At 70.9% G+C, this 56,945-nt stretch carries 53 protein-coding genes (2 of these 53 cut by a window edge); 19 read left to right on the top strand and 34 right to left on the bottom strand.

The features are described from left to right. The 4 genes in view from AMETH_RS06300 to AMETH_RS06285 are tightly spaced (at most 34 nt apart) and all read right to left on the bottom strand, a layout consistent with a single transcriptional unit that may run on beyond the window. A protein-coding gene (locus tag AMETH_RS06300) for a hypothetical protein (protein WP_017987211.1) crosses the window boundary here: on the bottom strand, positions 1–43 show its start. 197 nt of this gene lie to the left of the window's left edge; only the first 43 of its 240 coding nucleotides appear in the window; it begins with the start codon at positions 41–43; the stop codon falls past the left edge of the window. A 25-nt stretch (positions 44–68) separates the two neighbouring features. Continuing rightward, positions 69–1,859 (bottom strand): helix-turn-helix domain-containing protein, encoded by a 1,791-nt coding sequence (locus AMETH_RS06295; protein WP_017987210.1) that lies wholly within the window; start codon positions 1,857–1,859, stop codon positions 69–71. Positions 1,860–1,863: 4 nt separating this feature from the next. Continuing rightward, positions 1,864–3,195 carry an MFS transporter gene (locus AMETH_RS06290; RefSeq protein WP_017987209.1) on the bottom strand — a complete coding sequence of 444 codons (1,332 nt, stop codon included), beginning with the start codon at positions 3,193–3,195 and terminating at the stop codon, positions 1,864–1,866. A gap of 34 nt (positions 3,196–3,229) precedes the next feature. Further along, positions 3,230–3,979 carry a 3-hydroxybutyrate dehydrogenase gene (locus AMETH_RS06285; RefSeq protein ID WP_017987208.1) on the bottom strand — a complete coding sequence of 250 codons (750 nt, stop codon included), beginning with the start codon at positions 3,977–3,979 and terminating at the stop codon, positions 3,230–3,232. Positions 3,980–4,102: 123 nt separating this feature from the next. On the opposite strand from AMETH_RS06285, the gene trxA reads away from it, so the two are divergent. The 3 genes from trxA (at position 4,103) to AMETH_RS06270 (ending at position 6,122) form a co-directional block, all read left to right on the top strand. Continuing rightward, on the top strand, positions 4,103–4,471 hold the full coding sequence (gene trxA, locus AMETH_RS06280; protein ID WP_017987207.1) for a thioredoxin: 369 nt from the start codon (positions 4,103–4,105) through the stop codon (positions 4,469–4,471). 39 nt (positions 4,472–4,510) lie between these two features. Beyond that, positions 4,511–5,365, top strand: coding sequence for a hypothetical protein (locus tag AMETH_RS06275; protein WP_017987206.1), 855 nt, complete (start codon positions 4,511–4,513; stop codon positions 5,363–5,365). 340 nt (positions 5,366–5,705) lie between these two features. After that, a complete protein-coding gene (locus AMETH_RS06270; protein WP_017987205.1) occupies positions 5,706–6,122 on the top strand; it encodes an SAM-dependent methyltransferase in 417 nt (138 codons plus the stop codon). Between the two features lie 20 nt (positions 6,123–6,142). Here AMETH_RS06270 and AMETH_RS06265 read toward each other — a convergent pair whose 3' ends face one another. Then, complete coding sequence (locus AMETH_RS06265; RefSeq protein ID WP_017983093.1) at positions 6,143–7,036, bottom strand: IS982 family transposase; 894 nt, start codon at positions 7,034–7,036, stop codon at positions 6,143–6,145. Positions 7,037–7,213: 177 nt separating this feature from the next. Beyond that, positions 7,214–8,119, bottom strand: a complete 906-nt coding sequence (locus AMETH_RS06260; RefSeq protein WP_026153428.1) for an IS5 family transposase — start codon at positions 8,117–8,119, stop codon at positions 7,214–7,216. A 118-nt stretch (positions 8,120–8,237) separates the two neighbouring features. On the opposite strand from AMETH_RS06260, the gene AMETH_RS37745 reads away from it, so the two are divergent. After that, complete coding sequence (locus AMETH_RS37745; protein WP_156131619.1) at positions 8,238–8,375, top strand: hypothetical protein; 138 nt, start codon at positions 8,238–8,240, stop codon at positions 8,373–8,375. Positions 8,376–8,549: 174 nt separating this feature from the next. On the opposite strand, the gene AMETH_RS06255 is transcribed toward AMETH_RS37745, so the two are convergent. Continuing rightward, positions 8,550–9,443, bottom strand: a complete 894-nt coding sequence (locus tag AMETH_RS06255) for a LysR family transcriptional regulator (RefSeq protein WP_026153861.1) — start codon at positions 9,441–9,443, stop codon at positions 8,550–8,552. A gap of 60 nt (positions 9,444–9,503) precedes the next feature. Between AMETH_RS06255 and AMETH_RS06250 the strand changes: the two genes are divergently transcribed. After that, a complete protein-coding gene (locus AMETH_RS06250; RefSeq protein ID WP_017987202.1) occupies positions 9,504–10,292 on the top strand; it encodes an ABC transporter ATP-binding protein in 789 nt (262 codons plus the stop codon). Positions 10,293–10,296: 4 nt separating this feature from the next. On the opposite strand, the gene AMETH_RS06245 is transcribed toward AMETH_RS06250, so the two are convergent. Beyond that, the gene (locus AMETH_RS06245; RefSeq protein ID WP_038532789.1) at positions 10,297–10,800 is read right to left on the bottom strand and encodes a nitroreductase family protein; all 504 of its coding nucleotides are present in this window, start codon (positions 10,798–10,800) and stop codon (positions 10,297–10,299) included. Between the two features lie 329 nt (positions 10,801–11,129). Then, positions 11,130–12,347 carry a Glu/Leu/Phe/Val dehydrogenase dimerization domain-containing protein gene (locus AMETH_RS06240; protein ID WP_051079593.1) on the bottom strand — a complete coding sequence of 406 codons (1,218 nt, stop codon included), beginning with the start codon at positions 12,345–12,347 and terminating at the stop codon, positions 11,130–11,132. A gap of 223 nt (positions 12,348–12,570) precedes the next feature. Between AMETH_RS06240 and AMETH_RS06235 the strand changes: the two genes are divergently transcribed. After that, complete coding sequence (locus AMETH_RS06235; RefSeq protein WP_017987199.1) at positions 12,571–13,491, top strand: LysR family transcriptional regulator; 921 nt, start codon at positions 12,571–12,573, stop codon at positions 13,489–13,491. Between the two features lie 160 nt (positions 13,492–13,651). Here the strand turns inward: AMETH_RS06235 and AMETH_RS06230 are convergent, their stop codons facing one another. Then, positions 13,652–14,035 (bottom strand): STAS domain-containing protein, encoded by a 384-nt coding sequence (locus AMETH_RS06230; protein WP_017987198.1) that lies wholly within the window; start codon positions 14,033–14,035, stop codon positions 13,652–13,654. 64 nt (positions 14,036–14,099) lie between these two features. Next, positions 14,100–18,344, bottom strand: coding sequence for a HAMP domain-containing protein (locus AMETH_RS06225; RefSeq protein WP_038531918.1), 4,245 nt, complete (start codon positions 18,342–18,344; stop codon positions 14,100–14,102). Positions 18,345–18,488: 144 nt separating this feature from the next. On the opposite strand from AMETH_RS06225, the gene AMETH_RS06220 reads away from it, so the two are divergent. Both AMETH_RS06220 and AMETH_RS06215 read left to right on the top strand, forming a co-directional pair. Continuing rightward, positions 18,489–20,756 (top strand): SpoIIE family protein phosphatase, encoded by a 2,268-nt coding sequence (locus tag AMETH_RS06220; protein ID WP_017987196.1) that lies wholly within the window; start codon positions 18,489–18,491, stop codon positions 20,754–20,756. Positions 20,757–20,775: 19 nt separating this feature from the next. Continuing rightward, positions 20,776–21,648 carry a sigma-70 family RNA polymerase sigma factor gene (locus AMETH_RS06215; RefSeq protein ID WP_017987195.1) on the top strand — a complete coding sequence of 291 codons (873 nt, stop codon included), beginning with the start codon at positions 20,776–20,778 and terminating at the stop codon, positions 21,646–21,648. Here AMETH_RS06215 and AMETH_RS06210 read toward each other — a convergent pair. Continuing rightward, entirely contained in the window at positions 21,642–22,259 is a 618-nt protein-coding gene (locus tag AMETH_RS06210) for a hypothetical protein (RefSeq protein ID WP_017987194.1), read from the bottom strand. The two genes, AMETH_RS06215 and AMETH_RS06210, sit on opposite strands and share 7 nt — an antisense overlap. Positions 22,260–22,358: 99 nt before the next feature. Between AMETH_RS06210 and AMETH_RS06205 the strand changes: the two genes are divergently transcribed. The 7 genes from AMETH_RS06205 (at position 22,359) to AMETH_RS06185 (ending at position 29,776) form a co-directional block, all read left to right on the top strand. Continuing rightward, positions 22,359–22,769, top strand: a complete 411-nt coding sequence (locus AMETH_RS06205) for a VOC family protein (protein ID WP_017987193.1) — start codon at positions 22,359–22,361, stop codon at positions 22,767–22,769. A 45-nt stretch (positions 22,770–22,814) separates the two neighbouring features. After that, complete coding sequence (locus tag AMETH_RS39695; RefSeq protein ID WP_017987192.1) at positions 22,815–23,111, top strand: hypothetical protein; 297 nt, start codon at positions 22,815–22,817, stop codon at positions 23,109–23,111. An 814-nt stretch (positions 23,112–23,925) separates the two neighbouring features. Beyond that, complete coding sequence (locus AMETH_RS39690; RefSeq protein ID WP_223843068.1) at positions 23,926–25,074, top strand: enoyl-CoA hydratase-related protein; 1,149 nt, start codon at positions 23,926–23,928, stop codon at positions 25,072–25,074. Positions 25,075–25,294: 220 nt separating this feature from the next. Continuing rightward, positions 25,295–26,218: a thiopeptide-type bacteriocin biosynthesis protein gene (locus tag AMETH_RS06195; RefSeq protein WP_017987190.1), complete on the top strand. Its 924-nt coding sequence runs from the start codon at positions 25,295–25,297 to the stop codon at positions 26,216–26,218. Then, positions 26,211–28,571, top strand: a complete 2,361-nt coding sequence (locus tag AMETH_RS06190; protein ID WP_156131618.1) for a hypothetical protein — start codon at positions 26,211–26,213, stop codon at positions 28,569–28,571. The genes AMETH_RS06195 and AMETH_RS06190 overlap by 8 nt, the downstream gene beginning before the upstream one ends. 25 nt (positions 28,572–28,596) lie before the next feature. After that, positions 28,597–28,755, top strand: coding sequence for a hypothetical protein (locus tag AMETH_RS38585; protein WP_017987188.1), 159 nt, complete (start codon positions 28,597–28,599; stop codon positions 28,753–28,755). A 10-nt stretch (positions 28,756–28,765) separates the two neighbouring features. Then, on the top strand, positions 28,766–29,776 hold the full coding sequence (locus AMETH_RS06185) for a lanthionine synthetase LanC family protein (RefSeq protein WP_017987187.1): 1,011 nt from the start codon (positions 28,766–28,768) through the stop codon (positions 29,774–29,776). A 115-nt stretch (positions 29,777–29,891) separates the two neighbouring features. On the opposite strand, the gene AMETH_RS35515 is transcribed toward AMETH_RS06185, so the two are convergent. Beyond that, positions 29,892–30,341, bottom strand: a complete 450-nt coding sequence (locus tag AMETH_RS35515; RefSeq protein WP_017987186.1) for a peptidase inhibitor family I36 protein — start codon at positions 30,339–30,341, stop codon at positions 29,892–29,894. A 65-nt stretch (positions 30,342–30,406) separates the two neighbouring features. Between AMETH_RS35515 and AMETH_RS41985 the strand changes: the two genes are divergently transcribed. Next, the gene (locus AMETH_RS41985; protein WP_323806983.1) at positions 30,407–30,772 is read left to right on the top strand and encodes a class I SAM-dependent methyltransferase; all 366 of its coding nucleotides are present in this window, start codon (positions 30,407–30,409) and stop codon (positions 30,770–30,772) included. A 414-nt stretch (positions 30,773–31,186) separates the two neighbouring features. Here the strand turns inward: AMETH_RS41985 and AMETH_RS37740 are convergent, their stop codons facing one another. Continuing rightward, positions 31,187–31,696 (bottom strand): hypothetical protein, encoded by a 510-nt coding sequence (locus AMETH_RS37740; RefSeq protein ID WP_156131617.1) that lies wholly within the window; start codon positions 31,694–31,696, stop codon positions 31,187–31,189. Positions 31,697–31,744: 48 nt separating this feature from the next. Then, on the bottom strand, positions 31,745–32,626 hold the full coding sequence (locus AMETH_RS06165) for an SDR family NAD(P)-dependent oxidoreductase (RefSeq protein ID WP_017987184.1): 882 nt from the start codon (positions 32,624–32,626) through the stop codon (positions 31,745–31,747). A gap of 87 nt (positions 32,627–32,713) precedes the next feature. Here AMETH_RS06165 and AMETH_RS06160 point away from each other — a divergent pair, with 87 nt between their 5' ends. Continuing rightward, complete coding sequence (locus AMETH_RS06160; protein WP_017987183.1) at positions 32,714–33,550, top strand: helix-turn-helix transcriptional regulator; 837 nt, start codon at positions 32,714–32,716, stop codon at positions 33,548–33,550. On the opposite strand, the gene AMETH_RS06155 is transcribed toward AMETH_RS06160, so the two are convergent. From AMETH_RS06155 to AMETH_RS06145, 3 genes are all read right to left on the bottom strand, one after another. Next, the gene (locus AMETH_RS06155; protein ID WP_017987182.1) at positions 33,547–33,885 is read right to left on the bottom strand and encodes a hypothetical protein; all 339 of its coding nucleotides are present in this window, start codon (positions 33,883–33,885) and stop codon (positions 33,547–33,549) included. The genes AMETH_RS06160 and AMETH_RS06155 overlap by 4 nt on opposite strands. Positions 33,886–34,009: 124 nt before the next feature. Beyond that, positions 34,010–34,258 (bottom strand): hypothetical protein, encoded by a 249-nt coding sequence (locus tag AMETH_RS06150; protein WP_223843067.1) that lies wholly within the window; start codon positions 34,256–34,258, stop codon positions 34,010–34,012. A 198-nt stretch (positions 34,259–34,456) separates the two neighbouring features. Continuing rightward, positions 34,457–35,533, bottom strand: a complete 1,077-nt coding sequence (locus tag AMETH_RS06145; protein ID WP_026153858.1) for a winged helix DNA-binding domain-containing protein — start codon at positions 35,531–35,533, stop codon at positions 34,457–34,459. 709 nt (positions 35,534–36,242) lie between these two features. Here AMETH_RS06145 and AMETH_RS39015 point away from each other — a divergent pair. Further along, positions 36,243–36,893 carry a hypothetical protein gene (locus AMETH_RS39015; RefSeq protein ID WP_209436951.1) on the top strand — a complete coding sequence of 217 codons (651 nt, stop codon included), beginning with the start codon at positions 36,243–36,245 and terminating at the stop codon, positions 36,891–36,893. A 188-nt stretch (positions 36,894–37,081) separates the two neighbouring features. Here AMETH_RS39015 and AMETH_RS06130 read toward each other — a convergent pair whose 3' ends face one another. From AMETH_RS06130 to AMETH_RS06065, 14 genes are all read right to left on the bottom strand, one after another. Further along, a complete protein-coding gene (locus AMETH_RS06130; RefSeq protein ID WP_017987178.1) occupies positions 37,082–37,912 on the bottom strand; it encodes a CbbQ/NirQ/NorQ/GpvN family protein in 831 nt (276 codons plus the stop codon). 28 nt (positions 37,913–37,940) lie between these two features. Then, positions 37,941–39,587 carry a nitric oxide reductase activation protein NorD gene (locus AMETH_RS35510; RefSeq protein ID WP_081617674.1) on the bottom strand — a complete coding sequence of 549 codons (1,647 nt, stop codon included), beginning with the start codon at positions 39,585–39,587 and terminating at the stop codon, positions 37,941–37,943. Next, positions 39,584–40,729, bottom strand: coding sequence for a spirocyclase AveC family protein (locus AMETH_RS06120; RefSeq protein ID WP_017987176.1), 1,146 nt, complete (start codon positions 40,727–40,729; stop codon positions 39,584–39,586). Before AMETH_RS06120 ends, AMETH_RS35510 begins: the two co-directional genes overlap by 4 nt. Before the next feature lie 104 nt (positions 40,730–40,833). Then, complete coding sequence (locus AMETH_RS38580; RefSeq protein ID WP_017987175.1) at positions 40,834–41,883, bottom strand: peptidylprolyl isomerase; 1,050 nt, start codon at positions 41,881–41,883, stop codon at positions 40,834–40,836. Continuing rightward, positions 41,880–44,201 (bottom strand): MMPL family transporter, encoded by a 2,322-nt coding sequence (locus tag AMETH_RS06110; protein ID WP_081617673.1) that lies wholly within the window; start codon positions 44,199–44,201, stop codon positions 41,880–41,882. The genes AMETH_RS38580 and AMETH_RS06110 overlap by 4 nt, the downstream gene beginning before the upstream one ends. Then, a complete protein-coding gene (locus AMETH_RS06105) occupies positions 44,198–45,442 on the bottom strand; it encodes an MlaD family protein (protein WP_209436853.1) in 1,245 nt (414 codons plus the stop codon). Before AMETH_RS06105 ends, AMETH_RS06110 begins: the two co-directional genes overlap by 4 nt. Positions 45,443–45,492: 50 nt before the next feature. Continuing rightward, positions 45,493–46,755, bottom strand: coding sequence for an MlaD family protein (locus AMETH_RS06100; protein WP_209436852.1), 1,263 nt, complete (start codon positions 46,753–46,755; stop codon positions 45,493–45,495). After that, complete coding sequence (locus AMETH_RS06095; RefSeq protein WP_156131616.1) at positions 46,752–47,990, bottom strand: MlaD family protein; 1,239 nt, start codon at positions 47,988–47,990, stop codon at positions 46,752–46,754. Before AMETH_RS06095 ends, AMETH_RS06100 begins: the two co-directional genes overlap by 4 nt. Before the next feature lie 86 nt (positions 47,991–48,076). Beyond that, positions 48,077–49,330 carry an MlaD family protein gene (locus AMETH_RS06090; RefSeq protein ID WP_167345512.1) on the bottom strand — a complete coding sequence of 418 codons (1,254 nt, stop codon included), beginning with the start codon at positions 49,328–49,330 and terminating at the stop codon, positions 48,077–48,079. Between the two features lie 13 nt (positions 49,331–49,343). Then, positions 49,344–50,717 carry an MlaD family protein gene (locus tag AMETH_RS06085; RefSeq protein ID WP_017987169.1) on the bottom strand — a complete coding sequence of 458 codons (1,374 nt, stop codon included), beginning with the start codon at positions 50,715–50,717 and terminating at the stop codon, positions 49,344–49,346. Next, complete coding sequence (locus tag AMETH_RS06080) at positions 50,714–51,907, bottom strand: MCE family protein (RefSeq protein WP_017987168.1); 1,194 nt, start codon at positions 51,905–51,907, stop codon at positions 50,714–50,716. Before AMETH_RS06080 ends, AMETH_RS06085 begins: the two co-directional genes overlap by 4 nt. 38 nt (positions 51,908–51,945) lie before the next feature. After that, on the bottom strand, positions 51,946–52,776 hold the full coding sequence (locus AMETH_RS06075) for an ABC transporter ATP-binding protein (RefSeq protein WP_081617672.1): 831 nt from the start codon (positions 52,774–52,776) through the stop codon (positions 51,946–51,948). Between the two features lie 28 nt (positions 52,777–52,804). Beyond that, positions 52,805–53,668 carry an MlaE family ABC transporter permease gene (locus AMETH_RS06070; protein WP_081617671.1) on the bottom strand — a complete coding sequence of 288 codons (864 nt, stop codon included), beginning with the start codon at positions 53,666–53,668 and terminating at the stop codon, positions 52,805–52,807. Further along, positions 53,665–54,537 (bottom strand): MlaE family ABC transporter permease, encoded by an 873-nt coding sequence (locus tag AMETH_RS06065; protein ID WP_017987165.1) that lies wholly within the window; start codon positions 54,535–54,537, stop codon positions 53,665–53,667. Before AMETH_RS06065 ends, AMETH_RS06070 begins: the two co-directional genes overlap by 4 nt. A 190-nt stretch (positions 54,538–54,727) precedes the next feature. Here AMETH_RS06065 and AMETH_RS06060 point away from each other — a divergent pair, with 190 nt between their 5' ends. Further along, positions 54,728–55,207 carry a pyridoxamine 5'-phosphate oxidase family protein gene (locus AMETH_RS06060; RefSeq protein ID WP_081617670.1) on the top strand — a complete coding sequence of 160 codons (480 nt, stop codon included), beginning with the start codon at positions 54,728–54,730 and terminating at the stop codon, positions 55,205–55,207. Between the two features lie 30 nt (positions 55,208–55,237). Here AMETH_RS06060 and AMETH_RS06055 read toward each other — a convergent pair whose 3' ends face one another. After that, positions 55,238–55,669 (bottom strand): hypothetical protein, encoded by a 432-nt coding sequence (locus AMETH_RS06055; RefSeq protein WP_017987163.1) that lies wholly within the window; start codon positions 55,667–55,669, stop codon positions 55,238–55,240. Positions 55,670–55,716: 47 nt separating this feature from the next. Next, a protein-coding gene (locus tag AMETH_RS06050) for an aldehyde dehydrogenase family protein (RefSeq protein ID WP_017987162.1) crosses the window boundary here: on the bottom strand, positions 55,717–56,945 show its 3' portion. 214 nt of this gene lie beyond the right edge of the window; only the last 1,229 of its 1,443 coding nucleotides appear in the window; the start codon falls outside the window, past its right edge; its stop codon occupies positions 55,717–55,719.

The raw sequence follows: 56,945 nt of genomic DNA, 5'->3' as shown, positions 1-56,945 counted from the left end.
CGGCGTCCAGCAGCGCCTTCAGATCACCCGCGGTCACGTTCATCGGGCCTCCCTTCGTCGCCCCCCGGCTACCCGCTCCGCCACCCCGTCAAGCGCTGCACCCGCAGTGCGAGCTGGATCTCCAGCGCCCGCCCCGGCTCCTGCCAGTCGTCGCCGAGCAGGGTCGCTATCCGGTCCAGCCGCTGCACCACCGTGTTGACGTGCACGTGCAGCACCTCCTTCGCTCGCGTCAGGTTGCCGCCCGCCGCGAAGTACGCGTGCAGCGTTCCGATCAGGTCGGTGCCACGTCGTTCGTCGTAGTCGAGCACCGGGCCGAGCGTGCGTCGCACGAAACCGGTCAGGTCGCCGCGCTCACCGAGCAGCACCCCGAGGAACCCGAGCCCGCCGGCGGACGCCCCCTCGCCGGACCGGCCCAGCGCCAGCAATGCCCGCAGGCACCGGACCGCCTCGGCATGCGCCGCGGCGATAGCCGCCGGGCCCCGCGCCGGGCCCGCCGCGCCGACCGTCACCGGCGTGTCCGTCGCCGCGGTCAGCGCCTCCGCGATCCGCGCGGCCACCGCGTCCGGGTCGCCGCGGACCAGCAGCACGACCTCCTCCGCGTGGATCCCGGCGAGCGCCCCGTGCCGGGCCGCGGCCACCGCCAGCCGCGCGCGGGACACCGACTCGGCGTGCGCGACCAGGACCGCGTGCGGCTCGGTGAGGTCGACGCCCAGCCGTTCGGCGCGCGCCAGCAACGCGCCCGGGTTGCGGTCCGGCGCGGTGAGCAGGTCGGTCAGCAGCTCGCCGCGGACCTCGTCCTCCGCCTTCGCCACCGACCGGCGCAGCAGCAGCAACAACGCGGTCACCACGGCCGCCCGCTCGAACAGCCGCCGGTCGGCGTCGAGCAGCGCGTCCCGCCCGGTGAGCACCATGCTGCCGAGCAGCTCCGGCCCGGCCTGCACGGCACACACCAGCGACCCGCAGCCGGACACCGAGCGCCCGGTGCTCCGCGACAGCGCCACCACCTCCGGATCCGGGGCGGAGGGGGCGGTCCCGGCGTGCGCGAGCTCCTCGCCCGCCGCGTCGAACAGGCCGATCGAGCCGCGCAGGACGTCGGCCACCGCGGCTGCCACCTCCGGCACGTCCCCGCCGCGCAGCACCAGGTCCATGAGCCGGTCGTGCGCCTCCTCGGCGCGGTGCATCGCCGCGGAGTGCGAGCTGATCTCGTCCAGCAGCCGGGCGTTGTCCAGCGCGATGACCGCGTGGTCGGCCAGCGAGGACAGCAGCGCGACCTCGTCCGGGGTGAACTCGCGGGGCGTGCGGTCGGACGCGTAGAGCACCCCGATCACCGCGCCGCCCAGCGACAGCGGGACGCCGAGGATGCCGGCCAGGCCCTCGTCGCGCACCGCGTCGTCGATCGGCTTGGTGTGCCGGAACCGCTCGTCCCGGAAGTAGTCCGGTGTCGCATACGGGCGCGCGCTCTGCGCGACCAGGCCGCCGAGCCCCTCGCCCATGCCCAGGATGACTTCCTTGAACAGGGGCGACACGCACCCGTCGGTGACGCGCATGTAGGTGCGTCCGGCCGCCTCGTCGTTGAGGCTGAGGTAGGAGACGTCCGCGCCGAGCAGCGTGCGGGCCCGCCGCACGATCGACCGCAGCACGGCGTCCGGATCGCGCAGGCGGGCCAGGTCGCTGGCCGTGTCGAACAACGCGGTCAGCTCGGCCTCGCGGCGGCGGTGCGCGGTGAGGGTGGCGTGGATGCGCAGCGCCAGTTCGGTGGCCTTGGGGTTCGCGGCGCCGGCGCGCGCCAGCTGCTCGCTGCTCGCCCCGCCGGCGAGCAGGTCGAGCAGCCGGAGCACGTCGTCGTCCACGCCGATCATCGTCTCATCGCGTCGCCGGTTGCGGGGCGGTCGTGGGCTGCTCGTCGTGCAGCGAGCTGCCCGCGGTCTCCTTCGCGCTGGTCACCGCGATCACCGTGAGCACGCACATCACCACCACGTACAGCGAAACCGCCAGCGTGCCGCCGAACTCCTTGAACAACGCGACCGCGACGATCGGCGCCAGCGCGCCGGCGGCGATCGAGGACAGCTGCCCGCCGATCGACAGACCGGTGTAGCGGACGCGGGTCGGGAACTGCTCGGCGAAGAACGCCGCCTGCGGACCGTACATCGCGCCGTGCAGCACCAGGCCGATGGTCGCGGCGAGGATGATCATCCCGGACGAGCGGGTGTCCATCAGAGCGAAGAACACGAACGCCCAGCCGGCCATGGCGACCGCGCCGAACAGGTACACCGGGCGGCGGCCGATCCGGTCGGACAGCGCGCCCCACAGCGGGATCGTCACGAAGTGGATCGCCGACCCGATGAGCACGGCGTTGAGCCCGGCCGACTTGCTGAGCCCCAGCGGGCCGGTGACGTAGACCAGGATGAACGCGGTCAGCACGTAGTAGGACACGTTCTCGGCCATGCGGGCGCCGATCGTGATGAGCACCCGGCGCCACGCGCCGCGGAAGACCTCCACCGCCGGGGCGCGGTGCTGCTCGCCGCGCTGACGGGCCTTCTCCTGCGCGGCCAGGAACACCGGCGACTCGGTGACGGTGAGCCGGATCCACAAGCCGATGATCACCAGCACGCCGGAGAGCAGGAACGGGATGCGCCAGCCCCACGCGGTGAACGCGGCGTCGGACTGCACCGCGGCGAGGATCGCGAGCACCGCGGTGGCCAGCAGGTTCCCGCCCGGCGCGCCGCACTGCGGCCAGGAGGCCCAGAACCCGCGGCGGCGGTCGTCACCGTGCTCGGACACGATGAGCACCGCGCCGCCCCACTCGCCGCCGAGCGCGAAGCCCTGCACCAGCCGCAGCGCCGTGAGCAGCAGCGGCGCTGCCACGCCGACCGTCGCGTAGGTCGGCAGCAGGCCCATCGCGCAGGTCGAGCCGCCCATCAGCAGCAGGCTGAACACCAGCAGCTTCTTGCGGCCGACGCGGTCGCCGAAGTGGCCGAACACCAGGCCGCCGAGCGGCCGGGCGAGGAAGCCGATGGCGTAGGTGGCGAACGAGAGCAGGGTCCCGGTCAGCGGATCGCTGCCGGGGAAGAAGAGCTTGTTGAAGACCAGGGCCGCGGCCGATCCGTAGAGGAAGAAGTCGTACCACTCGATCGTGGTGCCGATGAGGCTCGCGCCGACCACCTTCGCGATCGAGCGGTTCTCGCTGCGGGGCATGGGGCAACACTCCTTTGTGCCGTGGCGGAAATCCTCAGGCGGCGGTCCAGCCGCCGTCGAGGGGCAGGGAAATCCCGGTGATGTGGCCGGACGAGGGGCCGCACAGCCAGCGCACCGCGTCGGCGACCTCGGCCGGGCCGATGAGCCGTTTGATGGCGGCGCGCCCGAGCAGGACCTCGCCGAGGATCTCGTCCTCGGGGCGTCCGTGCGCGGCGGCCTGGTCGGCGATCTGGTCGCGCACCAGCGGGGTGTCCACGTAACCCGGGCTGACGCAGTTGCTGGTCACCCCGTGCGGCGCACCCTCCAGCGCGGCCACTTTGGACAGTCCTTCGAGCGCGTGCTTGGCGGACACGTAAGCGGACTTGAAAGCGCTTGCGCGCAGGCCGTGCACGCTGGAGACGTTCACGATCCGGCCCCAGCCCTGCGCGTACATGTGCGGCAGCACCCGGCGGATCAGCAGGAACGGCGCGGTCACCATGACCTGGTGCATGCGGGTGAACACGTCCGGCGGGAACTCGGTCAGCGGCGCGACGTGCTGGAAGCCGGCGTTGTTGACGAGGATGTCAGCGTCGGCGGGCAGGGCGTCCACGGCCGCGGGATCGGCGAGGTCCGCGGTGTGCGCCCAGCCGCCGGTCTCGTCGGCGACGCGCGCCGCCGCGTCCGCGTTGATGTCCACCACGTGCACCTTCGCCCCGGCCTCGGCCAGGGCGTGCGCGCAGGCACGCCCGATCCCGCTGCCGGCGCCGGTCACCAGCGCGACGCGCCCGTTCCAGTAGCCACTCATGGCGACAGACGGTAAGCGGCCTGAAGCGGGATGCCTATGTGTGCCAGGGACATAAGTTTCGAGGTTTTTGTGGTGGCCGGTGCCACCCGGAATAGGTGACCCCGGGGGCGTGTTGCACCGCTCATGGCGACGGTAACGCTGACCAAGGACAACTTCGAAGAGGTCGTCAACTCCGACGGCATGGTGCTGGTCGACTTCTGGGCGGCCTGGTGCGGGCCGTGCCGGATGTTCGCGCCCGTGTTCGAGGGGGCGGCCGACCGGCACGACGACATCGTGTTCGGCAAGGTCGACACCGAGGACCAGACCGAGCTGGCCCAGGCCTTCGGCATCCAGTCGATCCCGACGCTGATGGCGGTGCGGGACGGCGTCGTGCTCTACGCCCAGCCGGGCGCGCTGCCCGAGCAGAGCCTGGAGGAGCTGATCGGCAAGCTGCGCGAGGTCGACATGGACCAGGTGCGCGCGGAGATCGCGAAGCAGCAGCAGGCCGAATGACGGTTTGCCGGTGATCGCGGGCGAGCCGATGATGGAGGCATGACGTCCCGGGGGTTCGACGCGGTTGCCGACGAGCTGTACGCACAGCCCCGGGACGAGTTCACGCCGGCCCGCACGGAGCGGGCCAAGGAGGCGAAGGGTCACGACCCCGAACTCGCCAAGCGCATCACCCAGCTGCGCAAACCGACCGTCGCCGCGTGGCTGGTGAACCAGGTGAGCCGGCGGCACCCGGACGAGATCGGGCAGCTCGCGGACCTCGGCGCGCGGTTGCGCACCGCGCACCAGACGCTGGCGGGCGACGAGCTGCGCACGCTGTCGCGGCAGCGCAACGAGCTGATCCGGCGGCTGAGCGGACGGGCGGGTGGCGTCGCCGGCGAGGCGGGCATCCCCTACGGCGACGTCGCGATGCGCCAGGTGGAGGACACGTTCGAGGCGGCGGTGTCCGATCCGGACGCGGCGGAGAAAGTGGCCGCGGGACGGCTTTCCGCGGCGCTGGAACCGTCCTCTTCGGAGGATTGGCTGGCGGCCGCGCTGGCCGCTTCGCCGAAGCGCAAGGCCGCACCCAAGCCTGCCCCGAAACCGCCGAAACGGGACCCGGAAGCCGAGCGACGGCAGGCCGCACTCGAAGAGGCCCGCGCGAAGGCCGACGCGGCGGAGGCGGCCCGCGCCGCGGCCCAGCAGGTGGTCGACGAGGTGAGCGCCCGGGCCGACAAGGCCGCGGCGCGGGTGGCCGAGCTGCGCTCGCAACTGGACGACGCGACCCGCGAAGAACGCGCGGTGCGCAAGGAGCTCACCGCCGCCCGCAAGGCCGCGGCCGCAGCCGACAAGACCGCCGACGAGGCGCGGCGGCAGGTCGACGAGATGGAGTCGTTCGGCAAGCGGCCGAAGCGCTGAGGCGCCAAGCGATCAACAGGCGGAAACTGCTCCCCACCACGAAGACGGGCGCTGAGGACCCGCGGCCGCAGCTCCGCGAACTCAGCCGTGCTGCGCGCCAACTCCGCCAACGCCGGAGCCGCACGGCCGTTGCGGCGCGGGCCGACGGTCCGCGCGGCCACCGTCGGCGCCAGCTGAAGCCCTCCCGGGCCGTTGACCGCCGTGCCAGACTGAGCGGGTTCGCAGCACGCCGGACCGGTGGTGATCGCCGATGCCCCAGCAGGAACGCACCACGGCGACGGCCGCGGGCGTGTACGACTGGTACCTGAACGGGCACCACCACCTGCCGTAAGACGCCGAGGTGGCGATCGAGGCCCAGAAGATCTTCCCCCTCGCCGGACGGGTCGCGCGCTACAACCGGGACTTCCTGCAGCGCGTGGCCCGCTGGATGACCGGGCACGGGATCCGGCAGTTCCTCGACATCGGCTCCGGCTACCCGGTGACGGGCAACGTGCACGAGATCGCCCAGCGGTGCGCGCCGGGCTCGCGGGTGGTCTACGTCGACCTGGACCCGCGCACGGTCGAGGTGAGCAACGCCCTGCTCGCCGGGGAGCCGGACGCGGCCTGCCTGCTGGCCGACGCGCGCGAGCCGGAGGCGATCTTCGAGCGGGCCGGGCTGCTGGACTTCGGCCAGCCCGTGGGGCTGCTGATGGTGTCCGTGCTGCCCTTCGTGCCGGGCGACGTGCGCCCCCTGGTGCGGCGCGGCGGCTGGGCCTAGACGAGTAATGCGTATCTCGGTTAGTGGTCGTAGGCGGTCAGTGATCGGGTGATGGGTTGGCCGGTGGCGCGGTTGTGCCAGATGGCGGCGGTGAGGGCCAGGAGGCGTTGGGCGACGCGGGTTCCGACGCCTTCGATGGTGCGTCCGCCGTGCTGTTCGAGGTCGAGTTGGCCTTTGAGGGTGTCGTTGACTGACTCGATGAGCTGGCGGATGGACTTGAGCAGCGGCTCGCCGGGATGGGGCCGGCGGTTGCGGTAGGACGGTCGGATCAGCCGGACCCCGCGCTCGGTGAGGTAGTGGTCGAGTTCGCGGGAGACGTAGCCCTTGTCGGCGATGATCAGCAGGCCGGGGCGGTCGGTGAGCAGGTGGGGTTCGTGGTCGCAGATCGCCATGAGTACCTGCCGCTCGTCGATCTTCGGGTCCGCCAGCGCCCAGGCCACCGGGAGTCCGGCAGGGGTGCAGACCAGATGCAGCCGCAGTCCCCAGAACCAGCGGGAGTGTGAGCGGCAGAAGCCGTACTTGGCCCAGCCGGCCAGCTCTGAGCGCTTGACCGTCGGTCGGGACCGGCCGCACTCCACCGGGGTGGAGTCGACGATCCAGGTGGTGTCGGTCCACAGGTCGGTATCGGCCGCCAGCCAGCGCATCACGTGCTTGATCAGTGGCAGCGCAGCGCGCAGGCGACGGTTGTAGCCGGACTGGCCGGGCAGGTAGCGGAACGCGCCGGGCATCCGGGCGGGCAGGAACCGCAGCCAGCGGGCCTCGGAGGTGAACCCCAGCAACGCCTGGGCGACGGCCAGCGTGACCAGCTCAGCGTCGGTCAGCTTCGGCGGTCTGCCCATCCGCCGCCTGCCCGCGAGATGGTCGTCGATCTTGACGTAGAGTGCGGTGAGAAGGGTGTTCAGGTCGGTCGTCACAAACTGATCTTGGACACCCTTCACCTCACTCCGGGCATCACCCCGACTTACGCATTACTCGTCTAGCTCCGGGCAGCTACCTGGCGCTCACGCACATCACGCCCCCCAGAGGACGAAGGGCTGCAGCGCAGGCAGGAGGTTGCCGCGCTGTTCGACGGCACCGAGCTAGGGCCTGTTTCATAAGCGAGGTAGCCACTCGTTGATCGCGGCGATGTGGATTGTGGCTTCGTAGCGGACGGCGAGCTTGTCGTATCGGGTGGCGAGGGCTCGGTGACGTTTGAGGCGGTTGATCCCGCACTCGACCGCGTGTCGCTGTTTGTAGGTGTGCGGGTCGAAGGCTGGTGGCCGGCCACCGTCTGGTCCACGGTTGCGGCGATGCCGGATCTGATCAGCGGGCTGGGGGATGGTGCACGCGATCCCGCGCCTGCGCAGGTGGGCCCGGTTGGCGCGGGAACTGTAGGCCTTATCCGCCAGCACCCGATCCGGTCGGGTCCGGGCTTGTCCACCGCCGATTCGGGCGACCCGGATTCCGGCCAGTACCGCCTCGAACTCCGGGCTGTCCCCACGCTGCCCCGCCGTGACCAGCAGCGACAGCGGTTTCTGCCCCTGTTCAGTCGCCAGATGCAGCTTGGTGGTCCATCCACCCCGAGACCGGCCCAATGCGTGATCAGCGGGTTCGGGCGCGCCCACCCCACCCGGTGGTTCCTTCTGCACCTCACTCTCGGTCCGCGCGCCCGCCGCATGCTGATGCGCTCGGTTGATCGTGCTATCCACGCTCACGTCCCAGGTGATCACCCCAGCGGCGTCGGCCCTGCTCTGCAAGGCCGCCAGGATCACCGCCCACACACCCGCGCGCTGCCAGCGCCGGAACAACCCATAGACCGTCTGCCAGCACCCATACACCGGTGGGACATCGCGCCAGGGAGAGCCCACACGCACTCGCCACCGAATTCCGTCGAGGAGTTGACGCTTGGTCCACTTCGGTGGGCGACCCGGCTTCTGGCCGACCGGCAGCAGTGGTTCCAGCACCGCCCACTGCGCGTCGGTCAGATCGGCTCGCCCCGCCGCCGCTACGCTAGCCACGAGGTCTCCGGTGTTCTCGATCTTCTTAGTCGCTGATCGATCTACCGGAGACCTCACTTATTTGATCAACGACACGCCGCGACACCCACACTGCCGAAGACCTTCCCAGATCAGCGCATTGAAACAGGCCCTAGTCCCGCCCCGGCTGGTGCTCGCCACGCACTGGAACCCGCCGCGGGGCTACCTCCCGGCCCCGGACGACCAGGCGAGCGTCGTGCTGCTCGGCACCGTCGGACGGGTGCTCAGCCGGACGTAGGCCCGGGCCGCGACGCAGCGCCCACCCACTCAGCCATCCTCACCGGGCGCGGGGCCCGCACCGGCCTGGGCGGCGTTCCCCAGCCACCTCCCACGCCCTCCGGCCGCTGGTGCGGCAGGCATGCACCCTGCTGCTCGAACGCGTGCCTACGTCGGACCTGCGCGGCGAGCCGGGTCAGCGTCCGCCCACCCGCTCCGCCATGCCTGCCGGGCGCACCGGCCTGGTCGCGGTGCGGCATTCAGCCGCCACCTCGCGCGCTGCCCTGGCCAGGGCCGAGATCGCGGGTGACCGGGTGCCCTGCGGCCAGGCGAGCAGCAGCCGTGCGGGGGCGGCGTCCACCACCGGCACCGTCACCAGGTTGTGGTCCAGCGCGTCCAGCACCGACTGCGGCAGCAGCGCGACGGCCCGCCCGCGCGAGGTCACGCGCAGCAGCTTCGCCAGGTCCGTCACCTCGACGCCACCGTCGTCCGGGTAACCGGCCCATCGCCCGACCGGCTCGCCGCGCAGGTCGCTCAGCTGCAGGATCGACCGGCGCGCCAGGCGGTGTTCCGGCGGCAGCAGCGCCGACCTCGGCTCGGCGCGCAGCTCCTCCGTCTCCAAGCCGCCCGCGTCGTCGAAGGGGGTGTGCAGCAGGGCGACGTCCGCGCGCCCGTCGCGCAGCAGGGACACCCTGTCCTCATGCGCGGTGACGAGTTCGACCGGGACCGCGGCGGGGTCGCTCTCGTAGCGGCGCAGGATCGACGGCAGCAGCCCCGCGTCGCCGCCGGGTTTGGCGGCCAGGGCGAGGTAGGGCACGCCACGCCCGGCCCGCTGCGTGCGCCGGGCCGCCGCGGCGACGGCCGCCAGCGCCTTCCGCGCCTCGTCGAGCAGGACCTCGCCGGCCGGGGTGAGTTCGACCCGCCTGCTCGTGCGGTCGAACAACGTGACCTCCAGCCGCCGTTCCAGCGACCGCACGGCCTTCGACAGAGCAGGCTGGGCCAGTCCCAGCCCTTCCGCCGCGCGACCGAAGTGCAGGGTCTCCGCCACGGCGACGAAGTAGGCGAGTTCTCGCGTCTCCACCCGATCCACTCCGGGAGGTTATCGGATGTCCGTTTCATCAGACGTCTGAGGACTTGATACGGTGCGGTGATGACCCCCGTGCTGCAGGTGAGCGATGTGGATCTCGTCCGCGACGGCCGGTACCTGCTCCGGTCGATCTCGCTGACCGTGCGCGAGGGCGAGCACTGGGCGCTGCTCGGCGCGAACGGCGCCGGCAAGAGCACGCTGCTCGGGCTGCTGGGGGCGCTCACCCACCCGACGCGCGGGACGGTCGACGTGCTCGGGCACCGGCTGGGCCGGGTCGACATGCGCAAGCTGCGGTCGTTCCTCGGGCACATCAACCCGCGGCACCCGCTGACGTCGCCGCTGTCGGTGTTCGAGGTGGTCCTGACCGGGCTCACGAACACGACCGAACTGGTGCCGCGCTGGCAGCCGGCCGCGGCGGAGCGGGAACGCGCCGAGCGCCTGATCCGGATGCTGGGCCTCGCCGGACAACGCGACGCCCGCTGGCCGACCCTGTCCCAGGGCGAGCGCGGCCGGGCGCTGATCGCCCGCGCCCTGATGCCGTCGCCGCGCCTGCTGCTGCTCGACGAACCGGCGACCGGCCTGGACGTCGCCGCCCGCGAGCAACTGCTGTCCAGTGTGGACGCTCTGCGGCGGGACCACCCGGAGCTGGCGACCGTGCTGGTCACCCACCACCTGGAGGAGCTGCCCGCGAGCACCACCCACGCGCTCTTGCTGCGCGAAGGCCAATGCCTGGCGTCCGGGACGGCGGACGACGTCGTGACCACCGACCACATCAGCAAATGCTTCGACCACCCCGTGCGCATCACCCGCACCGAAGGCCGCTGGACCGCCCGCGCCGAGCCGTTGGTCTGACGGGCTACAACTCCGAGAACACGTCCGCCAGCGCCTTGCGTCCGACCGGCACGGCGGACCGGCCACGCAGGCGCTCCCCCGGCCAGCCCAGCGCGAGCGCGTGGTGCGCGCGCCACGGGTGCCCGTGTCCGGTGAGCGCGGCCGCCTCCACCGCGTTGGCCTTGGGGTACAACGAGACCGGACAGCTGCCCAGCCCGGCGAAGTGCGCTGCCACGACGAGGGTCTGGCACAGCCGCCCCAGGTCGAACTCGGTGTCCGCACCCGCTTCCGCGTCGGACAGCAACACGAGCGCGACCGGGGCCGCTGCCAGCGGCTGCGCGTACTGCCCGAGGCGGGCCAGCGCGTGACGCACCGCGGGGTCGGTCACCGAGACGAGCCGCCACGGCTGGCGGTTCCGCGCGGAACCGGTCCAGCGCGCCGTCTCGACCAGGTCCACGACGAGGTCCCTGGGCACCGGCCGGTCGGCGAACACTCGGGTGGCGCGGATGGCGCGCAGCGGGTGGTCCATGGCCCAGAGCATGCCGGACGAGTGAAAAGGGACCTTAGGCCCTGGTTCCGGCGTGGGCCATGGGGCACTGTATGGGGCAGACCCCGAGGTGCCCGGGCACTACGAGGTCGAGGCCCTACGGTCCCGCCGACGACGGCTCCGAAGGCCGCAACCGCCGATTGGATACCGGACCTGGTTCACCTCCCCGTCGGCGAACCAGGCCGGAACCAAGGTGTCGACACGCAGTGAAGGGCCCTTCGCACCCTCGCGAAGGGCCCCTTCAGCGTGTTCCGGGAATGGCGGCCCGACGTCGCCAGTTCAGCGGGGTTCGCCGCGGCCCTTCAGCGTGTTCAGGGGATCGTGACCCCAGCATCGCCAGCGGCGAGGCGCGCGGCGCGGTTCGCGGCGGCCAGTTCTTCCGCCGTCGTGCGCGGCGGGACCCCGTCGGCGAACCAGGCGGCCAGCAGCAGCGCCACCTTCGACCGCATTTCCGTCTGCAGCCGGTGGAACGAGTCGACCGGGTCGGCGCCCACCTGCCCCAGCAGCAGCCACCACGCCCACGCCGCGGCGCCCGCGTTCGCCACGAAGTCCGGGACCACCGGGACACCGCGGGCGGCGAGCATCGCCTCGGCCTCGGGCGTCGTCGCGGCGTTGGCCGCCTCCACCACGACCTTCGCCGCGACGTCCGCGACGTTGTCCGGCGTCAGCGCGTAGGAAATCGCCGCCGGCACCAGGATGTCCGCCGCCACCCCGACCACCGCGTCGCGCGGCAGCTGCCGGACCGAGCCGGACAGCCGCGAGCGGTCCACCTCGCCGTAGGCGTCCCGCAGCTCCAGCAGCGCGGGCACGTCCAGCCCCGCCGCGTCGTACAGCGTCCCGGCCGCGTCGGCGACGGCGACCACCCGCATGCCCGCCTCGTGCAGGTACCAGGCCGCGCCACCGCCCATCGTGCCGATGCCCTGGATCGCCACGGTCCTGGCGGCTGGCTCCCAGCCCCACGCGCTCGCCGCGCCGAGACAGGCCTGCGCGACGCCGTAACCGCCGACCACGTCACCGAGCAGCAGCCCGCCCGGCACCGGCGCGTTCAGCCCGGCGTGCACGCGACGCAGCGTCCGCGCCGGATCGGGCGAACGGCGGATGGCGGCGTGGTACGACTGCTCCAGCCCGAGCCGCTCGAAGACCTCGTCGATGAGGTGCTGCGGCACCCCGAGGTCCTCGGCGGTCACCCAGTGCGCGTCCAGCCACGGGCGCATGGCCTGGCAGAACCGCTCCAGCACCCCGACGGCCCCCGGGTCCTTCGGGTCGAAGTCGATCCCGCCCTTCGCCCCGCCCACCGGCAGGTCGAACGTCGCGGTCTTGGCCGCCATGCCACGCGCCAAGTCCTCGACCTCGGACAACGTGCAGCCAGCGCGCATCCGGGTGCCGCCCGTGGCCAGGCCGGAGACCAGCGTGTGCACCACGAGGTAGCCGCGGGTGCCGGTGACCGGGTCGGTCCAGGTCAGCCGCAGCATCGGCTCTTGCGTGCGCGGGCGGGTCCGCTCGCCGGCGAGCCCCCGCGGATCCTGCATCGTGGTCAACTGTCCCCTCCAAGCCTGTCGCCGATTCCGGGCGCAGCACAGCGCACCTCCGCCGCGCGCGGTGGCTTCGGTCGCCGGTCTGGGTGGAATCGGGAGATCCATTCCCGCTGACACCAGGGTGCGGCAGGCTTCCCGGAGACGTCCAGTTAGGGATCATGCACGGTTCCGTTCACGTTCCCTGCACAGCAGGTGATCCTTACCTACCCTGGGCGGCATGGAGCTGTCGCTGCACCGGTTGCGGATGCTTCGGGAGCTGCAGCGCCGCGGGACCGTCACCGCGGCCGCGGCCGCCCTGCACTACACCGCGTCGGCCGTCTCGCAGCAGCTCGCGCAACTGGAACGGGACGTCGGGGCCAAGCTGTTCGAGCGGCTCGGCAGGCGGGTCCAGCTGACCGAGCTGGGCGTGGTGCTGACCGAGCACGCCGAGGAGATCCTCAAGTCCGTCGAACGGGCGACCATGGCGCTGGAGGAGGCGCAGGAGGGCGTCACCGCGCGGCTGACCGCGGGGGTGTGGGCGTCGGTGGCGTCCGGGTTGCTGCCGTTCGCGTTGTCCGCGCTGGCGCGGGAACACCCGGGCATCGAGGTGCGCACGAAGGAGCTGGCGCCGGAGGAAACCGCGGGTGCGGTGCGCGACGGCGCGCTCGACTTCTCGTTCGTCATCGACTACTCCGACTACCCGATGCCGTGGGACCCGGCGCTGACGCGGGTGGTGATCGCGGTCGAACGGCTGCACGCGGCGGTTCCGGGCGGCACGGTGCCTGCCAGCACGGTGAGCCTGACCGAGCTGGCCGAGCACCCGTGGATACTGGCCGGGCCACGCTCGCACTTCGGCCGGGCGGTGCGGCTGGCGTGCCAGCGGCACGGGTTCGAGCCGAAGATCAACCACGAGGTCGGCGAGCAGGCGACCGCGCTGGCGATGGTGGACGCCGGGCTCGGGGTCACGCTCGTGTCGGACCTGGGCCTGTCGCTGCGGCCGAACGGGGTGGACATCGTGGCGCTGACCGAACCGCCGATGCGCACGGTGTCGATCGCGCACCGCACGGCGTCCACGCGGCCGTCCCTGCAGCTGGTGATCGACGCGGTCCGCGCGGCGGCCGCGGCGCAGGGCCTGGGCGCGGCGGCGCCGCTACCGTGAAAAGGTTTTTCCACGCCTGCGCAACGAAACCGCCGTCGGCGAACAGGACGCTCGGACGGCACCGTACGGCGGACTCCGGGTGCCCCGGCCGGGGTGCTGCACCACCCCGGCCGCGGTGAGACCTACCCTGCCGAGCGCGGCTGCGCACGCTGCTCGCCGGTCAGCCGGCCAGCGCGTCCTCGCACGTCGGGTAGAGGGGGAACTCCTCGTCGAGGCCGACGACCTCCATCGCGCGCACCACGACCGGGTCCGCGGCGGCGAGGCGGATCGGCAGGTCGTCCCCGGCGGCCTGCCGCACGGCGACGAGCGAGGCCATGCCGGCCGAACCCAGGAACGTGACCCCCGTCAGGTCGAGCACCAGCAGCGACGGCCGCTCGCGCAGCGCCTGGCTCGCCGCGTCGTCCAGCCGCGGCGTCGTCAGGAGGTCGAGTTCGCCGCTGACCTGGACCACGACGGCCTCACCGCGGCGTTCGACGGCGACCGCGACGCCGTCGGCGGGGTCGCCGGCCGGATCGCGCGGGTTCAGTGGATCGGGTGCCTGCACGCACCCATCCTCCACTTCCGCGCGCCCCGGCGGAACACCTCCTTCGCCGGATCCGCCGCCCGGGTCAGGCCCGCACCTCCGGCAGCCACCGCCGCAGGCACTGAAGCAGCTCCTCCGCGTCGACTGGTTTCGTCAGGTAGTCGCTGGCCCCGGACGCGAGCGCCTTCTCCCGGTCTCCCTGCATGGCCTTCGCGGTGACGGCGATGATCGGCATGTCGGCGAACCGCGGGATCTCCCGGATCGCCGCCGTGGCCGCGTAGCCGTCCATCTCCGGCATCATCACGTCCATCAGCACCAGCTCGATGCCGTCCTCGGCGAGCAGCACGTCGATGCCCTTGCGCCCGTTCACCGCGTGCCGCACGTCCAGCCCGTAGCTCTCCAGCGCGCCGCGCAGCGCGAACACGTTGCGCGGGTCGTCCTCCACGATCAGCACCTTGTGCCCGCGCAACGGCTCGTCCACCGGCCGGTCGTCGACGGGCCGGGTCAGCGACGGCAGCGGCGAGCGCGGCTGGGTCAGCGGGATGACGTCGTCCGGCTGGTCGGCGGACAGGTGCAGCGCGATCCGCTCGCGCAGCTCGTCCAGCGAGGGCAGCAGCTCGAGCGGCTGCATCGCCGCGCGGGTCTGCACCAGGCTCTCCTGGTCCGGCGTCAGCTTGCGGGACGGGTGCGCGAGCACCGGGACCGAACGCAGGTCGGGGTGTTCGGCCAGGGCGTCCAGCACGGCGAACGGGCCGCCCTCGGGCAGGCTGACGTCCAGCACGACGCAGTGGTGCGGGCGGCTGAGCAGGACGTTCGTCGCCTGCTCCGCCGTGCTCACCGTGGCGACCGTGACTGTGCCGTGGGTGTCGGCGAGGTCGGCGGCGGCGCTGCTCGCCAGCAGCGACAGCAGGCCGCTGCCCGCCGACTCGACGACCAGCACCTGCCGCTTGCCGTGCGTCTCGCGCGAGGCCTCCGACGCGGGTTCGGGCACCTCGACCTCGGCGGCCACCGGCGCGGGCAGGCCGTCGCCGGGGGACTTGCCCAGCGGCAGGAACAACGTGAACGTGCTGCCCTCGCCGAGCTCGCTCTCCGCGCGGATCTCGCCGCCGAGCCGGTAGACCACCTCGTTGCTGATGGACAACCCCAGCCCGGTGCCGCCGTAGCGGCGGCTGGTGGTGCCGTCGGCCTGCTGGAACGCGGCGAAGATGGCGCTCAGGTTCTCCTTCGCGATGCCGATGCCGGTGTCGGTGACCGCGAACGCCACCACCGGGCCGCTGGTGCCTGCCGGCAGCTCCTCCTCGCGGGCCATCCGCACGCGCAGCTCGACCCGGCCGTGGTCGGTGAACTTGACCGCGTTGGACAGCAGGTTCCGCAGCACCTGCCGCAACCGCTGCTGATCGGTCACCAGCTCGCGCGGCACGTCCTGGTCGGCGGTGACCGCGAAGGTCAGCCCCTTCTCGGCGGTCAGCGGCTGGAACGTGGCCTCGACGTAGTCCAGCAGCTGGTTCAGCGCGAACGGCTCCGGGTGGATGTCCATCCGCCCGGCCTCCACCTTGGACAGGTCGAGGATGTCGTTGATCACCTGCAACAGGTCCGAACCGGCCGAGTGGATCACCTCGGCGTACTCCACCTGCTTCGCGGTGAGGTTGCGGCTCGGGTTCTGCGCGAGCAGCTTCGCCAGGATCAACAGGCTGTTGAGCGGAGTGCGCAGCTCGTGTGACATGTTCGCGAGGAACTCGGACTTGTACTTCGAGGCGAGCGCGAGCTGTTCGGCGCGCTCCTCGATCTCCCGCCTGGCCTGCTCGATCTCGGTGTTCTTGACCTCGATGTCGCGGTTCTGGCGGGCCAGCAGCGTCGCCTTCTCGGCCAGCTCGGCGTTCGAGCGCTGCAGTTCCTCCTGCTGGACCCGTAGCTCGGCCGCGAGCCGCTGCGACTCCTCGAGCAGGGAGTCCGTGCGCGAACTCGCCACGATCGTGTTGACGTTGACGCCGATCGTCTCGCCCAGCTGGTCCAGCAGGTCGCGCTGCGCCTGGGTGAACCGCTCGAACGAGGCCAGCTCGATCACGCCGAGGGTGCGGTCCTCGAACGTCACCGGCAGCACGACGAGGTTCACCGGCGGCGCCTCGCCGAGGCTGGAGGAGATCCGCACGTACCCCGGCGGGGTCTTGTCGACGATGATCGGCCGCCGGGTACGGGCCGCCTGGCCGATGAGCGTCTGACCGACCTCCACCTCCCGCGCCAGCTCCTCGGTGGAGTGCGCGCCGTAGGTGGCGATCAGCCGCAGCCGCCCGGTGCCGTTCTGCCCGCTGCTCAGGAAGAACGTGCCCTGCTGCGCGTTCACCAGCGGCACCAGCTCGTTCAGCACCAGCTCGGCGACGGTGGCCAGGTCGCGGTGGCCCTGCATCAACCCGGCGATGCGCGCCAGGTTGGTCTTGAGCCAGTCCTGTTCCTGGTTGGCGTGCGTGGTCTCGCGCAGCGACCGCACCATCGAGTTGATGTTGTCCTTGAGCTCGGCGACCTCGCCCTGCGCCTCGACCGAGATCGAGCGGGTCAGGTCGCCGGTGGCGACGGCGCTGGCCACCTCGGCGATCGCGCGCACCTGGCGGGTCAGGTTGCCCGCCAGCTCGTTGACGTTCTCGGTGAGCCGCTTCCAGGTGCCGGACACGCCCTCGACCTCGGCCTGACCGCCCAGCCGTCCTTCGCTGCCCACCTCGCGGGCCACGCGGGTCACCTCCGCGGCGAACGAGCCGAGGGTGTCGACCATGGTGTTGATCGTCGTCTTCAGCTCGAGGATCTCGCCGCGGGCGTCGACGTCGATCTTCTTGGTCAGGTCGCCGTCCGCGACGGCGGTCGTCACCTGGGCGATGTTGCGCACCTGGTTGGTCAGGTTGTTCGCCATCGAGTTGACGTTGTCGGTGAGGTCCTTCCAGGTGCCCGCGACGTTGGGGACGCGGGCCTGGCCGCCGAGGATCCCTTCGGTGCCGACCTCGCGGGCCACTCTGGTCACCTCGTCGGCGAACGCGCCGAGCGTGTCGACCATCGTGTTGATCGTGTCGGCCAGCGCGGCGACCTCGCCCTTGGCCTCGACGGTGATCTTCTTCGACAGGTCGCCCTGCGCCACGGAGCTGGCCACCTGCGCGATCGACCGCACCTGGCTCGTCAGGTTGGACGCCATCCCGTTGACGTTGTCGGTCAGGTCCTTCCAGGTGCCCGACACCCCGCGGACGTTGGCCTGCCCGCCCAGGTTGCCGTGCGTGCCCACTTCGCGGGCCACCTTCGTGACCTCGTCGGCGAACGCGGACAGCTGGTCCACCATCGTGTTGATGGTCTCCTTCAGTTCCAGGATCTCGCCGCGCGCGTCGACGCGGATCTTCTGCGTCAGGTCGCCCTTGGCGACGGAGGTGGTCACGTCGGCGATCGACCGCACCTGGTCGGTCAGGTTGGCGGCCATGACGTTCACCGATTCGGTGAGCGCCTTCCAGGTGCCCGACACGCCCTTGACGTCGGCCTGACCGCCGAGGCGGCCCTCGGTGCCTACCTCTCGGGCCACGCGCGTGACCTCGTCCGCGAACGCGGACAGCTGGTCCACCATCGTGTTGATCGTGTTCTTCAGCTCCAGGATCTCGCCGCGCGCGTCGACGGTGATCTTCTGGGAGAGGTCGCCGTCGGCGACCGCGGTGGCCACGGAGGCGATCGAGCGCACCTGGTCGGTCAGGTTGCCGGCCATGAAGTTCACCGAGTCGGTGAGCGCCCGCCACGTGCCGCCGACACCGGGCACCTGCGCCTGACCGCCCAGCCTGCCGTCCGTGCCGACTTCGCGGGCCACTCTCGTGACCTCGTCGGCGAACGACGAAAGCTGGTCCACCATCGTGTTGATGGTTTCCTTCAGCTCCCGCATCTCGCCCTGGACGTCCACCGTGATCTTCTGCGACAGGTCGCCCTTTGCCACCGCGGTCGCGACCTGCGCGATGTCGCGCACCTGAGCGGTCAGGTTGCCTGCCATCGCGTTCACCGAATCGGTGAGGTCCGCCCAGGTCCCGGACACCCCGGGCACCCGCGCCTGGCCCCCGAGCTTGCCCTCCGTGCCCACCTCGGTCGCCACCCTCGTCACCTCGGACGTGAACACCGAAAGCTGGTCGACCATGCCGTTGAAGACGGCCGCGATCTCGTCCATCAGCTCGTCGCCGACCTGCGGCAGCCGCGTGCCGAAATCGCCGTCGCGTACCGCGGTCAGACCGGCCAGCAGCTGCTGCAACCGGGGATCGGCCAGCTCCCGTTCACCGCCTCGGCCCGGGTCCCGCTTGGCCTGGGCGGTCCGGCTCTCAGCCATCAGCGCACTCCGATTCCGTGAGGCTCTGGGAACCGCTCTTGCGAACAATCCCCGCAGAAGAGGAATCTACTGGTAGCGCGACACGTATCCCAGCGCCACTTCACTAGACTTGCTTCGTCCGCCCACCGTGACCGAGGGGCTCGAGTGACGGCCCAGTACCCGCCGCAGACCAGCGACCTCGATCCGCGAGTCGCCGGGCTCGCCGCCGTCGTGGAATGCCAGCAGCAGGAAATCGAACGGCTGCGCGCCGAACAGGACGGCGGGCTGCTCGTCCCGGTCGCCGAAGGCATCCTCGTCGAACGGCTCGGCTACTCCCCCGCCGAGGCCGCCACGCACCTCGCCGAGCTCGCCGCGCGCACCGGAATCACCGTCGCCGAGCTGGCCGCGGACGTGGTCGCGGGCGCGGTCCGGCCGCCGCGGACGCTCGCCGAGCCCGACAACGCTCCCGACTTCGCCCGGCTGCGCGACGCCACCGCGGAGAATTCCGCTCTGCTGGAGGAAGTCCGGCACACCGCGGGCGCGGCCGCGGTCGCCGTGTGGCAGGTGCGGCCGGACGGCGCGCTGGGCCTCGCCGGCCACAGCGGGCTCGACCTCCTGGAGGCCAGCCGCTGGCGGCACCTCCCGGTGCTGATGGACTGCCTGCCGCAGCGCGCGGCGCGGGAACGGCGGCCGCACTGGATCCCCGGGGTGGAATTCGCCCCCGCCGTGCCGCTGCTGGCGGACGAGCGGCGCGGGGCGCGGGCGGTGGTCCCGGTGACCACCTCGCGGAGCATCGCCGGTGTGGTGGAGTTCGTCTGGGCCGCGCCGCTACCGCTGTTCCCGCCGGAGCAGAAGCGACGGCTGACCGCGCTCGCCGCGTTGTGCGGCCGGGAGATCGTGCTCAGCACGCAACCGGCCGGGGCGCTGCCGTCGACGGTGGGCCTGCTGGACTCCGGCCTGTTCGCCCGGCCGCGCTCGGACGAGTCCGGCCAGGTGACCGACTTCGAGATCGCGCAGGTCGGCGAGGACTTCGAGGACCCCCACGGGCGGCAGGCCGCGGAACTGATCGGCCGCGGACTGACCAGGGCGTACCCGCTGCTGTGCGCGTACGGGCTCGCCGACCGCGCGGTGGAGGTGCTCACCAGCGGCGCGACCGCGCGGCTCGGGCCGGTCCCGCTGGTCGCGCGGACCGGCGGCGCGGCCACCCCGGCGACCGTGGACGTGCGGATCACCCGGTTCCTGGACGGGGTGCGGATCGGGCTCACCGTCGGCCACGACGACCAGCGGCTCGCGCAACTGCTGCACAACCTGCAGCACATCGCCCGGCTGGGCAGCTGGGAACACAGCGTGCTCACCGGCGAGATGACGTGGACCGAGCAGACCTTCGAGTTGTTCGGGTTGCCGACGTCCGCGGGCCCGGTCGCGTGGAACGAGCTGTGCACCTACGTCCACCCCGAGGACCTGCCGATCGCCGAGGCGTTCCAAACCACGCTGCTGGCGCGTCAGGAGGCCGCGACGGTGTTCCGGCTGATCCGGCCGGACGGCACGCACCGGCAGATCCGCGCGCACGGCGAGCCGGTGCTGTCGGAGAGCGGGCAGCTGGTCGCCGTGCGCGGGATCTACCAGGACCTGTCCGCGCAGTACCAGAGCCAGGTCGCGCTGACCGCGACCCGCGACCGGCTCGCCGACACCGAACACGAGGCCCAGCAGCAGAACCGGATCGCGCGGGAGCTTCAGCAGGCGATCCTGCCGTCCGCGGCGCGGCCCGTGGAGATGGAAGGGCTCGACGTCGCGGTCCGGTACCGGCCCGCGGCGCAGGAGCACAAGGTCGGCGGCGACTGGTACGACGCGACGGTGCTGCCCAGCGGGCGGATCCTGCTCGTGATCGGCGACGTCGCCGGGCACGGGATCGGCGCGGCCACCGGCATGATCGCGTTGCGCAACGCGCTGCGCGGGCTGGCCGTGACCGGGGCGAGCCCGGGACGGCTGCTGGAATGGCTGAACACGACGACGTTCACGGTGAACCGCGGCGTCACCGGCACCGCGTTGTGCGGGCTGTACGAACCGGACAGCCGGACGCTGACCTGGGCACGCGCCGGGCACCTGCCGCCGATGCTGGTGCGCGGCGGGGTGACCCAGCAGCTGCCCCTGCCGCGCGGAATCCTGCTCGGCGCGCGGCCGACCGCGCGGTTCGAGGAGTCCGTGCTCAAGCTGCGGCCCGCGGACACGCTGGTCCTGTTCACCGACGGGCTGATCGAACGGCGCGGCGTGCTGCTCGACGACAGCCTGGACCGGCTGGCCGCCGCGGCCTGCCACGCGGGCACGGAGGTGGAGCGGATCAGCGACCAGCTGCTGGCCGAGGCGACGTCCGACACCGAGGACGACTCGTGCCTGATCGTGATCCGGGTGTCCGAGCCGGTCACACCGGCGTGACGGGATCCGTCAGAACGGTATGACCGAGAACGAGTGGCTGGCCGAGCGGTTCGAGTCGCACCGGGCGCACCTGCGGGCGGTGGCTTACCGGATGCTGGGTTCGCTGACCGAGGCCGACGACGCGGTACAGGAGGCGTGGCTGAAGCTCAGCCGCGGCGACGCCGACGAGGTACGCAACCTCGGCGGCTGGCTGACGACCGTGGTCGGCCGGGTGTGCCTTGACATGCTGCGGTCGCGGTCGGCGCGCCGCGAGGATTACCCGGAACGCCTGCCGGACCCGGTCATCGTCCCGGAGGACGGCTCGCACCCCGAGCAGCAGGCGCTGATCGCCGATTCGGTCGGGCTGACGCTGCTCGTCGTGCTGGACACGCTCGACCCGGCGGAGCGGCTGGCGTTCGTGCTGCACGACATGTTCGCGCTGCCGTTCGACGAGATCGCCCCGATCGTGGACCGGACCCCGGCCGCGGCTCGCCAGCTGGCGAGCCGCGCACGGCGGCGGATCCAGGGCAGCCCGACGGTGCCGGACGGGGACGTGACCCGGCAGCGTGAGGTGGTGGACGCGTTCTTCGCCGCCGCCCGGGACGGGAACTTCGCCGCGCTGATCAACGTGCTGGACCCGGACGTGGTGCTGCGGGTCGAGGCCACCGCCCTGCCCGCGGGCGCGTCCCGGCTGGCGCACGGGGCCGAGGCGGTGGCCGGGCAGGCGCTCACCTTCCGGGAGTCCGGCCAGGGCGGGCAGCCGGTCCCGGTGCTGGTCAACGGCGTCGCGGGCCGCCTCATCCTGCGCGACGGCCGCCCGCAGACGCTCTTCGCGTTCACCGTGGTGAACGACCTCATCGCCGCGATCGACATCATCTCCGACCCGGAGCGCCTCGCGGAGCTGGCCTACTGAGCCAGCAGGTCTGCCACCTCGTCCACCGACCAGAAGCCCTCCGCCCCGCGCAGGCCGCACAGGTATTCCGCGACGCGGAACGGCGGCCAGCCGTGCGACTCCCGCAACCCGTCGCCGAGCATCCGCAGGTAGACGGCGGACGGCGGGTTCCACGGCACCTCGTCGGCGGTCCACGGAGCGGTGAACGTGAGCACCGGGAACCCCTCCAGGTCACCCACGTGCAGCAACGTCTCGTACCGTCCCGGACCCAGCACGTCGCGGCCCGCGGACAGCACCGTCGTCAGGTCCAGGTCGCCGTCCGGCGCACGGTACATCTCCTGGGCCGCCAGGTCCGAAAACTGCCCCACGGTCAGCAGGTACGCCCGGCAGGCGGCCGTCCCCGGCAACGAGGGGTCGTAGAACGCGCGCCCGCCGCCCCATGTCGCGGACTCGGTCGCGAAGTACACCGCGCCCGGCATCGAATGCGCGACCACCCGCTCCGGTCGCCGGGGGTCACGGCACCCGCAGCACGACCGCCGGCCGCCCGGCGGCGTGCCGCCCTCCAGGTAGTACCGCAGCCGCGCGGCGTGCAGGTTGGACCCGTAACCCACGTACCAAACCGACCCGATCACGGGCCGATTCTGGCGGAGTTTTTCCTACCCCGCAGGGTGTTGTCGCAGGCAGAACGGTCTGCGAGGATTGGCCCCTTCGCGATGGAGGGAGACCCGGAAATGGCTTCGCGGCTCAACCCGTACATCAGTTTCGCCGGCGACGCGCGGCAGGCGATGGAGTTCTACCGGCAGGTCTTCGGCGGCGAGCTGAACCTCAACACCTTCGGCGACTTCGGCGGCATGGAGGGCACCGACGCGGACAAGGTCATGCACGCCCAGCTCGAAACCGAGCGCGGTTTCACGCTGATGGCCTCGGACACCCCGCCCGGCATGGAGCACCAGCCCGGCAACAACATGTCGATCAGCCTCAGCGGCGACGACGCCGGCGAGCTGCGCGGCTACTGGGACAAGCTGTCCGACGGCGGCACGGTCACCGTCCCGCTGGAGAAGCAGATGTGGGGCGACGAGTTCGGCGCGTGCCTGGACCGGTTCGGCGTCTCGTGGATGGTCAACATCGCGCAAAGTTCGTGATCCGGGACCGGTGATCGAGACTGCGCCGCCGGGTTACCGTTCGGTATGACCTCTCTCGATCACCGGACGCCGGTCCTCGTCGGCGTAGGCCAGGCGTCCGAGCGCATCGACGACACCGGCTACCGCGGGCTGTCCGCGGTCGAGTTCGCGGCCGCGGCGGCCCGGGACGCCCTCGCCGACACGGGCGCGGACCCCGGCGACGTCGCGTCCGCCGTCGACACCGTCGCCGGCATCCGCCAGTTCGAGATCTCCACGCCGATCCCGCACTCGCCGCTGGGCCGGTCGGACAACTTCCCGCGCTCGGTCGCGAACCGCATCGGCGCGGGGCCGAGGTCGCGTTGATCGCGGGCGCGGAGGCCATCTCCACGGTCCGGCACCTGCAGCAGGCCGACGACAAGCCGGACTTCACCGAGCACGTCGACGGCGACCTGGAGGACCGCGGGTTCGGGCTGAAGGGCCTGGCCAACCGGCAGATGCTCGCGCACGGCCTGCTCGAACCCACCAGCCAGTACGCGTTGTTCGAAAACGCCCGCCGCGCTCGGCTCGGCCTGTCCCGCGAGGACTACGCGCCGGCGATGAGCGAGCTGTTCGCGCCGTTCACCGCGGTCGCCGCGGCCAACCCGCACGCAGCCGCGCCGGTGCGGCGCGATGCCCGCGAGCTGGCGACGCCGACCGAGCGCAACCGCCCGGTCGCCGACCCGTACACGCGGTTCCTGATCGCCCGCGAGCAGGTCAACCAGGGCGCCGCGGTGCTGCTGATGTCCGTGCGCGCCGCGCGGCGGCTCGGTGTGCCCGAGAAGAAGTGGGGGTTCCTGCACGGTCACGCCGACCTGGAAGAACAGCCACTGCTGGAGCGCGAGGACCTGAGCGGCTCGCCCGCCGCGGTGCTGGCGGTGCGGCACGCGCTGGACCTCGCCGGCATCGCGGTCGGCGACCTGGCCACCATCGACCTGTACAGCTGCTTCCCGATCGCCGTGTTCGCCGTCTGCGACGGGCTCGGCCTCGCCCCGGACGACCCGCGCGGTCTCACCGTGACGGGTGGCCTGCCCTTCTTCGGCGGCCCCGGCAACAACTACTCGACGCACGCGATCGCCGAGACCGTCGTGCGGCTGCGCGCGAACCGGGCGCGTTCGGCCTGGTCGGCGCCAACGGCGGCATGCTGTCCAAGTACTCCGCCGGCGTGTACTCCACGACCCCGGCGCCGTGGCGCCCCGGCCGCAGCGCCGAGCTGCAGGCCGAGCTGGACGCCCGCCCCGCGGTGCCGACCGCGGTGCACCCGGACGGCTGGGCCACGCTGGAGACCTACACCGTCCAGCACGCCGCGGGCAGCGCCGTGGTCATCGGACGGCTCGACGACGGCCGCCGCTTCCTCGCCTCCACCAAGGACGAGGAGACGCTCGGCCGCCTGCTGGACGGCGAGCCAATCGGCAGCAAGATCCACGTGCGCTCGTTCGGGTTCGGCAACCGGGTCATGATGACAGCCGAGCGGATGGACGAGCTGTTCCCGCCGCGCGCGCCGGGCTTCCGCGACGACTACGAGCACATCCTGGTGCGCCGCGACGGGCACCTGCTCGAAGTCACCATCAACCGCCCGGACTCGCGCAACAGCCTGCACCCGCCCGCCAACGCCGAACTGGACGAGGTGTTCGACGCCTACTTCGCCGACCCGGCGCTGTGGGTCGCGATCATCACCGGCGCCGGCGACAAGGCGTTCTCCGCCGGCAACGACCTCGTCTACTCCGCCAGCGGCAAACCGATGTGGGTGCCCAGGAACGGGTTCGCCGGGCTCACCAGCCGCGAGTCCCTGCCGAAACCGGTGATCGCGGCGGTCAACGGGTTCGCGCTGGGCGGTGGCTGCGAAATCGCCCTCGCCTGCCACCTCGTGGTCGCCGACGAGACCGCGCAGTTCGGCCTGCCCGAGGTCCGGGCCGGCCTGGTCGCCGCCGCGGGCGGGCTGGTCCGGCTGCCACGCGCGATCCCGCCGAAGGTCGCACGCGACGTGATCCTCACCGGCAGGCGGTTGTCCGCCGCGGAGGCCGAGTCCTACGGCCTGATCAGCCGGGTCGCGCCGGCCGGGCAGGCGCCGGCGGTCGCGCGCGAGCTGGCCGCCGCGATCCTGGAGGGCTCACCGACGTCGGTGCGCACCTCGCTGCGGATCATGGCGGAGGCGGACGGGTTCGCCGACACCGTGGAAGCCGTCCGGCCCCCCTCGCCCGCGCTCGACGAACTCCTCGTCAGCCAGGACGCGTTCGAAGGACCGGCCGCGTTCGCGCAGAAAAGGAAACCGGTGTGGCGAAACCGCTGACCCGAGCGGTTCCGCGCGGACCGGTGTGAGTAACCGCGTCCGGCGGTCGTGACCCTGTGTCCCGGCACCGGACGCGGCTTGCCAGGTCACCACGTTCAGGGGTCGTTCGACCCGGCGAAAAGCCGTTCCCGCACTTTCCGCCGTCCACCTCCCGGCACAGACTGAATACGGATTTCCGCATTTCCGGAAACCGTTTCGAGAATTCCTTTCGGGAGGCGAGATGACGATGCCTGCGACCGTGCGCCTGCGGGAGAATTCCGTGCCCATGCGGGATTTCCTCGCCGACTGCGTCAGCGCGCTGTCCGAGGGGCGGACCAGCCGCGAGCTCACCACGTTCCTCACCGCGGGCGCGGCCGCGCTCGCGGCCGAGGAGGACCGGTGGGTGCAGTGGGGCCTGGAAACGCCGGATCTGCCGGAACTGCACGGCGCGATCGCCGCGCTGGCCCGGGACTGGTTGTGGCAGCAGACGATCGACGACTTCTTCGTGATGCACAAGCCACCCGGTCTGCGCCTGCGCCTGGCTCCCGCGCCCGGACAGGCCGAGCACGTGGAAGCGTTGCTGCGCGAGCGGATCCGGCTGTGGCAGAACATCGGACTGGTGACCAGGGCGGTGCCGTCGGTGTACGAGCCGGAGGCGCACCTGTTCGGCGGTCCCGCGTCGATGGCGTGGGCGCACCGGCTGTTCACCGTGGATTCGCTGACCTGGCTCGACCACCACACCCGCCCGTCCGGCTGCCCGTCGTGGGCGCTGTCAATGCTGATGCTGCGCGGCGTCTTCGACGGGCTGCGGATCGCGGGCTGGGAGGACCGGGACGTGTGGGCGCGGGTCCGCGAGACCGGGCGGCGGCACCCCGAGCCGGTCGACACCGCCGGCGCCGCCGCCGGCCTGCGCCGGTGGTGGAACCACCCGGACGAGCTGGCCGCCACCGTGCCCGGGCCCGCCCGGCGGCTGGCCGAGCGGCACGCCGAGGAGATCCGGCCGCTGCTCGACGGGTGGTGGTCCCACTACTTCACCGCGGACGGCGCGCGGGTCGGCCCACGCGAGGCGGCCTGCTACTACGTGGTGTTCCACTGGAACCGCGGGAAGCTGAGCTTCGGCAAGCAGGTCCTGATCGCCGAGTCGCTGGCGGCCGACGATGACTGATCCAGCCCTGGCCGGCGATTCCGTGCTGGTGCGGGTCGCGGGCCTGCCCGCGGCGCTGCCCGCCGCGCTCGGCACGCCCGATTTGACCGAACGGATGCGGCACCTGATCCGCGCCGAGACCGCCTACCGCGCGTGCGCCGCGGACGTGGCCGAGCGCATCGGTGTGGAGCTGGTCCCGGCCCTGCCGCGCGACCTGCGGTGGCAGGCGCTCGACGTCCGGCGCCGTCTGCACCGCGGCGAGTTCGTCCAGCCCGGGGACCTGGATTTCCGGCCGTTGGCGCGGATCGCCGAATGGGGCGACGCGCTGACCGCCGAGACCGCGGCGCTGCACGACGCGGTCGAGCAGACCGCGCGGATGCACCACGGCCTGGTGTGGGACCTGATCAGCGGCGACCCCGAAGCGGCCCGCATGGTCGCCGCCACCGCGCCCGGCGTCGTCGAGGACATCCGCGCCCGGCTCGCCGCGGGTGAGCCGTGGACCGGCAAGGCACTGCGCAAACGCGCCGACCACCTGCTGCGGCTGCTGTTCCGGGCCGCGTTCAAGAGCACCCCGCGCGGCTGGCTCGCGCACGTCGCCCTCGCCGGGACCGGCCCGGGGCCGCTGACGGTCGGCGACCACGCGGTGCACCGGCTGACCAACATCCAGGAGGACCGCCGCAGGCTGACCGCGGCCCCGGTCCTGCCGGACGCGTGGCTGAGCCTGACGGCGCTGCGGTGGACGGAGGGCGACCGGCTGTGCTGGCACGTCGCCGACCACGACGGGCCGGACGCGGTGCGCCGCGGCGACATCAGGCGCACGCCGGTGGTGGACGCGCTGTGCCGGGTGCTCGGCGCGCGGGCGATGCGCACCCGGGACGTCGTCACGCTGCTCGCGCCGGACGTGCGGCGCAAGCCGGTGCTGCGCGAGTTCCTGCGGCACCTGGCGCAGCTGGGGCTCGTGCAGGTGTCGTCTGCGCCGGCCGGGCTGCTGCACCGCTGGCGGGTCGCCGCGGAGCCCGGCTCCGGGTTCACCGACGTCTACCGGCGCGCGCACGGCGGCGTGCCGGTGCCGTCGCGGCTGCCCGAGCTGGTCGACCACACGGGACGGCTCGCCGCGGTGATCGCCGACCGCCGGGCGCACCCCGCGCTCGACCTCGTCGGCCCCGAGCCGCGGCCGCTGTCCGCGATCGTCGCGGAGGCCCTCGACTCCGGCGAGCCGCCCCGGCCCGCCCTGCCCGGATCGGCGTGGCCGGAACCGCGGCCGCGAACCATCTACCAGCGGCTGTGCGAGTGGATGGCCCGGCATGCCGACGAAAGCGAGATCGAACTCGGCCCGGCGGTGCTGGACTACCTCGGCGCACCGCCCGCGCGGCCCTCGCCGTGGCCGGTCGACTGCCTGCTCCGCCCGCTGCCCGGAGGCCGGGCCGTGCTGGAGGCCGTCACCCCGGCGGGCGTGACGGACGCGCGGTTCGCCGCCGCGCTGCAGAGCCTGCACGGCGAGGTCCCGCAGGTCAGCGCGCACCGCGCGTTCCTGACCGAGACCGCGGCCCGGTGCGGCGCGGAGCTCGTCGAGGTCCTCGTGCCGCCGCAAGGCAGCCAGGGCGCCAACACCGTCCGCCGCCCGCGTTACACGCGGACCTGGACCGGCGACGCCGACCCGGCGACCTATGTGGACGATCCGGCCGGGATGCGCCGTTACCTGCCGCTGGACGAGATCACGCTGCGCCGCGACGCGCGCGGGGTGATCGCCGAGGACCGCGCGGGCCAGGTGCTGTGGCCGGTCTACCACGCGACCCGGCGGCCACCGCCGCCGTGGGACCTGGTGGTTTCGCTGCTCACCGCCGCGTCCCCGGCCCGCCGGCTCGCGGTGTCGCACGGATTCGGCGATCCGCGCGCCGCCTTCCCCGGCCGCGCCCGCACGCCGCGCCTGCTGGCCGACCCGGACCTGGTGCTCGCCCCGGCGACGGTGTTCGCGGGCCGGGACGTGCTGCCGGAGCCGGGGGGCGACCGGTTCGCGCGGATGCGAGCGCTGGCGAACCTGCGGCTGGTGACCGGCGCGCCGCGGTGGGTGTTCGCCCGGGACGGCCGCCGGTCCCAGCCGGTCGACCTGGACAGCATCGCCACGCTGCGGGTGTTCGACCGGATGCTGGCCGATCCCGCGGTCGGCGGCCTGGTGCTGGAGGAGATGCTGCCCGCCCCCGACGACCTGACGGTGTCCGATGTGGATGGATCCCGGCGGGCGGTGCAGGCCGTGGTGCGGCTGCTGCTGGGCGCGTCGCCGTCCCGGCTGGCCGACGACGTGACCGCCGCCTGGCAGCGGATCACCACCCGGCGCGCGCGGCGCGCCCCCGAGACCACCGCAGTCGGTGGGTAGAGGAAACCAACGGAAGGAGTTCATCATGGAGGCCACGCTGGAGCTGTCCGAACTGGACGGTCTGGTCGAGCGTCTGGACGCGCGGATCAGCAGTTCCGGAGACCCGGAAACCGGTAAGCCGCCCTCCCTGCTGCTGTGCAGCGGGTATTGCGGTGACGAAGAGTCGAGCTGGTTCGTGTGCTGACCCGTTCGGGATGGCGCGGGAGCTGACCGGTGCCGCCGCCACGGTCCTCACGACCTGGACCGAGCAGCAGGAAGCGAGCACGGCCGCGCCCGATACCGGGGCGGCCGTGCTCGCCGCGCTGCTCGGCGACCACCCGGCGAGCCGGGCGGCGCTGCGGGCCTGGTTGCGGGCGATCCCGCGCTGCTCGGGCGCCGGCCTGCACGGCGGGTTCGCCGGGGTCCTGGCCGGACTGCGCCTGGCCGCGCGGGTCGATCCCGCGCTGGGGCCGCTGGCCGACCGGGCTGCGGCGCGGCTGGCGGCGGACGGCCGCTGGCGGTCGCGCGAGGTCGGGTTCGCCGATTACGACCTGGTTTCCGGGCCGGCCGGCTTGCTGGCGGTGCTGCCCGGAGCGCAGGCGGCGCGAGAGCACCTGGCCGCGCTGGCTGTGCCCGAGGGTTTCCGCATCGGCGGGGCCGCGCCGGCGTGGGCGCGGGGTGGGGTCGTCACCGGGCTGGCGCACGGGGTGGCGGGCCCGCTGGCCGCGCTGGGGCCGGGCGGGTCGCCGGATCTGGCGTCGTGGCTGGTCGAGCACCAGGAGACGGACGAGCTGGGCGTCGTGTCGTGGCGCTCCCGCCCGGACGGCGCGCGGCGTGCGGTGGTGCGGCGGCAGGCGTGGTGCTACGGCACGCCCGGGATCGCGTGGGCACTGTGGACGGCGGGCGGCTTGTTCGCGGAAGCCGGCCTGCGGGCGATGGACACGTTGTGCGCGGCGTACGACGAGGAGGTGCACCTGAACGACAACCCGCTGAGCCTCTGCCACGGCGCCGCGGGGGTCCTGCTGATCGCCGACGCCTTCGCGGGGCGCGCCCCCGTCGGCGGCGTCCTGCGGGACCGCCTGCTCCGGTTCCTGCACGCACGGTTGCCCGAGGTGCTCGCGATGGTGGACCTCAGCCTGCTCACCGGAGCCACCGGAGTGCTGGCCGCGCTGCTCACGGCGGAGGGCGCGGATCGGGAGTGGCTGCGGCTGCTGGCCTTGACCTGAACTCCCATCGCAGGCCCGACCGCAGCCACCGCTCATGAGCGGCGCCGGTGACCGGGAGACGTGCAGCCGCGCCCGGCCAACGAACATCACCCGCCCCAGCCGTGCAGGCCCACCACTACACGCCCCGCCCCGACCACAGCTGCCGCAGCGTGAAGCCGCGCCCGGCGGGGGCCAGCGCGCGCGTCGCCTGTTTGAACAGGTACTCCGCGCGCTCGTAGGACAGCCGTCCGCGGCCGGTGTCCGGGCAGAGGCCCACCGCGGGCCGCATGCGGGCCGGGCCGGGGCGGCGGTCCGGGAAGTGATCTTCACCCCGACCTTGGACGTTGGTGACGCCGGTGTCGTTGGTCCAGGACGAGATCCGGTCGGCGAGGTCGTGGGTGGCGAGGTCGTCGATCCGGTCACCCGGTCGCAGGGCCAGACCGCCGCCGGTGAAGCCGTGGTCCCGGTACAGGCACAGACTGTCCTGCGGGCAGTCGCGGCCGTCGAACGTTGGAATCTCTTGTGCCGCAGCGGTGGCCGGCACGAACGCGATCGCCAGTACGGGAAGGAGCACCGATGCACGCATGGCTCGGCGATACCCGCATCCCCCGGATCGACGCACTCATCACCGCATCGAGCTAGGGTGCCGGGATGGCCGACGCCTACCGCTCGCTCGGCCGCGGCTACTCCGCGGTGCGGCAGCCGGATCCGCGGATCGCCCGCCAGGTGCACGCCGCGCTCGGCGCGGCCGCGACGGTGCTGAACGTCGGCGCGGGCGCCGGATCGTACGAACCGGACGGCCGGAACGTGCTGGCGGTCGAACCGTCGGCGACGATGCTGCGCCAGCGACCGCCGGGCTCGGCCCCGGCCGGGTGCGCGGTCGCCGGGCACCTGCCCTGCGTCGACGACCGGCTCGACGCCGCGCTCGCCGTGCTGACCGTGCGCCACTGGCGCGGCCCGGCGGCCGGCGCCGCGTGTCCGGGCGGCAGGTGGTGTTCACGTGGGACGTCGAGGTGATGGCGCGGTACTGGCTCGTCCGCTAGTACCGTGGTCCGCGGGCTGAGCGGCCCCCGACCGGCGGGTGGTGGTCCAGCCGGTCCCCGTCCCGTGGGACTGCACCGACGGTTTCCTGGCCGCCTACTGGCGCCGCCCGCACAGCTACCTGGACGACGACGTGCGGGCGGGCATGTCCGGCGTCGCGGCGCTGCCGGCGGACGTGGTTCGCCTCGCGGTGCGCAGACTGGCCGAGGACCTCGGCTCCGGCACGTGGCACCGATCTCCTGGACCGGGATTCGCTGGACGTCGGCTACCGCCTGGTGATCGCGACCAGTGGATGTTCCGAAAGCGGCTCGCGAGCCCCGATCGGCCACCCCGGTGTCTCCGCCGGCTCACGGATCGACGGCCACCGACGGGAGTGACCGGGGACAGCGATCAGCTGAGTACGCCCGCGATCCCGCAGATCAGCGAACCCAGCCGAGTGTCCGACACGCAGCCGCTCGCCGGCTGGGTCGGCGTCGCGTCGGGCGGGGGCGCCGGGGACGGGGTGGGCGTCGCCGGGGAGGTGGGTTCCGCGGGCGCGGACGGCGCCCCCGGCTGCTGCGGCACACTCGGCGGCACGTCGGGCGCGGGCATCCCGGGCGCGCCCGGCACCGCGGGCGCCGGCATCGACGGCAACGGAACCAGCGGAACCGCCGTGCCCGGCCGGTTCACCGGCCGGACCCCGCCGACCTGGTCCGGCGCGGGCCGGGTGACTTCCGGCGCGGGCGGGGCGACGGACGTCTCGGCCGGCGGCGCGACCGCGGGCGGCCGGACGCCGATCCCGAGCGCGATCGCCGGCGCGTCGTCGCTCAACCCGTTCAGCCCCGGGCCCAGCGACCACGCCACACCCGCCGCGACCACCAGCGCCGCACCGGCGGACCCGATCTTCGCCTTCACTCCCATGCGCGCAGTTTAGCTTGCGGCGCAAGGCTTTCCGAGCAGTCAAATAGGTTACACCCCGACCCCGGTTAACCGCTCGGCCGCATCCCAGAGCTCCCGCTCGCGCCGCGGGTCGTAGGACTCCGGGGAGGACGGGACGACCGCGCCAAGGTCCACATAGGACCCATTCGGCGCGTCGATCGCCCCGAGGATGACGTCGGCCAGGTAGCGGCCGGCGGCGGCGGGACTGGTCGCCCACGGAGTCCAGGTCATCGCGGGCAGGATCCGGCGCACCGCGAACCGGACGACCGGACCGGCGTCGCGGGTGAGTCCGGTGCCGGGCACGAACGCGGGGTTGTAGGCCACGGCGGTGACCCCGGGCGGCAGCCGGCGCGCGGACTCGTGCACCAGGTGGATGGTGGCCAGTTTGCTGGTCGAGTACGCGGTGCGCCCGGCGGCCGCGCTCGACGGGTCCGGGAAGGCGCCGGGCCGCGCGAGCACGTCCGGGGACTGCCACACCGGGCCGGGCACGAGACCCAGGTTGTGCCGGAAGTCGCCGAAATGGGTGTCGCTGGTGGTGATCACGACCCGCCCTGGCGTGGCGAAGCGGTCCTGCAGCACGCGGACGAACACGTGGTTGGCGAGCACGTTGACGGTGAAGGTCGACTCGAACCCTTCCGGCCCCGTCACGAGCGCGTTCGTGTGCTGGACACCGGCGTTCCCCACGAACGCGCGCAGCGGCGGCAGGTCGCCGCGGTCCAGCCGGTCGCGGATCGCGGTGGCAGCGTCCCGGACGCTGCGCAGCGAACTCAAGTCCGCCGTCACCGTGCCGTCGCCGAGGTCCGTCCGCGCGACGACGACCACGTGCGCATCGGGGTCTCGCCGACGGATTTCGTCCAGGGCGACGCGCCCGATGCCGCGGCTGGCGCCGGTCATGACGATCGTGTGGCTCATGCGACCACCGTCCCGCCCGGCGCGGACATCAGCCAGGGGACCAGCGATACCCAGGCTGATCCGGCTGGGAGCGGACAGAATGGACCCGTGGCTGTCCCCCACTCCGGTTTCGGCAGGCTGGTGCGCGCCTGGCGCGACCGCCTGTCCCCGGCTGATGCCGGCCTGCCCGTCACGACCGGCCGCCGCGCTCCCGGCCTGCGCCGCGAGGAGCTCGCCCAGCTGGCCGGGCTGTCGGTGGACTACGTGCTGCGCCTGGAGCAGGGCCGCGCGAAGAACCCGTCGGCGCAGGTGGTCGGCGCGCTGGCCCGGGCGCTGCAGTTGTCCCGGCCCGAACGGGACCAGCTCTACCGCGCGGCCGGCCTCCTGCCGCCGCAGGACGGGTCGGTGAACACGCACGTGCCCCCGGGCGTCCAGCGGCTCGTCGCGCGCCTGGGCGACGTGCCGATCGGGGTGTTCGCCGCGGACTGGACGTTGGTCTGGTGGAACGCCACGTGGTCCGCCCTGTTCGGGGACCCGGGATCCGACCGCAACCTGGTGCGGGCGGTCTTCACCGGCGCCGCCCCGCCGGTGCGGCCGGAGCGCGGCGCGGAGGCGTTCGCGATGTCGCTCGTGGCCGACCTGAAGGACGCCGTGTCCCGCTACCCGGCCGACGCCCAGCTCGACCGCCTGGTGCGGGAGCTGCGCCGAACTTCGCACGCCTTCGCCCGGTACTGGGACACCCAGACCGCGGCGGCCGTGCACGAGTCCGAACGCAAGACGGTCACGCACCCCGAGGTCGGCGACATCCTGTTCGACTGCGACGTGCTGCTGGTGCCGGGCGCGGACCTGCGGGTGGTCACCTACACGACGGCGGCGGGCAGCGCGGACGCCGGCAAGCTGGACCTCCTGCGGGTCACCGGCGGGCGCCCGCTGACCACGTCCTAGAGGTCGTCGCAGGCCGACCTGGCGCGGTTCATCGCCGCGTCGAACTGCGGTCCGGAGGCCTCGAAAGTCCGCATGACGATCTCGAGCGGCGCCTTCAACGCGTCGGCGAGGGCCTGGTAGCGCGGCTCCTGCTCGGCCGCCGCGGCCGCGAGCTGCGACGCCGCGCCCCAGCGCTGGAAGCCGGCGTACTGGGTGTCGGGCTCGAGCGACGTGGTGCGCGCCACTGCCGCGCAGGCAGCGTCGGCGTCGGCCGCGGCGGCGCCCGGCCCGGACCCGATCCAGACCAGCCCGACGATTCCCGCGCCGACCACGAGCCCCACCACGAGGGCGGTCACGACGAGTGGCCACCGGCGGCGCGGCGGTGGGGCGGGATACGGCTGAGCCATGGGAGTCCTTTCCGGCGGGCTGTCCTCGCATGGACGCGCCGGCACCGCGCCCGGTTCCGCCACGCCGGGTGAGTCAGCGCACGGTCGCGTTGTTCCGGTCCAGAACGCCGGCTCGTGACCGGCGGGCGCACGCGTCGCACGTCCGGTCCGGTTGCCACGCCTTCGCCGCGGCACGCAGGGCGCGCCGGAGGCTGCGCGGCGAACGGACGGCGCCGGTCTCGTCGCGCAGGGGCGTGCCGAACACCTGGAGCCTGCGCTGCTTGCGCCCGCACCCGCACACGGTGCGGCGGTAGCACCGCAGCACCGCGGACCCGTTTGTCACCCGCACCCTGCCGCGCCAGATCATCCGTCCCCCTCGTGTTCGTTCCTCCGGTGTGGAGACGGCGCAGCCCCGCCCGCCATGTCGCGGAACGGACCGACATTTTAGGATGCGATCCGGGTCACAACCGGATGCCGTCAGGTGTCGCGGCGCGCCACACCACTCAGGCCGGGTGAGGCTCGCCGACATGACGCGGGCCGGTCAGGAAGTTCGGACTGCGTCGGTGAGGAACGCGGTGAGGTGCCGGGCCTCCTCGTCGACGGCGGTCCGCTCGGCGCGGGTGAAGCGGCGCAGCGGTGTGATGGTCACAGTGTCCGCTCCGACGGTCCAGGTGGCGGCGACTCGGCCGTCGACCAGCACGACGCGCTCGCCGGCCACGGACAGGTTGCGGTGGGCGTCGTCGATGATCCGGCTGCGGTCCTGGTAGCCGAGGATGGCGTTGTCGAACGCGGGCAGGAACCGGACCGGGGCGAGTGTGCCGGGGTCGGGTCGCGGCGCGTCGGGCAGGTCGAGGAGTTCGCGGCCGTGTTCGTCGCGGAAGGCGACCAGTTCGTCGCGGATGGCGGCCACCGCGGCGGGCAGGCCGGCGAGGCCGCTCCAGGCCCGCAGGTCGGCCCCGGTGGCCGGGCCGAAGGCGGCCAGGTAGCGGCGCGTGAGCGCCTGCCCGATGGGGTCGGCGCCGTCCTCGGGGAGCGGGTCGACGTCGCATCCCAGCCAGGAGGACAGCCGGGCGTTGCGGACGCCGGCCTTGGCGCGCCACAGCCCCCGCGGCGGCACCTGCACCGTCGGCACGAGCGCCGCGATCGCGAGTTCGCCCAGCGGCCGTGGCCCCGCGGACGGCCAGCGCCCGGCGAGCGCCCGCCCGATGTCGGCCATCGTGCGCGGCTCGTCACGGGCCAGCTCCGCCCGCGCCGCCGCGGCCACCCCGCCGGGATCCACGCCGTCCAGCTCGCGGCGGTAGACGCCGAGCACCCGCTGGCGCAGCATCGCGTCGTGGCGGCTCCGCCAGGCCAGGACGTCGCCCGCCGTGACGAGGTGAATGGTGCGGCGCATGAGGTGCGTGCGCACGACTCGCCTGCCGGTCAGCAGCTCGTCAAGCGCGGCCGGCTGGAAGCCCCGAAGCCGCGACCACAACCCGACGAACGGTTCCTGCGGCTCCTGGGCCTGCAACCCGCACAGGTGCGACACCGCCTCCACGACGGGCAGATCGGCCCGCTCGAGGAGCAACTGGCGAGCCAACGTCGCCCGGTTGAGCGCCCTGCTGTCCAAAGTGGTCACCGCGGCATGCTCCCAGGGGAGGCGGTCAGGTTGTGTCCTTTTTCAGGTCGGATGTACTGGCTGCACATGGAGAAGCACCCCGACCTGCCGACCAGGATCCACGCCGCCTTCGAGGACGGCTCACTCCCGAATGATGACGAACTCCTCGTCACTCCCGTCTTGATCGTAGTCGTACAACCCAGACTCTCGTCGGAATTCGACTATCACGTCGAATCAAGCAAGACGTCGTACATCGGCTCGTCGTAGAATTTCCAATTGGGACAGGGCAGCCCGTATCCGCGCACCGCAACGAGGGACCTCTGAGGAGTCCCGGCGTCGTTGGCGCCCCACTCGAGGAAGTCGCCGATCTTGTACCGGCCGAGTTTGTTCGAGCCGTATCGGAACTGAACTTGGCGAGTAGTTCTTCGTCCACAGTTCGGACACGCTTCTTCACGAGATTCCACCTCGTTGTAAAGACCCGCGCCCCCATCCCGCCCATCGACTGCCCGTGTCAGCGGAACACCATCCACAACGGGCGATCAGCCGGCTCGCCGAGCCGCCGCGACCCCGTGCCGTGGAACCAGCCGCGACCACGGTTGCCCAGATACCGAAGCCGGCTCAGCGGTGCGCGGATGTTCGCCAAAACGAAAAATCGCCCGACCTGCTCCCTCGAGCAGATCGGGCGATCTTGACGACTGTGGACCTAACGTGTCAGCAAAAGAGCCGCGAAGTGCTGGTCGAAGGCCCTGAGATCACGGTTCGTCCGATCGGCACGCGGCGGGCGGTGGTGCCCGATGACCCCGACGACGGAGCCGGCACGTCGTCGGGGCGGGCGTTGTGGGTGCAGTGCCGCTGCACCGCCCTGGTGGCACTCGGCGCGGCGTACGCCTCCTACCGGCACGGGCGGGAGTTCGCAATAAGCCGGCAGACAGCCAGCCTGCTCCTCCAGCGGCAAGGCGTAGCGATGCGGCGCCAGGGCCGCTCCCCCGAGCAGGTCGACGAGGCGATGCGACTGTACGAGTCTGGCTGGTCGTTCGCGCTGATCGGCGAGCGGATGGCCGTGGACCACGGCACGGTGTGGCACTGGCACCTTGTGGCGAGAGGCGTTGCAAGGTCCGCGGCGCCGTTAACCGGTCGATGGCGGATCGTGGAGATGAGCGGCTGGCACACGCGCACACTCGTGACGTCGTACCAACGCGTGTTCGGCCTCCAGCGGGTGCCGCCCCCGTTCCCCCACTACGGCGACGAGGCGGGCGACTACGCCGTGTTGCTGCTGGACGAGAAGTCGGGCCTGGCCATCGGCCTGCACCACCACGAAACCAACAAGGCGAACAAGCGGACGAAAGCCGCGCTGGCCTGGACCATCTTGGCATCGCCGTAGCGACCCGAGGACCTCGTCGCGTGGGCATCATGGCTGGACCAGCTGGACGTCCCCCACTCCGGCGTCACCGAGCGGCCCCTACTCCGTACTGGTACCCCGCGACCCGGACAACATCCAGCTGGAGCTGTGCCACTTCCCCGGCTGACGCCGCGCTACCCGGTGACCGGCCGGCGCAGCGGGTGTCCGGCTCAACGACGGGCGGTGTAGGTCTCCAACATCGCAGCGAGACCGGCTTCCTCGTCCGCGTCGTCGGTCATCGGGCGAACCATCGCGGCCATGCCGGCGTCAAACGTCGACATACCTTGGCTGGTCAAGGCCGCTGCGGCCACCACCGTCCTGGTCGAGGCGGCCTCCCGCAGACGGCCGTGTTCCAGGCGCCGTACCGCTTGTGCGAACAACACCAGGGCCCACGCCTCGTCGGGGCCGACACCGGTCTCGCGCACGACGACCTCATGTTCGGCCTCGGCTGGCGGGAAACCGAACCGCACCGTCACCATACGCTGCCGGGTGGAGACCTTCAGATCCTTGAGGACGCTCTGGTAACCCGGGTTGAACGACACGACCAGGCAGAAATCCGAATGCGCGACAATGCGTTCCGCCCCGTGCCGCTCGAGGTTGAGTTCGCGCCGGTGGTCGGCGACCGAATGGACCACGACCGTCGCATCCTGCCTGGCCTCAACGATCTCGTCCAGGTAGCAGATACCGCCGTGCCGCGCCGCGCGGGTCAGCGGCCCGTCCACCCAGACCGTCTCACCGGCCTTGAGCAGGTAACGCCCGAGCAGATCGGAGGAGCTGAGGTCCTCATGGCAGGACACGGTGTGCAGGGGCACCCCCAACTGGTGCGCCATCGCCTCGACGAATCGGGTCTTGCCGCAGCCGGTCGGGCCCGTCAGCATGATCGCCCGGCGACTGCGGAACGCGGCCGTGAAAACCTCGACCTCGTTGCCGACAGGCTGGTAATAGGGACCGGTCCCGTCGGCCGTCCGTCGCGCGGGGGCCGCCACCGTAATCTCCGTCACGTCGTCACCTTCCCTAGAATCGTCCACATCAGACTGTCTGCGACACGCCTCGCAGTGCCTGCCGCAGCAACGAAACCACCCGCTCGGACACGTCACGGTCGCTCGCCAGCCGGAGATGCGCGGCGTTGCCGAAGATCTGGGTCAGCCGGTCCTCGGTCATCGTGTTCGAGACCGAAAGGCACACGCATGCGACACCGGCACGCCTGGCTTCCCGCAGGGCGCGGCCGGTGTCGGCGTCCGCATAACGGCCCTCGTAGTTCTGATCGTAGGGAAAACCGTCGGACACCATGAGCAGCACCTGCCTACCTGCCGGGACATGCGCCATGCGGCGGGTCGCGTACCGGATCGCGGCTCCCATCCGAGTGCACCCCGTCGGCCGCACCTGGAACAATCGCGACCGCACCGCGGAGTTCCCGTTCTCCTGCAACCGTTTTATCGGGATCACCCGGACCTGCGCCCGGCCCGCGGAGTTGAACGCGGTCACCTCGACGCCGTGCCCGACATCCTCGAGCGCACGCATCAGATTCAGCACGATCGCCGACTGCCGGTCGTAGACGGTGCCGCCGGAGGGCTGCTCATCCGCGGTGGAGCCGGATGCATCGAGCAGGATCGACACCGTCAGGTCCGGTCGCGACCGGCGCTTCTCCCGATAGGCGTGCTCGATATGCGGCGACGCCCGTCCGCTCCGCGCCACGCCCTGGACCACCGCGTCGAGGTCGACGTCCTCGCCTTGTGGCTGCCTGGTATGCCAGGCTAGCGACCGGCTCACCCTGGCGAGGTCCGCGCGGATCGCACGGTCCCCGTGCACGCTCACCTCGGGCGCCGGGCGCGGCACGCGCTGTTCTGGCGCGTACTCAATGACGGAGCACCAGCCTCGCCGGTACTCCCCGCGCCAGCAGTCCCACTCCGGAAACCGTGATCCCGCGAGGGGTTCGGGTACCGCGGCGAAACTGCTCCGACCGCTCCCGGGAGGTGAGGTGACGAGTCGCCTGCCCGATCCGGCGGCCAGGTTCGAATCGTCGAGGTGCAAAGCGCTCACCGAGCCGCGCGGGTGCCGCTCGGCCCGGGACAGGCCGCGGCCGAGGAGTCGGGAGAGCGGGTTGTGCACGGCGAACGGCGCCCGGAAGATCCGGCGGACCGGATCGTCCTGCGCGTCACGGTCAGGCGCCACAACCTCAGCAGCCTTCAGTTTGCTGCCGTCGACCGGGGTGGACCTACTCGCTTTTCCTTTCCGCAGCGAGGTTCTCGGCATCACCGTGCCGAACCATTCGGGCGTGGCGGGCAATTCCTCGCGGCCCAGCGCGCGCTGCAGGGACTCCTCCGCGGACGCCGAGACCTCCGCACCGGGTGAGCTGCCGACGAGTTCGACGAACCAGCCGGGCAGCGAGTTCCGCAGAGACCGGCAGGCGCGGTGGACCTCCAGCAGCACGTAACGCGCGACCGTTTCCCGACCCCGCGACAGTTTCCGGACCATGTCGGGCTGCAGGCTGCCCGCTCCGATGAGCGCCGACTGGCACAACAATGTCGGCAGCGGGTCACTGGCCCGGGCGTCGACGACGACGTGCCTGCCGTCGGTGTATGACGGGCCACCGTCGACGCCGACCACCTCGACATCGCGGCAGCCCACAGCGCTCGCGAGAAGGGAATATTCCGCGAGCGCGCCAGTTTTCGTCATCCGCCGACCTGGATCGGCAGCGCCCCGGGCTGGACGAGACGTCCGTCCGGAGTGGCGTAGGGCGAACCGGGGCCGCGCACGACCGGGATGTCCGGGCCCGGGCAGGCGTACTCGCTGCCCTGGCCGCACATGCCGTTCGTCATGTAGGAGCGGTCCAGAATGCCCTGCGGATAGTCGTCGGTGTGCAGGCCGAACCACTGCCAGGGCAAGGTGAACAACACGAACATGATGAGGTTCATCACGCCGCACAACGCAAGCAGCCGCACCGCCGCCTTCTTCCGTTGGCCGCCGGCAATCTCCGCGGCGCCCCGCTCGGCAATGGTCTCGCCGCGGTCGTTACGGAAGTAGCGGACGCAGGCGAGCAGGCCCCAGGTCGTGCCCCACAGGAACATCTCGTACAACGGGACCTGGTACCACTCACCGGCGAACAGTGACATCGACCGCATCGAGCCACCCATGTGATAGAGGCCCGTCCGAATCCAGATGATCTCCAGCACGAAGTCCACAACACCCATGAACACGATCGCGACCACGATGAGGCCCACGGTACCCAGCCGCGGCCACCGCCGCTTCGCCAGGCTCATGATGTGGTTACACAGCAAGACGATGAGGAACAGACCCACCAGGTACAGGCCCGGGCCGAGCACCAGCGGCTCGGCCATGCGCTCACCGTGCGGGCTCTGCCAGCCCGGGAGATGGCATTGCGGGCAGCCACGGTTGAACAGGACAGCGTTGTAATTGAATATCTGCACGGTGTAGTTCGCCAGCGGGTCCTGCAGTGCCCACAACTGTAGCCAGCACAGCACCATCATGCCGTCAAAAGTGAGCCGCCCTTCGCGCACCCACGGCCGGATGAGGAAGAAATACAATACCGCAAGCCCGCCGGCGCCGAACCCGATCTGCCAGATCAAGGCCGAGTTGCGCAGCCAGCCGGGTATCGGAGTCGGGCCGAGCGGCGCCGCTTTCGCGTCGCCGGAGAAAAGCCAGTCCGCCCAGCAGTACATGGTCAGCGCAAGGAAGATCGCGCCGACGATCGCGAAGAGCTTCACCGGCTGGGTCTTGCGCGGCGCCAAGCTCTCGGCCAGTTCCAGCTGGGGCGCGCGGTCGTACTGTCGTGGAGACGTCTTCGTGGAAAAGCCCATCGTGAGGTCCTTTTCTCAAAATCCGCCAGCGAATTTCCGTGATTCAACGATGTAAGGGCGACGCTGTTGACGCAAGATCGGGTTCCGCGAACCGGAATCGTCGGTCAACGGGGGGCGAAGGCGGGTGGCGCGTCGGGGTTGTCCGGACGGTACGCGTCGGCATATTCAACATGCGCACCCTCGATCTGCTCCCCCAGCCAGCTTTGCCACACACCGAGTTTGCGTTCCTCGTCCAACTGGCCCTTGAGTTGCGGCGACGCCTCGTCGTAGCTCAACTTGTTGCCCGGCTCGATGTTCACCACCTGTCCGACGTTCCAGCCGAACCCCGTCTGCACGGGTCCGAAAAAGGCCCCGACCGGCGCCGCGAAAGCGGCCTTCGCAAAGGTCTGATCCAATTGGTCGGAGCTCAACGTGCCGATGTCACCGCCCTTGTCCTTCGAGCTCTGATCCAGCGACGACGCGGACGCGAGGAGCCCGAAGTCGGCTCCCGACTGCGCCTGGACGAGCACCTGGTCGGCGTCGGCCTGTGAAGCCACCACGATATTGCGCAACTGACGGCGTTCGGGTACGGCGAGCTGGTCCCTGCGCTGGTCGAACGCGGCTCGCGTGTCGGCGTCCGTCACCGGTGGTGTTTGTGCGGCCAGCTGGTCGAACAGTTTGTTGGTGGCCAGCTGTCGCTTCACCTCGTCGAGCACGTCCGGCTCGGAAATCCGTGCGGTCGCGAGAAACCCGTCGAATGCCTGCCTGCCGCCGGGCAGTTGCTTGTCGATCAGGTCCTGCAGCGCGTCACTCGCGTTCTTGTCGGCGATCACGATCCCGCTCCGGCGCGCCGCGTCGTCCAGGATCAGGCTCACCGCGATGGATTTGGCCACGTCCTTGTTGAACGTGTCCAGCTGCTTGCCCGCCGGTGGGACCTCAATGCCGTACAGCGCCTCGAGCACGTGGGTGCGCCGCTGGAAGTCGTCCTTGGTGATCACCGTGTTTCCCGTGCGCAGCACGGCATTGGCGGGCAGCGCGGTCGCCCAGGCGACGCCCAACTGTGCTCCTGCCGCGAGCATGACCGCCACGATTATCGGCACGACAGCCCGCTGGCCGCGCCCGCGCGGTGCGAGCGCGGGCCAGCGCCGGACGGTGCGGAGACCGCTGAACTTCATGACACCGATTCCTTTCCTGCCAATGCCGGTACTTCGGGTTCGGCGGGGACGGCCGCCGGTTGAGCGGCATGCGGCGGCACAAGCCAAACGACCAGCAGCGCGGCCACGTAGGAGCACACCACGCCCGACGCGAGCAGCAGCCCGAATTGGGAAAGCACCGCGAGGCCGGAACACGCGAGAACGAGATATCCGACCGACCCGGCCAGCGCGGTGGTGCCGACGCCCCGGAACAACCACCGCCGCCCGCCGTGGCCCGGCTTGGCCATCATGACCGCGAACTCGCAGCCGGTTGCCGTGGTGAGCGACCCGATCGCGACGGTGAGCGGGCTCAGCGAGCCGATCACCGTCCACGCCAAGGCGAGCACCCACCCGGAGGCGAGCAGAACCGTCAGCACGCCACGCAACGCGTCGCGACGGCCCAAGCCGATCGTGAGCACCAGCCCGGCAACGAGAACGCTGACGATGTTTATCAGGATGCGTCCGCCGGACACGAGATCGAGGCCGCGCACGGCGGCGACCGGAAGGCCGACCAACTCGGCGTGGTAACCGGCGGGCGGTGCTGGCAGGCTGGCCTGGACATGTGCCAACAGGTCCCGCTGCTGGTAGAGATCGCGCAGGTCCACTCCGAACACCAGCACGCCGGCGGTGTCGTCCTGCCGGAGGACAGCGGAGGTGAGGTAGGCGGGCATCAGCTGCTTCGCCGCGTCGATCTGCTCGGCCGTGGGGTTGTCGCCGAGGAACTGGAGCAGGTCGTCGATCGTGATGATCGGATGCAGGTCGCGCCCGTAACCGCGGACGAGGCTCTCCTCGGCCTGACGGGCCCATTGGAGGACCTGCGGGCTGCTGACGTCCTTGCCGCGCACCATGATGCTGACCTCACCGGCGGAGCCGAGTACTTGCTCGGCGCGCTGCGCGTCGGTGAGTTCGGTGAGTCCCTTGGCCAACTGTTGCGGGTCGGCCTCGATTCCCAACCGAGGTAGCGCTGTCCACCCCAGCCCGGCGAGCGCGATCGCGACGACCGCGACCGCGATACGCCAGCGTCGCGTGCCCCGCGGCAGCGGTCGGCCACCGCTCGTCGGCTGGGCCTCTTCGACCCCGAACATCCGGCGCAGGAACAGGGCGACGCCGACCGTCGCGACGATCCCGATCCCGAGTGCCAGTCCGAGTTCGCCGACGAACGGGAGCGGCGACAGAACGAGCGAGGCGAAGCCCAGCGCCGCGGCGAGCGCTGCGACGAGTACTCGCCGCAGCTGGTCACGCTGGAACAGGTAATAGGGAAAGTCGCTGCCGATTCCCAGCAGGATGGGCAGAAACGCGACCACACCCAGCGAAAGTGGCCGGTGCAGCCACCCGAACAGGGCGACGGTGATCGCGGTGCCGCACATCGCGGCGAGCAGCGGGCGGAGCCGGGTCCATCGCCGCCGGGTCCACGGCACCAACAAGAAGATCAACCCCACAGTGGTGAGCGCGATCGCGCCCAGTACGGGGAATTCCTGCCGGGCGCGCTCGGTGAGCGCCGAGGTCACCGCCGGCACCCCGGTGACGGTGACCTGCGCGGCGCCCAGCCCAGCGTGATCGACCGACGACCGCACCGAGTCGACGAGCCGACCCGTCGCTGCCTGGTCGATGTCTTCGCGGGGCCGGATCAGCAGCGTGGCCGTGTGATCGTCCGGCACCACGAACCGCCATTCGGGCCGGGGCCTGCCGTCGTCCTGAAACATCGCCGTGGCCACGAAACGCGGATTGCGCAATGTGGGCAGGCCCGTAGGCAGGCCCCGCACGATCAGCGGGCCGTAGCGGGCGTCGAACTGGGCCACCGCCGCGTCCCCGGCCGCTCTCACGTCGGCGTCACGCGCGCCGTTGGCCCGCGCCTGCTGCTCAGCAGTGTTGCGCAGCGCGTCGCGCCGGCCGCTGATCTGCGCGAGCACGTCCTGCGCGGCGCCCGCGATCTGGTTCAGCACCGTGGCCGGCCCGTATACGGCGGCCACGTCCGGCAGCTTCGCCAGCTGGCCCTCCAGCCCTAGCAACCCGGCCAGTTTCTCCTGCTGCATCAGGAGATCGTTCGGGTCCTTCGACCGGAGCAGTACCACCACGGGATCGCCGCCGAAGGAGCGCGCCTTGTCCTGCAGCGCTTGGTAGGCGGGATCCCCGGTGGGCAGGAACGACTCGATGCCGGTGTCGATCCGCACCTGCCACAGCCCGCCGCCGGTGCACGCGGCCAGCGCGAGCAGCACAGCACCGGCTACGAGCCCGCGCCGGGAGATGCCCCGCCACCATCGGCGCAGGGCGCCCGCCAGCCGCCGAAGTACGCGGATCATCGCGGTTCCCGTTGCACCTGGGGATAGGTGCCCGTGTACGGGGCCGGGTCGCCGGCCTTGCCGGGCGCCGGGTACGCGTTGTTCCAGTGCGTCGGATCCAGCGTCAGCGGCACCGGATAGTTCCGCAGCGTGCCCGAATCGAACACGGTGCCCAGCCGGATCGGCCGGATGCCGTTCTCGGTGACCAGGTCCATGGACGCGCCGAAGCTCGCGAACATTGCGCCCACGTCCCGGCCGTAGGGCGCCAGATAGGACAAGGCCGGGTTCAGGTCGCGCAGGGCCGTGTCGGCGGTGGGCAGCAGCCCTCGTACGTCGGCGCCGACCGCCGGAACCCGGTGCAGCGTCGCGGGCGCGTCATCGAGCGTGCCATTCAGCGCGGGCAGCAGGCCGCGCAGGTCGTTCGTCGTCGCCGGGAGCTGCAGCAGCGCCCGGTTCAGGTCTGGTGCACTGGCGCGGAGGTCGGTCGTGACCGGTTGCAGCGCAACGGAAAGCTCGCCGAGCTTGCCCGTGGCGGAGTTCGCAGCGGTCAGCAACGACGGCAGCTGGCGCATCGTCGACTCGATCGCGTTGCGCTGACCGGCGGTCGCCGTGGCGAGCGTGTGTGCGTCGTCGACCACGGATACGATCCGCCCACGACCAGTATCCAATGTGTCCAATAGCTGTCCCGCTTCGCGGGTCAGCGCCGTCAGGTCGGCCGACTGCGCGGCGATCGCGTCGAGCGCCGTGTAGCCGTTGCGGCCGAGATCGCCGAGACCCGACAGCAGCTGGGACGTGCTCTCGGCGGTACCTTTTGTCGCGGCGCCGAGCGATTGAACGCTCTGGCTCAGGGCGGCTCGCGTCTGCGGGTCGAAGGTGCTGATCACCTCGTCGACGTCGACGGCGGGGATGACCGCCGACGGTGGCAGCGCGGCGCCCTCCGCGAGCGGCGGCCCTTGCCCGTCCACTACATCCACATAGGACTGCCCGATCACCGACTTGACGCCGATCCGGACGGTCACCCCTTGGTGCAGCGGCGCCGCGTCGGTAAGGCTCAGCACCACCCGGCGGCCACCTGCGGAGAGGTCCTCCGCGACAACTTGGCCGATCTTGACCCCCGCCATCGTGACTTCGCTCTGCTCCTGCAGGTTCTTCGTGTCAGCGCTGTCGAACGAGACACGGTAGCCGTCTTGGGTGAACCCCGGCACCGTGCCGCCGGACGCGGTCCAGAAGTAGAGGAACCCAGCGACGAACGCCAGGGACAACCCGACGATCGTCAGCAGCCTGCCGTATCTGCGCGGGCGCATTGTGAGCTTCACTTCCCACCTCCGACAGGCCCGCCGTCGGCCGGGCCGAGACCGCCCGTCGGGTTGTCCAGCGACAGCGTGAGGTTGGCCCTGCCGAGGCCGCCGTTGGCGTCGGCCAAGCTGAACGCGGACGAGGTCTGGTACACGAAGGCTGCGAGGTCGCCCATCCACGGCACGATGCGCGCGGTCGCCGAGGGCAGATAACCCGTGACGGGGGCGAGCTGACGGAACGCCGTGTGCACGTCACCGGCGAGCGGCCGCAGGTCGGCCACCACCGGTTTCGCTTCGCTGACCACCGGCTTCGCCGCCGCTACGAGCGGGCCCGCACGATCGACCATGCCGGTGACCCTGGACAGCGCGGGCGGCAGTGTGGTGGATGCCGACCGCAGCCCGTCGAGCGTCGGATTGAGCTCGCCCGTCAGGTCGCGCACGCTGCCCATCGCGTGCGTCAGGTCGTCGCTGAAGCCCGGAATCTGGCCGAGCGTGCCGCTCAACTCAGTGTCCCGTTGCGACAGTACGGACAGCGTCTGCTGCAGTGACGCGACCAGATCCGCCAGCCGGCCGTCGTCGTGGCCCGCGGCGGTGGAAATCTGCGACAGCGAGGTGACCAGCTTGCTGATCGTTCCCCGCCGGGTCTGCAGTTGCTCGACGACGGGGCGGAACGCGTTCACCGTCGCGTCGGTGGCCCGCAGACCGTCCGGCAGCTGCGCGGGTGCGTTCGCCAGCGCCGTGTCCGCCTCATCGAGCAGCGTCTGCAACGCGTCCCGCGTGCGCTCGTCTAATTTGGACAGCAGCTCGGAGGGCTGGATGACGCGCTTGGTCTGGGACACCGGAATTGTGCCGTTGGCAGGCAGCGGCGTACCCGGAGGGCCACCAGGATCGAGCGAAACGAACATCACGTTCAACGGCGCCTTGGTGCTCAGCACCGCCTTCGCGTTGGAATACACGGTGTGCCCCGGGTCGAGCGACATAACCAGTCGCGCATTGCCGTTCGGCAGCGGCTCGGCCGACTCGATCTTCCCCACGGTGACCCCGGCGATCCGCACCTCGTTCCGACTCTCCGGCCGGACGCCCGGCGTCTTCTCGAACTCGGCGGCGAACACCACCCGGCCGCTCTGCCACGGCGGCTTGATGTCGTACTGCGAGAAGATGTATCCGGTGCAGGCGAGGCCCAGCGCCACCAGCACAGCCAGTGCCACGGCGTCCCGGCCGAGGCCTGGCACATTGCGGACGCGCTCCCAGGTCCGGCGGATTCTTGCCACTGCTGTCACGGACGACCTCCCACTACTGCGCTCTCCACCTGGGCCAACAGGTTCTGCAAGGTGAAGGGAAGACCTTGCACCGAGCCGAGATTGACCCCGACCTGGAACCCGAGAAGCGAGCCCTGACTGTCTTGCGTAGACGACGCACGATCGAGATTCGCCGCCATGTAGCCGATCTCTTGATAGAACTTGTGGTCGGCCTGCATTCCACCACCGCTCCCGGCGTAGGGGCCGGTGCCGTGCCAGGTGTTCATCAGCGTGTCCGCGATCGGGCCCTTGACCCGGTCGATGACCGGCCCGCGGACGTCGTTCAGGATCTGCGTACCCCGCTGCGCCACCGGGACCAGCTCGTGCACCGCCGGGCGGGCGTCGTCGACGAGCGGCCGCAGGTCCCGCAGCAGCGGCTGCGCGTCCACCAGTACCGGATTCAACTTCCGCAGCACCGGATCGAGCTGGGCTGCCGCGGGCCGGAAGTCCTTGGCGGTCTGCGTCAGCCGGGTCAGTGTGCTGTCCAGCCCGGCCAGCCCATCCCGGGTGGTCGACAGCGCGGTCGGCAGTGTGTCGATCCCTTGCGCCAGCGGCCTGCTCTGCTGCGCGAGAACGCCGGTAGTGGCCTGCAAGTCCCGCACGATGTCGGCGAGTTGCCCGTCGTGCGTGCTTATCACCCGTGCAACGTTGTCCATATCGGACACCAGGCTGGACAGGTCGACATCTGGCCTGGTGCCTTGAAGACCCTGCAAGGTGGCTTCGGCGGGTCGCATCGTCGAGGGCAGGTCGGACACCAGCGCGCGCACGTCCGGTCCCCCGTTTCGCAGTGTCGCGTCGAGGTTCGCGACGTCGTCCTGCACGCTCTTACGGGTCGGCTTGGGCAGTGCCTCCAGCACCCGGTCCAGTTCGACCGGCAGTTTGGTCCGGTTCAGCGGGATGAACCCCCCGACGAACGAACCGGTGCCGCCGCCGTGCTGGAGTTCGACGGTGTAACGACCACCGAGCACCGTCAGCGGCGAGATCTCCGCGGACGGCGCCGTGCCCAGCCCGTCCAACACGGACCGATCCACCTTCATCGACACGATGGCGGTCCCGTGGTCGGTGTAACGGACTCCGTCCACGACGCCGACCTCGAGTCCCGAGACCTTGACCTTCGTCTCGTCGACGACCATCTGGTAGTTCCGAGCGAACTCCGCCTCGATCGACGCGCCTGGCCGGAAGAACGTCGTGATCGGGGCCTTGAAGGCGAGCAACACGATCGCGATCGCCGCCGCCAGGAAGAAGATCAGCCCGATCGCGGCCTTCGACGGCCGCCGCCTGCGGCTGAGTACCTTGCTGCCGATCACCGGGTACCTCCCGTGGCCGGGTTGTCCCGCCAGGCGCCGCCGCCCGGAGCGGGATAGGGAATCCGCTTCGCGGTCGGATCAGGCAGACTCACGTTGTACAGGCTCGGAATCGCCAGCGTTGCCGAGAAGAAGTGCTGGTCCGGTGTGAAGCTCCCGCTCAGCAGATCGTGCTCACTGAAGAACCGGCCGATATCGGTCGAGTACGGCGCCAACTGGGTGAGGAACACGTTCGCCTGGGTCACCGTCTCCGCGATCCGCGGCACCATCGGTCGCGCATCGGCGAACGTATGTTTCAGTTCGTCCACCGCCGGGAGCGCCTGCCCGCCCACTCCGGGCACCTTCCGCAGCGGGCCGACCGCCTCCCGGAACAACCCACGCAGGTCCTCGGTGGACGCGCCCAATGCGCGGGCCCCCGGTGCCACGGTGGTCACCGCCGTGCGCACATCCGCCAGCGGCTGATCCAGTGACCGCAGCGATTCACGTGCTTGCCGCAACGTCGCAGGCAAGCCGGTCACGGTTTCGGCGAGCGGCCGCGCACCGTCCACACCGACCGCTCGCAGCGTCGCATCCATTTCAGACAGTAGACCGCGGAGCTGGGCTTCGTGCCCGTCGAACCGCCCGGTAAGCCGGTCCGCGCTGTCCAGCAGGTGCGGCAGGTTCGCGTCGCGGCTCGCCAGCGCGCCGGTCGTGGTGCCGAAGTCGTTCAGCAGTTCCGGCGCCACGGTCAGCAAGTCGTGCAGGTCCTGGCTGTGGCCGGCGACCCCGCCCGCGAGCTGGTTGAGGCTGGACTGCAGGGCGGACCTGGTCGGCGCGTCGAACGGCGCGAACACGTCGTCCAGTGAGGTCGAGCTGCGGGTGTGTGACTGCGCGATGACGGTGCCGCCGAGCGGCCCGGCGCCGGGCGTGCCCGGGTCGAGTTCCACGCGCTTGCGACCGAGGGCCGACGCGTTTGCGATAGACGCGGTGGCGTCCCGGTACACCGCCCGGTTACCGTCGAGGCGCATCGTTACGATCGCCAGCCCGTCGTGGTAGTCGACCCGGTCGACCTGCCCTATCCGGCCGCCGTTCTCCTCCACCTCCTGCCGTGGGGTCAGCGTCCCCACATCCGCAAAGGCCGCGCGCACATACGTGTAGGCTTTCGCCGGCAGCTCGCCGCCGACCTGGACGGTCGCACCGACCCAGGCGATCGCGCCGATCACCACGACGGCCACGATGCCGATCAGGAAACTCCGCGCGTGGTCGCGGTGCACCGGTCCGGGCATGTCACACCCCTCCGAGAAGTTGACCCAGCAGCGACTGTTCCTGCGTCTCCGTCAGACCGGTCGCGTTCCCGGGGTCGCCGCCGGCGGGCGTCCCGGCTGGTTGCGCGCCGTTGCCCAGCAGGCCCGGCAGCAGCTGCGACAGGCCCCCGCTGTTCGGCACGAGCGGCGGCGGTGCCGCGCCGGCCGGCTTGCCCGGGCCGAACTGGGCCAACGCCCCGGCGACGAGATCCTTCGCCACATTGGGAGTCACATGGATGACACCGCGGAAGTAGTGTCCCAGCGCGTCCCGGCCATTGGTACTGAGCGACCACTTCCGCACGAACGCCATCAGGTCGTCCAGATGCTGGTTCAGCAATTGGTCGCCGACCGGGCGCAAGTTCGCCGCCGTGCCCGCGAGGTTGGGCCCCGCCGCAGCGAGATTGGCGACCACCGGCGCCGCCTCACGCAGCAGTGCGTCCGCGTGCGTCAGCACCGGCTGCAGCGAGGCCAGAGCCGGATCCGCGGCGTCGGCGAACTGGTCGAGTTCTCCGCTGATCTGGTCGAGATTGCCGGTGATCGGCCGGATCGACTGCAACGTCGGGGTCGCCGGGGCAGCCACCCCGGTGAGGTTCTGCAGCGTCTGCCGTGCCTGGGTAAGTGTGCTGGGCAGCTCGGCCAGCGTCTGGTCCAGACCTTGCTGGTTCACGGCCAGTGTGGACAGTGTCGTCTGCGTGCTGCCGACGAGATCGTCGAGGACCTTGCCGTCGTTCGACGCCAATGCGTCCGCAACGGGCTGGACCCGGTCCACCAATTCGCCCAGCTGCTGGTTCTGCCCGCGCAGCAGGTCGCCGAGGCTTTTGGTCTGGATCATTGCCGGCGCGAGTGCGCTGATCGCCTGCGCCGCCTGCGGACCGGCGTCCCGAAACCCCTCCCCGAGGCTGCTCAGCACCACGGCGAGCGAGGTGGAGGTGGGGTCGTCGAACGTGTCGATGACCTGTTGCAACGTGACCGCCGACGAAGTCTGCGTGACCGGCACAATCGCCGGGCTGAGATACGGCTGCGTCGGCGAACCGGCGTCCACGTCGATGAACCGCTCGCCCAGGAGACTGACCGGCTTGATGGTCAGCTTCGCGTCCCGGTGCAACGGCAGCACCGCGCGATCGAGCGTCATCGTGACCTTGGCGCGGCCACTGTCCAGCTGGATGCTGTCGACGGTGCCCACCTGAACACCGGACGCGCGGACCTGTGAACCGGGGTCGAGCGGGCTGGCGTCGGTGAAATAGCCAACCACAGTGGAGCTTCCGCTGTCCGGTTGTGAGGCGCCGACACACGTCGCGGCGACCGCCAGCGTGGTCACCAACGCGCCGACCGCGCGGCGAGCCTTGTTCGTCTTCATCGAATACCGTCCCCGTTCGCGTCCACCCAGGGTTGGTTGACCAGAGAACCGGGCGCGGGCCGCTGGTCCTGGCGGATTCCCGGCGGCAGCAGGCCCGGGTTGTCGTTGACGCTGGTGCTCGACGCCGCAATCAGAACGCGGCCGTAGTTCCCGCTGTTCTGGTTCGCGAAGATCTCCGTCCAGTTCGACAGCCAGCCCGCGATTTCCGGCGCGTAAGGCCGCAAGAACGCCACCGCGGGCTGCAGTTCGGTGATCGCCGCGGTCACGGCGGGCAGGGTGCCGTGCGCACTGTCCAGCAGCGCGGGCGTCTGTTGCAGCAACGACTGCACGTCGCCGAGGGCAGGCCGCAGCGCGGCCACGGTCGGCTGCAACTGCTCGAGCACCGGGCTGAGATTGCGAGCCACCGACGGCAGTTGTGCCGTGGCTGGCCGGAGGGTGTTCAGCAACGGGACCGTCGCGTCCACGGCGCCGGGCACGTTTCGCAGCGTCGTGTTCGCCTGGCCGACCGTCGAGGGCAGCTGCGAAAGACCGTTCTGCAGCGCCTGCTGTTCGTTCGCCACGGCGGAGGTCAGCTGGTGCAGGTTGTCAACCGTCTGGCCGAGGTCCGGACCACGGGCAGCCAGCTGCGCGGTCACGTCGTGCAGTCGCGTGACGAGTTCACGGATCGCCGGGCCGTCGTCACCCACCGCACGCATCACGTCGCCCAGCGCTTCGACGGCCGGGCCGGTGCTGCGCAGTGTTTCCTGCACGTCGGGTTCCCGTTGCGCCAGCGTCTTGTTCAGCTGGTCGACCAATCCCTGGACCTGATCCCTGGTTGGCTTGTCCAATGTCGCCAGCAGGTCGTCGATCTCGACCCGCTCGTTGCCCGAGACGATGCGGCTTCCGCTGGGCAGCAAAGGATTCGAGGCACCACCGGGCAGCAGTTCCAGCACCCGCGCGCCGATCGCGGACAGCCAATTTATCCGTGCGGTGGTGCCCGCGCGCAGTGGCGCATGGTCCGCGTCGACCTCCACCCTGACCAGCGCCCGGTCCTCGACCACGCGCACCTCGCGGATCTGCCCCACTCGTTCACCGGCCAGCACCACCTGACCACCCGGATACGTGCCGTCGGCGTTGGGCATCAGGATCTCGACTTCGTAGTCGCTCTGGCCGAACACCGCGAAACCCGCGCCGACCAGCGCGAGGGTCATCACCACGGACAGAATCAGCCATCTCGTCCGGCGCATCGTCAGTCCATTCCCAAGGGGCCGACGGCGTCACCGGCGAGGAACTGACGCACGAACGCGTTGTCGGAGGCGAACGCCTCCTCCGCCTCGCCGTAATGCACCATCTTTCCCTGCCACAGCACGCCGACGTAGTCGCTGAGCGTGCGGGCACTAGCGATGTCGTGCGTGATGACGATGTAGGTCCCGCCGTGCTCGGCGTGCATCTGCGTGATCAGCTGGCACAGCAGCCGAGTGCGGACCGGGTCGAGCCCCGAGTCCGGTTCGTCGAACAGCACCACATCCGGGCGCATGACGAGTGCCCGCGCGAAACCTGCTCGCTTGCGCATGCCACCGGAGATCTCGTTCGGCGCCCTGTGCACCGCGCCCTCGAGCCCGACCTCCTTGAGATTCGTCATCACGATTTCGCGAATTTCCGACTCGGACTTGTCCGTGTGCTTGCGCAAGGGAAACGCGACATTGTCGTAAAGGTTCATGGAGCCGAACAGCGCGCCGTCCTGGAACAAGACGCCGAACCGTTTGCGGAGCTCGAAACGATCGACCTCGCTCACCCGCCAGATGTCCTGCCCGAACACGCTGACCTCCCCGACGTCGGGTTCCAGCAGCCCCACGATGTGTTTGAGGAGCACGCTCTTTCCCGTTCCGGAGGGGCCGAGGATGGTCGTGATCGCATCGTCTGTGATGTCCACGGAAAGGCCCGCCAGCACCGGGGAGCCGCCACCGAACGTCTTGTGCACGTTCTTCAGCCGGATAGTGTGCCGATCGCCATTCGTGGCGGACAACTCGGCGAGACCTGCCGGGCCACGCGGGCCGGCCGACGAAACACTGGACGACATGTTCACTCCATACCCACTGCTGTGGCGGTCAGTTCCCGATCGGGGAATTCGGTGTGCTACCCCAGAAAAGTTGCTCGAGCATCATCGCGGTGATGCTGATGATCACGATGCTCACCATCATGGAACGCGCGGTGTTGTCGCCAACGCCGACGGGCCCACCCTTGGCGGTGAGGCCGTAGTAAGAAGACACCAGAACGATGAGCAGCCCGATCAGCGTTCCCCAGATGAGGGTCACCGTGAAGTCGTACCCGTTCTGGAAAAGGAAGAGGAAATAGATGTACGCGCCTGGCGATGTGGTGCCGAGCACGAGGACGTTGAGCAGATAGCCGCCGATGAACTCGAAGAACAGCGCGGAGATCCACAGCAGCGGAACGACGAGCAGCGCGGCCACGAACCGGGTTCCTGCCAAGTAGGGAATGGGCCGGATGCCCATCACCTCCAGTGCGTCGACCTCCTCGCTGATCCGCATCGAGCCCAGTTCCGCGACGATGCCGCAACCGAGTTTGGCGGCGAACATCCAGCCGAAGGCCGTCTCGGTCGCGCCGCGCATACCGCCGATCGCGTGCGCGCCGCCGACATAGCTTTCGATGCCGATGTTGCCGAACAGAAAGTGCAGCGTCAGCCCGATCAGTGCCCCGATCATCAGCGTCATCGAAAGCACGACCAGCAGGTTCGACCGCACGTACATGCCCGCGATGCGGATGATTTCCGACGGGTACAGGCGGACCGCGGCCGGCACCGAACGGATCACCTGCCCGCAGAACACGACGATTTCGCCCGCGCCGGCCAAGGAGCGCCGAACTGATCCGTTTTCCGCCGCGGCGGTCTTCGGCCGGGTAACGGGCGTCGCAGGCGGCAACACCTCGGTGGTGGCGGAATCCGCGCCGCTCATTTGAGCTCGCCCAGGTGTGGAAAGAGCCCTAAGTAAAGCGCCTGATAGGTCAACTGGAGAACGAAGACGCCCAGCAACGAAACCACCACAGCCTGGTTCACCGCCCGGCCCAGGCCGATCGCACCGCCGGTCGCGGCGAATCCCTTGTAGCAGCACACCGTGCCGACCAGCAGGCCGACCAGGAGGCTGTTGAGGACGACCGCGACGATGTCGATCGGATAGACCTGGGTGAAAATCGACTGGTAGAAGTCCGCTGCGGGGATGCCAGCAACGTAACTCGCCCCGATTTGCATGGTGAACGCCGTCACCAGCAGCGACGGAACCGAAAGCAGGATCGCGATCAGGGTGAGCGCGACGACCCTGGGCACCGCGATGTCGCGGACCGGGTCGATGCCCATCACCCGCATCGCGTCCAGCTCCTCCCGTACTTTTCGAGCACCCACATCGCTGGTCAGCGCCGCGCCGATGACACCGGCCATGACGACCGAATTGACCCACACGGTGAAGGTCCGGGTGCTGTACATGAACAGTGTCGGCCCGAAGAGGTGTTGTGCGCCGGCCATCGCGAAGAACTGGACCGCGAGCACCGACAACGCCATGAGAAAGCCGAAAACCGAGGCGGAGACCGGCAGCCAGGTCCGTTTGATGGTCACGTGAAGGTGCTCGAACACCTCGCTCCAGTACCCGCGCGGATGGCGAACCGCGCTCCACACGATCTTCGCGAAAAGCTGTCCCATCCCGCCAGCTTCGACGACGGGCCTGCGGGCGACGCCCGGCACGTACCCGATCGCACGGGAAGCGCGGCCGTCGTACGGGCCAAGGCCGAGCGCCGGCGACGGCGCTACCCGATCGTCCGGGGCTATTCCCATGACTTACTCCTTCCCGCCGAGACGGTGAGCTGTGGCACAAGACTTTCCGACAACCTCGGGCAGCCCGACAAACGACGTTTCCGGTGGGCAGAACACCTCGCTCAACGTCCCGACGAACGGAAACCGCACTGGTGCTCGAACATCTGTCGCGGTTCCATTCCGCTCCGTGAATCCGAACGAAAGGGGAACTATGTCCGCCGGCTCGCACCGTCGACCGAGCACAGCGATGAATCCAGAGGAGGTGGCCGAGTTCCTCCATGCCGGGCACACCGCACTCGTCGCGTCACACCGGTCCGACCGAACCATCCACCTGGTTCCCATGTGGTACGAGATCGTCGACGGAAATCCGTCGATGTGGTCCTTCGCTCGCTCGCAGAAGGTGCTCAATCTCCGCCGCGATCCTACGGTCACTGTCCTGGTCGAGGCGGGCTCGGAATACCAGGAACTGCGCGGTGTGCAGCTCACCGGAAAGGCACGGATCGTGGACGATCCGGCGGAGGTGCTGCGGATCGGCGCACAGATCCACCGGAAATACAACGCACCGGCCGAGGCCGGACCGCAGGAGCTGCCCGAGGCGCTGCGACGTCAGGCGGCCAAACGGGTCGTCATCGTGGTGACGGTGGACCGCACGGCTTCGTGGGACCACCGCAAGCTCGGCGGCGGCTACTGAGCCATTGCACAGAACGCGAAGCGGCGCGGGTCAGGCCACCCCGACCCGCGCCGCTTCGCTGACCGCGCACATGGTGCACGGCGTGAAGCCCTCGTCGAGCGCTTCGTCGAGCACGAGTTCGTCCGGCTCTCGATCATGCAACGCCCGACAACCCGCATGGTGAAAGCGCCGCCGTCCAGGTAGGACATGAACGACCGGCTGCGCCACTTCGTCGGCGACATCCACTGTGGCTTCTTCCGGCGCGGCCTCGTCCGGCTCTATCGCCACCCGCTGCTTGTCCTTTGCAGACTCTGTCTGCCACGAACGCAGTTCGCTGAGCAGCTGCAGGATCTCCGTGGCATACGACAGGGCCAGCGCGAGCACGCACAATCCGAGCGCGACGAACGCGAGCGAAGGGTGATCCCACACCCAGCCCCCGGCCGCGGCGCCGAGCGCGCCAAGAACGAGCAGTACGACGATCATGTTCTTCACCCTCCGGCTGTCGGTGGCGGAGTCGACTCTGGGATTGCCTACGCCACGCGGAAATTCACGACATGGGATTCAGTGAACGCCCGCAGGCCCTCGATCCCCATCTCCCGGCCGATTCCGCTGTGTTTGACCCCGCCAAAGGGAACCCGCGGGTCCATCGCAAACAATCCGTGGCTGTTCAGGTGGACGGTACCGGCCTCGATCTGGCGCGCGGCGTGCTGCGCACGCTCCTTGTCGTGCGTCCACACCGAAGCGGTCAGCCCGTACTCGGTCGCGTTGATCAGGTCGATGGCCTGTTCGACGTCGTCATAGGGCTGAACCGGGATTGCCGGGCCGAACTGCTCCGTCTGCACCAGCGCGTTGTCCTCGGGACATCCGGCGACCACAGCGGGCTGCTGGAACCAGCCGCGATCCGGGTCGCCCAGCATGGTGCCGCCGCGCAGTACCTTGGCGCCCGCGGACTCCGCGCCGGCAAGCAGCTCACGCACGATGGTCCGCTGCTGCTCCGTGGTGAGCGGCCCCATGGTCGCCTCAGGGTGCAGCCCGTCGGCGACGACGACGTGCTCCAGTTCGGCGACCATGCCCTCGCACAGTTCCTCCACTCTGCTCCGGGGCGCGTAGATCCGTTTGATGGCCACGCACACCTGGCCGGTCGTGGGAAACGCGTTCGCCAGCAGGGAAGCACATAGTTCCTCGTCCACCGGACGGTCGTCGAGGACCAGTGCGGCGTCGTTTCCGCCGAGCTCCAGCGTGACGTTCTTGAGCGTGGACGCGGCAGCCGCGGCCGCGAGCTTGCCGGTCGCGGTGGACCCGGTAAGCGTCACTTTGCCGACGCCGGGATGTGACATCAGGTTCGCGGAAATCTCCGCGTCGGTGCCAGTCACGGTGGACAGCAATCCCGGCGGGAAGTGGTCGGCGAGTGCCGCGAAGGTTTCCAGCGCGGCCAGCGGTGCGATGGGAGACGGCTTCACGATCACCGCGTTGCCCGCGACGAGCGCCGGCACCACCTTCATCGCCGCGATCCCCACCGGGTAGTTCCACGGCGTGATCGCCGCGACCACGCCGATCGGGTCGCGATACTGCGTCGTGACGCCGAGCGAATCGTCGAGCAGTGTGGCGCCACGGTCCAGTTCGCCTGCCATCCCGTGGTACACGTCGGCGAGCGCCTCATAGTACCCCAGCTCGAACGTGGCCTCCCAGGAGATCTTGCCCTGTTCGCGGACCAGCAACTCGTCGATACCCTCCACGGCGTCCACTTTGGCTACGCTGT

It is taken from the genome of Amycolatopsis methanolica 239 (assembly GCF_000739085.1).
GTDB lineage: Bacteria > Actinomycetota > Actinomycetes > Mycobacteriales > Pseudonocardiaceae > Amycolatopsis_E > Amycolatopsis_E methanolica.
This window is presented reverse-complemented; position numbering and strand designations above follow the sequence as displayed.

Coding starts and splice junctions, on each gene's coding strand:
- AMETH_RS06295 (WP_017987210.1), bottom strand. CDS start 1,859: ATGATCGGCGTGGACGACGACGTGCTCCGGCTGCTCGACCTGCTCGCC.
- AMETH_RS06290 (WP_017987209.1), bottom strand. CDS start 3,195: ATGCCCCGCAGCGAGAACCGCTCGATCGCGAAGGTGGTCGGCGCGAGC.
- AMETH_RS06285 (WP_017987208.1), bottom strand. CDS start 3,979: ATGAGTGGCTACTGGAACGGGCGCGTCGCGCTGGTGACCGGCGCCGGC.
- trxA (WP_017987207.1), top strand. CDS start 4,103: ATGGCGACGGTAACGCTGACCAAGGACAACTTCGAAGAGGTCGTCAAC.
- AMETH_RS06275 (WP_017987206.1), top strand. CDS start 4,511: ATGACGTCCCGGGGGTTCGACGCGGTTGCCGACGAGCTGTACGCACAG.
- AMETH_RS06250 (WP_017987202.1), top strand. CDS start 9,504: ATGACCCCCGTGCTGCAGGTGAGCGATGTGGATCTCGTCCGCGACGGC.
- AMETH_RS06245 (WP_038532789.1), bottom strand. CDS start 10,800: ATGGACCACCCGCTGCGCGCCATCCGCGCCACCCGAGTGTTCGCCGAC.
- AMETH_RS06240 (WP_051079593.1), bottom strand. CDS start 12,347: ATGCAGGATCCGCGGGGGCTCGCCGGCGAGCGGACCCGCCCGCGCACG.
- AMETH_RS06235 (WP_017987199.1), top strand. CDS start 12,571: ATGGAGCTGTCGCTGCACCGGTTGCGGATGCTTCGGGAGCTGCAGCGC.
- AMETH_RS06225 (WP_038531918.1), bottom strand. CDS start 18,344: ATGGCTGAGAGCCGGACCGCCCAGGCCAAGCGGGACCCGGGCCGAGGC.
- AMETH_RS06215 (WP_017987195.1), top strand. CDS start 20,776: ATGACCGAGAACGAGTGGCTGGCCGAGCGGTTCGAGTCGCACCGGGCG.
- AMETH_RS06205 (WP_017987193.1), top strand. CDS start 22,359: ATGGCTTCGCGGCTCAACCCGTACATCAGTTTCGCCGGCGACGCGCGG.
- AMETH_RS39695 (WP_017987192.1), top strand. CDS start 22,815: ATGACCTCTCTCGATCACCGGACGCCGGTCCTCGTCGGCGTAGGCCAG.
- AMETH_RS39690 (WP_223843068.1), top strand. CDS start 23,926: ATGCTGTCCAAGTACTCCGCCGGCGTGTACTCCACGACCCCGGCGCCG.
- AMETH_RS06195 (WP_017987190.1), top strand. CDS start 25,295: ATGACGATGCCTGCGACCGTGCGCCTGCGGGAGAATTCCGTGCCCATG.
- AMETH_RS06190 (WP_156131618.1), top strand. CDS start 26,211: ATGACTGATCCAGCCCTGGCCGGCGATTCCGTGCTGGTGCGGGTCGCG.
- AMETH_RS38585 (WP_017987188.1), top strand. CDS start 28,597: ATGGAGGCCACGCTGGAGCTGTCCGAACTGGACGGTCTGGTCGAGCGT.
- AMETH_RS06185 (WP_017987187.1), top strand. CDS start 28,766: ATGGCGCGGGAGCTGACCGGTGCCGCCGCCACGGTCCTCACGACCTGG.
- AMETH_RS35515 (WP_017987186.1), bottom strand. CDS start 30,341: ATGCGTGCATCGGTGCTCCTTCCCGTACTGGCGATCGCGTTCGTGCCG.
- AMETH_RS41985 (WP_323806983.1), top strand. CDS start 30,407: ATGGCCGACGCCTACCGCTCGCTCGGCCGCGGCTACTCCGCGGTGCGG.
- AMETH_RS37740 (WP_156131617.1), bottom strand. CDS start 31,696: ATGGGAGTGAAGGCGAAGATCGGGTCCGCCGGTGCGGCGCTGGTGGTC.
- AMETH_RS06165 (WP_017987184.1), bottom strand. CDS start 32,626: ATGAGCCACACGATCGTCATGACCGGCGCCAGCCGCGGCATCGGGCGC.
- AMETH_RS35510 (WP_081617674.1), bottom strand. CDS start 39,587: ATGACGAAAACTGGCGCGCTCGCGGAATATTCCCTTCTCGCGAGCGCT.
- AMETH_RS06120 (WP_017987176.1), bottom strand. CDS start 40,729: ATGGGCTTTTCCACGAAGACGTCTCCACGACAGTACGACCGCGCGCCC.
- AMETH_RS38580 (WP_017987175.1), bottom strand. CDS start 41,883: ATGAAGTTCAGCGGTCTCCGCACCGTCCGGCGCTGGCCCGCGCTCGCA.
- AMETH_RS06110 (WP_081617673.1), bottom strand. CDS start 44,201: ATGATCCGCGTACTTCGGCGGCTGGCGGGCGCCCTGCGCCGATGGTGG.
- AMETH_RS06085 (WP_017987169.1), bottom strand. CDS start 50,717: ATGAAGACGAACAAGGCTCGCCGCGCGGTCGGCGCGTTGGTGACCACG.
- AMETH_RS06080 (WP_017987168.1), bottom strand. CDS start 51,907: ATGACCCTCGCGCTGGTCGGCGCGGGTTTCGCGGTGTTCGGCCAGAGC.
- AMETH_RS06075 (WP_081617672.1), bottom strand. CDS start 52,776: ATGTCGTCCAGTGTTTCGTCGGCCGGCCCGCGTGGCCCGGCAGGTCTC.
- AMETH_RS06070 (WP_081617671.1), bottom strand. CDS start 53,668: ATGAGCGGCGCGGATTCCGCCACCACCGAGGTGTTGCCGCCTGCGACG.
- AMETH_RS06065 (WP_017987165.1), bottom strand. CDS start 54,537: ATGGGAATAGCCCCGGACGATCGGGTAGCGCCGTCGCCGGCGCTCGGC.
- AMETH_RS06060 (WP_081617670.1), top strand. CDS start 54,728: ATGTCCGCCGGCTCGCACCGTCGACCGAGCACAGCGATGAATCCAGAG.
- AMETH_RS06055 (WP_017987163.1), bottom strand. CDS start 55,669: ATGATCGTCGTACTGCTCGTTCTTGGCGCGCTCGGCGCCGCGGCCGGG.